At 48.8% G+C, this 57,671-nt stretch carries 52 protein-coding genes and 3 pseudogenes (2 of these 55 cut by a window edge); 38 read left to right on the top strand and 17 right to left on the bottom strand.

Going from position 1 to position 57,671, the window contains the following annotated elements:
• Together ACN084_RS00780 and ACN084_RS00775 are read right to left on the bottom strand one after the other, a co-directional pair.
• Positions 1-281 carry the beginning of a glutamate--cysteine ligase gene (locus ACN084_RS00780; RefSeq protein ID WP_419105602.1) on the bottom strand. Its footprint begins 883 nt before the window's first position, so 281 of the gene's 1,164 nt are visible here — the first part of the coding sequence; its start codon is at positions 279-281; the stop codon falls past the left edge of the window.
• Between the two features lie 67 nt (positions 282-348).
• Positions 349-1,641, bottom strand: a complete 1,293-nt coding sequence (locus tag ACN084_RS00775; RefSeq protein ID WP_419105601.1) for a THUMP-like domain-containing protein — start codon at positions 1,639-1,641, stop codon at positions 349-351.
• A gap of 234 nt (positions 1,642-1,875) precedes the next feature.
• Here ACN084_RS00775 and groES point away from each other — a divergent pair, with 234 nt between their 5' ends.
• From groES to ACN084_RS00725, 10 genes are all read left to right on the top strand, one after another.
• On the top strand, positions 1,876-2,169 hold the full coding sequence (groES, locus tag ACN084_RS00770) for a co-chaperone GroES (RefSeq protein WP_419100822.1): 294 nt from the start codon (positions 1,876-1,878) through the stop codon (positions 2,167-2,169).
• Between the two features lie 36 nt (positions 2,170-2,205).
• Positions 2,206-3,798 (top strand): chaperonin GroEL, encoded by a 1,593-nt coding sequence (groL, locus tag ACN084_RS00765; protein ID WP_419105600.1) that lies wholly within the window; start codon positions 2,206-2,208, stop codon positions 3,796-3,798.
• A 220-nt stretch (positions 3,799-4,018) separates the two neighbouring features.
• On the top strand, positions 4,019-6,130 hold the full coding sequence (locus tag ACN084_RS00760) for an acyltransferase family protein (protein ID WP_419105599.1): 2,112 nt from the start codon (positions 4,019-4,021) through the stop codon (positions 6,128-6,130).
• Between the two features lie 90 nt (positions 6,131-6,220).
• Positions 6,221-8,284 carry an acyltransferase family protein gene (locus ACN084_RS00755; protein WP_419105598.1) on the top strand — a complete coding sequence of 688 codons (2,064 nt, stop codon included), beginning with the start codon at positions 6,221-6,223 and terminating at the stop codon, positions 8,282-8,284.
• 173 nt (positions 8,285-8,457) lie between these two features.
• Positions 8,458-9,975 (top strand): IMP dehydrogenase, encoded by a 1,518-nt coding sequence (gene guaB / locus ACN084_RS00750; RefSeq protein WP_419100818.1) that lies wholly within the window; start codon positions 8,458-8,460, stop codon positions 9,973-9,975.
• Between the two features lie 73 nt (positions 9,976-10,048).
• The gene (locus ACN084_RS00745; RefSeq protein ID WP_419100817.1) at positions 10,049-11,167 is read left to right on the top strand and encodes a GuaB3 family IMP dehydrogenase-related protein; all 1,119 of its coding nucleotides are present in this window, start codon (positions 10,049-10,051) and stop codon (positions 11,165-11,167) included.
• Between the two features lie 128 nt (positions 11,168-11,295).
• Entirely contained in the window at positions 11,296-12,267 is a 972-nt protein-coding gene (locus ACN084_RS00740; RefSeq protein ID WP_419105597.1) for an SURF1 family protein, read from the top strand.
• Complete coding sequence (locus ACN084_RS00735) at positions 12,257-12,811, top strand: DUF3817 domain-containing protein (protein WP_419100815.1); 555 nt, start codon at positions 12,257-12,259, stop codon at positions 12,809-12,811. Before ACN084_RS00740 ends, ACN084_RS00735 begins: the two co-directional genes overlap by 11 nt.
• Before the next feature lie 155 nt (positions 12,812-12,966).
• Positions 12,967-14,556, top strand: a complete 1,590-nt coding sequence (guaA, locus tag ACN084_RS00730; protein ID WP_419100814.1) for a glutamine-hydrolyzing GMP synthase — start codon at positions 12,967-12,969, stop codon at positions 14,554-14,556.
• Between the two features lie 125 nt (positions 14,557-14,681).
• A complete protein-coding gene (locus ACN084_RS00725; protein ID WP_419105596.1) occupies positions 14,682-15,308 on the top strand; it encodes a nitroreductase family protein in 627 nt (208 codons plus the stop codon).
• Positions 15,309-15,515: 207 nt separating this feature from the next.
• Here the strand turns inward: ACN084_RS00725 and ACN084_RS00720 are convergent, their stop codons facing one another.
• Positions 15,516-17,234 carry a glycoside hydrolase family 13 protein gene (locus ACN084_RS00720; protein WP_419105595.1) on the bottom strand — a complete coding sequence of 573 codons (1,719 nt, stop codon included), beginning with the start codon at positions 17,232-17,234 and terminating at the stop codon, positions 15,516-15,518.
• Between the two features lie 58 nt (positions 17,235-17,292).
• Positions 17,293-18,129: an endonuclease/exonuclease/phosphatase family protein gene (locus ACN084_RS00715; RefSeq protein ID WP_419105594.1), complete on the bottom strand. Its 837-nt coding sequence runs from the start codon at positions 18,127-18,129 to the stop codon at positions 17,293-17,295.
• A 261-nt stretch (positions 18,130-18,390) separates the two neighbouring features.
• On the opposite strand from ACN084_RS00715, the gene ACN084_RS00710 reads away from it, so the two are divergent.
• The 5 genes from ACN084_RS00710 (at position 18,391) to ACN084_RS00690 (ending at position 25,538) form a co-directional block, all read left to right on the top strand.
• Positions 18,391-20,013, top strand: a complete 1,623-nt coding sequence (locus ACN084_RS00710; RefSeq protein ID WP_419100810.1) for an alpha-glucoside-specific PTS transporter subunit IIBC — start codon at positions 18,391-18,393, stop codon at positions 20,011-20,013.
• A 106-nt stretch (positions 20,014-20,119) separates the two neighbouring features.
• On the top strand, positions 20,120-20,884 hold the full coding sequence (locus tag ACN084_RS00705) for a MurR/RpiR family transcriptional regulator (protein ID WP_419100809.1): 765 nt from the start codon (positions 20,120-20,122) through the stop codon (positions 20,882-20,884).
• Positions 20,884-21,339, top strand: coding sequence for a hypothetical protein (locus ACN084_RS00700; RefSeq protein ID WP_419105593.1), 456 nt, complete (start codon positions 20,884-20,886; stop codon positions 21,337-21,339). The genes ACN084_RS00705 and ACN084_RS00700 overlap by 1 nt, the downstream gene beginning before the upstream one ends.
• 78 nt (positions 21,340-21,417) lie before the next feature.
• Positions 21,418-25,323, top strand: coding sequence for a DNA helicase (locus ACN084_RS00695; RefSeq protein ID WP_419105592.1), 3,906 nt, complete (start codon positions 21,418-21,420; stop codon positions 25,321-25,323).
• A gap of 5 nt (positions 25,324-25,328) precedes the next feature.
• Positions 25,329-25,538, top strand: a complete 210-nt coding sequence (locus ACN084_RS00690) for a hypothetical protein (protein ID WP_419105591.1) — start codon at positions 25,329-25,331, stop codon at positions 25,536-25,538.
• A 52-nt stretch (positions 25,539-25,590) separates the two neighbouring features.
• On the opposite strand, the gene ACN084_RS00685 is transcribed toward ACN084_RS00690, so the two are convergent.
• A complete protein-coding gene (locus tag ACN084_RS00685) occupies positions 25,591-25,776 on the bottom strand; it encodes an FmdB family zinc ribbon protein (RefSeq protein ID WP_419100805.1) in 186 nt (61 codons plus the stop codon).
• A 39-nt stretch (positions 25,777-25,815) separates the two neighbouring features.
• Entirely contained in the window at positions 25,816-26,418 is a 603-nt protein-coding gene (locus tag ACN084_RS00680) for a 5-formyltetrahydrofolate cyclo-ligase (protein ID WP_419105590.1), read from the bottom strand.
• 169 nt (positions 26,419-26,587) lie between these two features.
• Between ACN084_RS00680 and galU the strand changes: the two genes are divergently transcribed.
• The 5 genes from galU (at position 26,588) to ACN084_RS00655 (ending at position 32,106) form a co-directional block, all read left to right on the top strand.
• Positions 26,588-27,481, top strand: coding sequence for a UTP--glucose-1-phosphate uridylyltransferase GalU (gene galU, locus ACN084_RS00675; protein WP_419105589.1), 894 nt, complete (start codon positions 26,588-26,590; stop codon positions 27,479-27,481).
• Positions 27,482-27,625: 144 nt separating this feature from the next.
• Positions 27,626-28,519 carry a hypothetical protein gene (locus ACN084_RS00670; protein WP_419105588.1) on the top strand — a complete coding sequence of 298 codons (894 nt, stop codon included), beginning with the start codon at positions 27,626-27,628 and terminating at the stop codon, positions 28,517-28,519.
• A 113-nt stretch (positions 28,520-28,632) separates the two neighbouring features.
• Positions 28,633-30,291: a CYTH domain-containing protein gene (locus ACN084_RS00665; protein WP_419105587.1), complete on the top strand. Its 1,659-nt coding sequence runs from the start codon at positions 28,633-28,635 to the stop codon at positions 30,289-30,291.
• Positions 30,292-30,792: 501 nt separating this feature from the next.
• Positions 30,793-31,215 (top strand): DedA family protein, encoded by a 423-nt coding sequence (locus ACN084_RS00660; protein WP_419100800.1) that lies wholly within the window; start codon positions 30,793-30,795, stop codon positions 31,213-31,215.
• 3 nt (positions 31,216-31,218) lie between these two features.
• Entirely contained in the window at positions 31,219-32,106 is an 888-nt protein-coding gene (locus ACN084_RS00655) for a LysR family transcriptional regulator substrate-binding protein (RefSeq protein WP_419105586.1), read from the top strand.
• Positions 32,107-32,237: 131 nt separating this feature from the next.
• Here the strand turns inward: ACN084_RS00655 and ACN084_RS00650 are convergent, their stop codons facing one another.
• A complete protein-coding gene (locus tag ACN084_RS00650) occupies positions 32,238-33,233 on the bottom strand; it encodes a mechanosensitive ion channel family protein (protein ID WP_419100798.1) in 996 nt (331 codons plus the stop codon).
• A 113-nt stretch (positions 33,234-33,346) separates the two neighbouring features.
• Between ACN084_RS00650 and ACN084_RS00645 the strand changes: the two genes are divergently transcribed.
• From ACN084_RS00645 to ACN084_RS00635, 3 genes are read left to right on the top strand one after another with little or no spacing between them, the layout of a single operon-like run.
• The gene (locus ACN084_RS00645; protein ID WP_419105585.1) at positions 33,347-33,850 is read left to right on the top strand and encodes an NUDIX hydrolase; all 504 of its coding nucleotides are present in this window, start codon (positions 33,347-33,349) and stop codon (positions 33,848-33,850) included.
• Positions 33,840-35,030 carry a glycine betaine ABC transporter substrate-binding protein gene (locus ACN084_RS00640; RefSeq protein ID WP_419105584.1) on the top strand — a complete coding sequence of 397 codons (1,191 nt, stop codon included), beginning with the start codon at positions 33,840-33,842 and terminating at the stop codon, positions 35,028-35,030. The genes ACN084_RS00645 and ACN084_RS00640 overlap by 11 nt, the downstream gene beginning before the upstream one ends.
• 10 nt (positions 35,031-35,040) lie before the next feature.
• Positions 35,041-36,258: a pyridoxal phosphate-dependent aminotransferase gene (locus ACN084_RS00635; protein WP_419100795.1), complete on the top strand. Its 1,218-nt coding sequence runs from the start codon at positions 35,041-35,043 to the stop codon at positions 36,256-36,258.
• A gap of 94 nt (positions 36,259-36,352) precedes the next feature.
• Here ACN084_RS00635 and ACN084_RS00630 read toward each other — a convergent pair whose 3' ends face one another.
• Both ACN084_RS00630 and xseA read right to left on the bottom strand, forming a co-directional pair.
• Positions 36,353-36,622, bottom strand: a complete 270-nt coding sequence (locus ACN084_RS00630; protein WP_419100794.1) for an exodeoxyribonuclease VII small subunit — start codon at positions 36,620-36,622, stop codon at positions 36,353-36,355.
• Positions 36,623-36,669: 47 nt separating this feature from the next.
• Positions 36,670-37,962, bottom strand: a complete 1,293-nt coding sequence (gene xseA / locus ACN084_RS00625; RefSeq protein WP_419105583.1) for an exodeoxyribonuclease VII large subunit — start codon at positions 37,960-37,962, stop codon at positions 36,670-36,672.
• Positions 37,963-38,068: 106 nt separating this feature from the next.
• Between xseA and ACN084_RS00620 the strand changes: the two genes are divergently transcribed.
• Together ACN084_RS00620 and ACN084_RS00615 are read left to right on the top strand one after the other, a co-directional pair.
• On the top strand, positions 38,069-39,205 hold the full coding sequence (locus ACN084_RS00620) for a hypothetical protein (protein WP_419105582.1): 1,137 nt from the start codon (positions 38,069-38,071) through the stop codon (positions 39,203-39,205).
• A gap of 23 nt (positions 39,206-39,228) precedes the next feature.
• Entirely contained in the window at positions 39,229-40,326 is a 1,098-nt protein-coding gene (locus ACN084_RS00615) for a 4-hydroxy-3-methylbut-2-enyl diphosphate reductase (RefSeq protein WP_419105581.1), read from the top strand.
• Between the two features lie 46 nt (positions 40,327-40,372).
• Here the strand turns inward: ACN084_RS00615 and ACN084_RS00610 are convergent, their stop codons facing one another.
• The 3 genes from ACN084_RS00610 to ACN084_RS00600 form a co-directional block, all read right to left on the bottom strand.
• Positions 40,373-41,713, bottom strand: a complete 1,341-nt coding sequence (locus tag ACN084_RS00610; RefSeq protein ID WP_419105580.1) for a DNA recombination protein RmuC — start codon at positions 41,711-41,713, stop codon at positions 40,373-40,375.
• A 66-nt stretch (positions 41,714-41,779) separates the two neighbouring features.
• Complete coding sequence (locus tag ACN084_RS00605) at positions 41,780-42,400, bottom strand: response regulator transcription factor (protein WP_419105579.1); 621 nt, start codon at positions 42,398-42,400, stop codon at positions 41,780-41,782.
• Positions 42,401-42,435: 35 nt separating this feature from the next.
• Entirely contained in the window at positions 42,436-43,524 is a 1,089-nt protein-coding gene (locus tag ACN084_RS00600; protein WP_419105578.1) for a sensor histidine kinase, read from the bottom strand.
• A gap of 183 nt (positions 43,525-43,707) precedes the next feature.
• Here ACN084_RS00600 and ACN084_RS00595 point away from each other — a divergent pair, with 183 nt between their 5' ends.
• The 9 genes and pseudogenes from ACN084_RS00595 (at position 43,708) to ACN084_RS00555 (ending at position 50,655) form a co-directional block, all read left to right on the top strand.
• The gene (locus ACN084_RS00595; protein WP_419102864.1) at positions 43,708-44,034 is read left to right on the top strand and encodes a DMT family transporter; all 327 of its coding nucleotides are present in this window, start codon (positions 43,708-43,710) and stop codon (positions 44,032-44,034) included.
• Positions 44,035-44,105: 71 nt separating this feature from the next.
• Entirely contained in the window at positions 44,106-45,191 is a 1,086-nt protein-coding gene (gene ychF / locus ACN084_RS00590; RefSeq protein WP_419100786.1) for a redox-regulated ATPase YchF, read from the top strand.
• A 19-nt stretch (positions 45,192-45,210) separates the two neighbouring features.
• On the top strand, positions 45,211-45,372 hold the full coding sequence (locus tag ACN084_RS00585) for a hypothetical protein (protein WP_419105577.1): 162 nt from the start codon (positions 45,211-45,213) through the stop codon (positions 45,370-45,372).
• Positions 45,373-45,402: 30 nt separating this feature from the next.
• A pseudogene (locus tag ACN084_RS00580) lies at positions 45,403-45,678 on the top strand (recombinase family protein); the annotation flags it as partial.
• A 24-nt stretch (positions 45,679-45,702) separates the two neighbouring features.
• Positions 45,703-46,785: a recombinase family protein gene (locus ACN084_RS00575; RefSeq protein ID WP_419105867.1), complete on the top strand. Its 1,083-nt coding sequence runs from the start codon at positions 45,703-45,705 to the stop codon at positions 46,783-46,785.
• 119 nt (positions 46,786-46,904) lie between these two features.
• Positions 46,905-47,174, top strand: a complete 270-nt coding sequence (locus ACN084_RS00570) for an antirestriction protein ArdA (protein ID WP_419105576.1) — start codon at positions 46,905-46,907, stop codon at positions 47,172-47,174.
• Positions 47,175-47,282: 108 nt separating this feature from the next.
• Positions 47,283-47,453: pseudogene (locus ACN084_RS00565) on the top strand (antirestriction protein ArdA); the annotation flags it as partial.
• 149 nt (positions 47,454-47,602) lie between these two features.
• Complete coding sequence (locus ACN084_RS00560; RefSeq protein WP_419105575.1) at positions 47,603-49,591, top strand: HsdM family class I SAM-dependent methyltransferase; 1,989 nt, start codon at positions 47,603-47,605, stop codon at positions 49,589-49,591.
• 2 nt (positions 49,592-49,593) lie between these two features.
• Entirely contained in the window at positions 49,594-50,655 is a 1,062-nt protein-coding gene (locus ACN084_RS00555) for a restriction endonuclease subunit S (RefSeq protein WP_419105574.1), read from the top strand.
• Positions 50,656-50,673: 18 nt separating this feature from the next.
• Here the strand turns inward: ACN084_RS00555 and ACN084_RS00550 are convergent, their stop codons facing one another.
• Positions 50,674-50,805 carry a hypothetical protein gene (locus ACN084_RS00550; RefSeq protein ID WP_419105886.1) on the bottom strand — a complete coding sequence of 44 codons (132 nt, stop codon included), beginning with the start codon at positions 50,803-50,805 and terminating at the stop codon, positions 50,674-50,676.
• Here ACN084_RS00550 and ACN084_RS00545 point away from each other — a divergent pair.
• Positions 50,745-50,894, top strand: coding sequence for a hypothetical protein (locus tag ACN084_RS00545; protein ID WP_419105866.1), 150 nt, complete (start codon positions 50,745-50,747; stop codon positions 50,892-50,894). The two genes, ACN084_RS00550 and ACN084_RS00545, sit on opposite strands and share 61 nt — an antisense overlap.
• Positions 50,895-51,124: 230 nt before the next feature.
• Here the strand turns inward: ACN084_RS00545 and ACN084_RS00540 are convergent, their stop codons facing one another.
• The 3 genes and pseudogenes from ACN084_RS00540 to ACN084_RS00530 form a co-directional block, all read right to left on the bottom strand.
• Complete coding sequence (locus tag ACN084_RS00540; protein WP_419105573.1) at positions 51,125-51,874, bottom strand: hypothetical protein; 750 nt, start codon at positions 51,872-51,874, stop codon at positions 51,125-51,127.
• 601 nt (positions 51,875-52,475) lie between these two features.
• Positions 52,476-52,685 (bottom strand): annotated as a pseudogene (locus ACN084_RS00535) (relaxase/mobilization nuclease domain-containing protein); the annotation flags it as partial.
• Between the two features lie 71 nt (positions 52,686-52,756).
• Positions 52,757-53,185, bottom strand: coding sequence for an ImmA/IrrE family metallo-endopeptidase (locus ACN084_RS00530; protein WP_419105572.1), 429 nt, complete (start codon positions 53,183-53,185; stop codon positions 52,757-52,759).
• A 7-nt stretch (positions 53,186-53,192) separates the two neighbouring features.
• Between ACN084_RS00530 and ACN084_RS00525 the strand changes: the two genes are divergently transcribed.
• A complete protein-coding gene (locus ACN084_RS00525; RefSeq protein ID WP_419105571.1) occupies positions 53,193-53,336 on the top strand; it encodes a hypothetical protein in 144 nt (47 codons plus the stop codon).
• A gap of 135 nt (positions 53,337-53,471) precedes the next feature.
• Here ACN084_RS00525 and ACN084_RS00520 read toward each other — a convergent pair whose 3' ends face one another.
• Positions 53,472-53,855 (bottom strand): helix-turn-helix transcriptional regulator, encoded by a 384-nt coding sequence (locus ACN084_RS00520; protein ID WP_419105570.1) that lies wholly within the window; start codon positions 53,853-53,855, stop codon positions 53,472-53,474.
• A gap of 220 nt (positions 53,856-54,075) precedes the next feature.
• On the opposite strand from ACN084_RS00520, the gene ACN084_RS00515 reads away from it, so the two are divergent.
• Positions 54,076-57,030: an ATP-dependent helicase gene (locus ACN084_RS00515; RefSeq protein WP_419105569.1), complete on the top strand. Its 2,955-nt coding sequence runs from the start codon at positions 54,076-54,078 to the stop codon at positions 57,028-57,030.
• A gap of 22 nt (positions 57,031-57,052) precedes the next feature.
• Positions 57,053-57,671, top strand: partial view of a site-specific DNA-methyltransferase gene (locus tag ACN084_RS00510; protein ID WP_419105568.1) — the 5' end (the start) only. The gene runs 1,184 nt beyond the window's last position; only the first 619 of its 1,803 coding nucleotides appear in the window; it begins with the start codon at positions 57,053-57,055; the stop codon falls past the right edge of the window.

Below are 57,671 nucleotides of genomic sequence, written 5' to 3'. Positions count from 1 at the left end.
TCGTCAGTTATCTGTTGAAGAGCCAATGCTCCTTGACGTAACTGTTCTATGGCTTCTGCCACGGTTGTGCAAACTCCGGTGACAAGTTCTAGCGTATTATCGAGGAACTCTCCCGTGAGGTGAGGGCCCTGAGCACTGTCCAATAATTCGGGGTTTTTTTGCTGTACTAGTGCTAGCACTTCTTGCGCTCGAGAGCATAGCTCTTGTGTTTGAGCGTCGACAAGGGCAAGCTCCCACTCTACCCCTAATGTGGATGGTGCGGACGGCGCGAAGGGAATCATCGTTCTCCTACCTGTGATGGTGTTTTTCCATGGTAGGTCAGAAAAGACGGATTACGTACTTATGACGTCATAAAGGTGAGACAGCCAACGCTAATCGTCGAGAAGTTTTACCTTCTCCAATACGCGTTAAAATGAGTGTTCCATGGTGCCCTTTCCCCGATTTTTTGGTATTTTTTTGGGCTCCAAGGAGTTTGATACGTAGCTGTTCAGGAGAAATATCTACTCCCCGTTTTTTAACGGTGAGTGTCGTGATGCTATTTTCACGTACCCAGCGTTTGAGATGTTTGTCGTTAATCGGGAGTATCTGTTCTACACGGTATCCTTTAACGCCTCGTATCTGCAAAGGATGTGAACTTGTCAGATACGCAATATGTTCGTCAATAAGTTCTGCGTCGGTGGTACGAATAATTTCGCTGAGAAGATGCGCACGAATTAAAGCACCGTCTGGCTCATAAATATATTCTTTGACCTCATACAGCGGTTCAGATGCTTGTTGCTGGCTGTGAGATTCATGGTAAGGGCTAGAAACCTCAGTGACAACTGACGGCTCAAAAGGGTCACTATCAAGGACGAGCGCGCTTCTTTTAACGTGAGGTTGTGCTAACGCGTTAAACCACAGCACGACTTCAACAACAGACCCATGATGGCTAATCCACTGTGCTTCACATTCTTCAGGTATTTGATCGTGGGGGATAGCTGGCCCCATTTTGACGCCCATGGCGATTCCTGTTTGTGCTAATTCTCGGATGAATGATAGAGGTGGAGAAAAATCTTCTGCGTCAAAAGTCCGTGATTGTGTTTTACCCTGTTGCACTGTTCTTCGTGCCGGATCAAGCCATAACGCATCAATAGGGCGACCAAATATATGAGGAAGTGCCTTTAGCTCGAGTTGTTGCACATCTGCACACAAAACCTGTGCTGTTGGAAAATCAGCAAGATTATATTGAGCGTAACTAGCTGTTTGCTCGTCGATATCTACGGCAGTAACGGCTAACCCTGCTTGAGCGAAACAGAGTGCATCAGCACCAATACCACACCCAAAATCTGCAACAGAATGAACTTTCGCTTGTACAAAACGTTGTGCATGTACCATCGCGACAGCTTGGCGCGTAGCCTGCTCATATCCAGCTTCACTGAGAAGCATGTGATGAGCTCTATCCCCAAATTTTTCGGAAGCTTTCGTTCTATTTTTTGCTTGAGCTAAAATCCTGCGAACACTTTCTGCACTGAAACCTTGTGCCCGTAATTGTGTTGCATAATTGAGAGCTTGACTCGTATGGTAAGGGACGAATTGGGCAATTGCTTCTAACTCTTCTTGAGTTTCTTCAACTGCTGGTGCCGGATGTACAGAGGTGCTCATAGTCGTCAGTGTCCTTATATTGGGCTAGAACTCATATTATAGATGCGCTGTGTGCGAAACTGGCGGGTTTTCTTGACCTTCTCTAGGGTACGGCTCTAAAGTTTGTGTTAGCACTTAAGAGCTGACAGTGCTAATTATTCTTGAAAAAGTATCGGCACCGCGACGACGACACTTTCTCAAAAGCACCATTTAGCTCAAACATCAGAAATGTTAAAAGAACATCAAGGAGCAAAAATGTCCTCCATCAAACCACTCGAAGACCGCGTAGTCGTCCAGATTCTCGAAGCAGAACAGACCACCGCATCCGGACTTGTTATCCCTGATACCGCTAAAGAGAAGCCACAGGAAGCAAAAGTTATCGCAGTTGGTCCCGGACGCACCGACGAAAAAGGCAACCGCATCCCCGTAGACGTAGCAGAAGGCGATATCGTCATCTTCTCCAAATACGGCGGAACCGAAGTATCCTTCGGCGGAGCAGACTACCTCATTCTCTCCGCACGCGACGTATTGGCTATCGTCAACAAATAATCTTTTCCGCACACAATACAAAGGAGCTAAGAATTCATGGCAAAACAGCTTGAATTCAATGATGCAGCTCGTAAGAGCCTGCAAGCTGGTGTGGATAAACTCGCAAACGCTGTCAAAGTGACGTTGGGCCCTCGCGGGCGCAACGTCGTCCTTGACAAGCAGTGGGGCGCACCTATCATTACTAATGACGGTGTATCTATCGCTCGTGAAATTGAACTAGAAGACCCATACGAAAACCTTGGCGCTCAACTCGCCAAAGAAGTCGCCACCAAAACAAACGATGTAGCAGGTGACGGTACAACTACTGCAACCGTACTCGCTCAAGCGCTTGTTTCTGAAGGTCTGCGTAACGTCACCTCTGGTGCCGCACCAGGAGAAGTCAAACGAGGCATTGAAACCGCCGTCCGTGCTGTCTCCCAACGGCTACTCGAAAACGCCAGAGACGTCCAAGGCGAAGAAGTCGCACACGTAGCGGCTATCTCAGCACAGTCCCCAGAAATTGGTGAACTTCTCGCCCAAGCTTTCGACAAAGTCGGACAAGACGGCGTCATCACCATCGAAGACGGTTCAACCACAGAAATTGAACTGGAAATTACCGAAGGTATGCAATTCGACAAAGGCTACCTCTCACCATCATTCGTCACCGACTCTGATCGTGCAGAAGCAGTCCTCGAAGATAGCTTAATCCTGCTCTACCAAGGCAAAATCTCAACAGTCGCTGAGATTATGCCACTGCTAGAAAAAATTGTTCAGGCAAAAAAGCCACTGACCATCATCGCAGAAGACGTAGACGGAGAAGCTCTTAGCACCCTCGTCGTCAATAAGCTTCGAGGAAACCTCAACGTCGTTGCCGTCAAAGCTCCTGGCTTCGGAGACCGCCGCAAAGCAATTATGCAAGACCTTGCAATTCTTACCGGCGGCACTGTGATCACCGGAGAACTCGGTATCTCCCTTGACTCAGTTACCCTTGACCAGCTTGGCTCAGCACGACGTATCACCGTCACTAAAAACAACACCACCATCGTTGAAGGTGCCGGAACCTCTGCAGACGTCGCTGAACGAGTCAGCCAACTCCGCTCAGAAATTGAGCGAGTCGACTCCGAATGGGACCGTGAAAAGCTCAAAGAACGCCTAGCAAAACTTGCCGGTGGCGTTGGCGTCATCAAAGTTGGTGCAGCAACCGAGGTCGAAGCAAAAGAACGTAAACACCGTATTGAAGACGCAGTGTCCTCAACCCGTGCAGCCCTTGAAGAAGGCATCGTCGCAGGCGGAGGAACAGCTCTCGTGCATGCGTTAGCAGCACTTGAAGGTATGACACTTGAGTCAAAAGACGCTCAAACCGGTGTTGAAATCGTCAAGAAAGCACTCGTCCAACCTCTACGCTGGATTGCTCAAAACGCAGGCGAAGATGGATACGTTGTCACCAGCAAAGTAGCTCAACTACCTGTTGGCTCTGGCTTTAACGCACGTACCGGCGACTATGAAGACCTCATCGCTGCTGGTGTTATTGACCCCGTCAAAGTAACACGCTCAGCACTAGAGAACGCTTCATCCATTGCCGCATTGGTACTGACAACCGAAACCCTCGTCGTCGAGAAACCAGAAACAGAGGACGAAGAAGAGAAATAAAATATTTTCTTCTCAGAACCTCTAACGGTACAGAAGAGCCTGTTTTAGCCTCCCGTATAGGGACTAAAACAGGCTCTTCTGGCCTCAAAAAGAACTTGTGTTTGCTCACAGTAGGCTTCGAAAAAATACTATTTAGGCAGACAATCGACTCCAGTTCCGGTAACGTTCAAAGGTCAGCACTCTCGTCAATCAGATATACACACAGAAAGAGAACTCTTTCATGGTTGCGCAAACACACACCAAATACCCGTTGAATAGGCGGTGGCTTAAAACCCAAGGTTTTCGCCCCGAAATTCAAGGCCTACGCGCATTAGCTCTCTTCCTCGTTGTCACCTACCACATCTGGTTCGGCAAAGTTTCTGGAGGCGTCGACGTCTTCCTCTTCATCTCCGCCTTCCTCCTCTCCCTCTCAACCTTACGTAAAATCAATGAGGGAAGACCGCTGGCCCTCATCAAATACTGGTTACACGTTTTTCAACGCTTACTGCCGGCTGCTGCCACCGTCATCGCAGGAACAGTAATCGCCGCATGGTTCTTCCTGTCCCCATCACGAATCATGGGCATCATCCACGATGGTATAGCTGCACTTTTTTACTTTCTCAACTGGCGTTTAGCATATAATTCAGTAGACTATTACGCCCAAGACGCAGCCACCAAAACACCTCTACAACACTTCTGGTCGCTGTCCATGCAAGGACAGATTTTTATCCTCTGGCCAATCCTCTTCTTCTGCGTCGCATTACTCGTCCGCCGCTTCCGCCTCAACCTCATCGGAACAGCCCTCCTAGTATTCGGTACCGTCTGGGGAATCTCTCTCGCATTTTCTATCTATGAAACTGCAACAAACCAAGGCTTCGCATATTTTGATACCCGCACCCGAGCCTGGGAATTTGCTACCGGAACGCTCCTTGCCATAGTGACCTTCTACTGGAAACCTCCACAATGGCTTCGCATCCCCATGGGATGGGTTGGCGTTGCCGGACTCATCCTCTGCGGGCTCATCCTGCCAGTACAAGAAGCCTTCCCCGGATACCTTGCACTCTGGCCCGTTACTTGTGGCGCCCTCGTCATCCTTGCCGGACAAACAAACTCCCCATGGGGTGTAGACCGAATTCTCAGCTCCACACCACTACTAAAACTCGGTGAAATTTCCTACGCTCTGTACCTCGTACACTGGCCGGTCTACATTATCTACTCAACTCGCGCTCGCGTGGACCACCCCAATTTTTTGGTCGGTTCTTTGCTCATCATTAGCTCGATAGTCATTTCCACCATCATTCACTATGGAATTGAAGAACCTCTACGACGTACTCCCACCGTTAAAAAACATGCGGTACCGAAACCTCATCGTGGAATGAAAAAACTTCTCTCCGGTGCTACTACTCGCCCAATAGCTATTATTCTGAGCTGCTTCATGCTTGTTGGTGTTCCTCTCGTGGGCGCTAAAGCGTGGGTCCACCATCGTAACAATCAGCTCGAAGCTCTTGCCGAAGCTGCTGGAAGCCCCGACTTTCCTGGGGCGTATGCCTACAATGAGGCTTCTACTCATTACAAGTATCCGCCTATTCCTACTACCGACCCCGAAAAACAATACGATGGTATCGACCCGAACGGTTGTGGCGGTCTTATTGGAGGAGACAGGGGAGTCATCAGCTCACTCTGCGGACTTGAACAGAACTCCTCTAAGGCAGATAGTCCTTTAGTGATGGTTATTGGGTCTTCGCATGCTGGACAATCTATTGCGTTCTATAGACCGTGGGCTCAAGAGCACCAAATAAACCTTATGGATTTACATCTTGGCGCGTGTCGTTATCCTTTGGAAGCAGAACCGAACCCTAACGAAGAATGCGAAGAATACAACGCTAATATTCGTCAGCTCGTACTTGATATTCACCCTGAGGCCGTCGCTTTGCTCGTAACACAGACAGACGCGCATCACTCGGAGATTCTCGTGCCCGGTATCGAAGAAGAAATTGAAGCATACACTCGAGCAGGGATACAGGTTTTTGCGTTACGTGATAATCCTCGATGGGCTGATAATATTTATGATTGCGCTCAGACTCATCCAGAAGATCCTACGTTTTGTGGAGAAAAGCGGGAACAAAAGCTTGCAGATATTAATCCTGCCCAAGAACTCGTAGACCGCAATCCCTTGGTTTATGGTCTTGATTTTTCGGAACAATATTGCCCCTATGGTTTTTGTTCTGCTATTTTTGGCAACGTCTATGTTTACATGGACGATAACCATATTTCTCGTGCGTACGGTTCTACTTTGGATCAAGAACTCAACCAACAGCTACAAGAACAAGGGTTTAGCCTCGGACGTACCTAAACTACATATTTATCGCGTTAAACACTAATTACGGGGTGAATCTCACTCCTACCATGTTGTCTGTTATCACGAAGAGAAAATTACTTACCTGTGGCACCAAAAGAACGTCGATTTAGACCGGAGATTCAAGGGTTACGCGCTTTTGCTGTGACCTTGGTCGTTGCCTACCATTTTTGGCTCGGGCGAGTTTCGGGAGGGGTGGACGTTTTCCTCCTCATCTCCGCTTTTTTGATGACGCTTTCATTCACTCGGAAACTAGAAACAGGTCAGCCAATCGGTTTTAAAGCCCTCAAAGACTACTGGGCACGTACTTTTAAACGTATTATGCCTTTGGCTACGGCAACTGTTCTACTAGTGCTGATTGGGACACGGTTTTTTCTGCCTGCGCCACGGTGGCAAGGGATTATGGATGAAGCCGTTTCAGTCGTTTTTTATTATGAAAACTGGTGGTCCATCAACAACTTGGTGGATTATTATGCTGCTGATTCTTCACAGGCCTCACCGTTACGCCACTTCTGGTCGCTATCAGTTCAAGGGCAAATATTTCTTTTATGGCCTTTACTCTTTGCTCTGAGTTGGGTCATTTACCGTATGATAGGGCGACGGTTCGCTCGCGGTATTCTAGCAACTCTTTTTGGTGCTGTTTTTCTTGCTTCATTGACGTACTCGGTCTATTACACACATCTTGACCAACAGCTTGCATATTTTTCTACGTACACTCGCCTTTGGGAATTTGCCTTAGGTTCTTTGGTTGCTATCGGGCTGCCGTATCTTCGCTTCCCTTCAGCCATCAAAATAATGGTGGGTTGGATGGGCCTTATCGCAATAGTATTATGTGGCCTTATCCTAGATGTTGAGGGTAATTTCCCTGGGTATTATGCCTTGTGGCCCACTTTAGCAGCCGCTGGTGTACTGGTTAGCGGAGATAGTGCAAGCCGATGGGGTGTGGAGCGTTTACTCTCCCTCAAACCTTTACTATGGCTTGCGACATATTCTTATGGGCTTTATCTCATCCACTGGCCTCTTCTTGTGTTTTACCTCTACACCGTCGATCAAGAAAAGGCCAGTACCAGCGCTGGAATCATGCTCTTTGCAGTATCGTTGGGATGCGCTTGGATTCTTACTCAGGCGAATAAAAAATTCTTAACATGTGCTCAGCGTTTTGACGGCAATGCACGTTTTTCTGTCCTGATTGTTGGATGCTGTATGACCGTTGTCCTCGTAAGTACAACATTATGGAACGTTGTTTTAGAACGTGCAGAACAACGCCTGAACGCTCAACCTATAGTCGATAACCCTGGTGCCCTTGCCCTTGAAGCAGGTTTTATTTACGAAGGTGAAGAAAATGCTGGTATTCGCCCTAGCTCTGCTGACCGTTTCGACGACCGTCCCCTCTATAACACCTCTTGTGCGCCGAGCCTTCTAGAAACATACCATTTTGAAAAATGGAACTGTCATCAACTGACAACTTCTGAAGAGCCCACACACCGAGTCATCGCTGTTGGAAACTCTCATATGGATCAGTGGGGCGATCCGCTTATCTCACTAGCAACACAAGAAAATTGGGATCTTCAATTCTTACAATTTAACGACTGCTACCTACTCGACCCTGCCCGTAATACAACAAATCAAGGATGCCAACGCTGGATTGAGAACTCACAACACTATATCGATGAGCAAAAACCTGACCTCGTCATCACCATTGGAACAATCTCCGTGTACGAAGGCTCGGGGGAGTACGTCCCTGACGGGCTAGAAGAATTTATTGAACATCTTGAGCACGAAGGTATTGAGATTGTTGCTCTTCGGGATAACCCTCGTTTTGAATCAACTCATGCAGATTGTGAGACAAGAACCCATCAGCTCTGCACCTTCGACTCAGAACTTGCTCAACAATCTAACCCCTTAGAAGAATACGCAGCACGATACCCTAACTTCGGCACTGTCGATATGACAGACCTGATTTGCCCCAACGCAGAGTGCCCTTCTGCTGTCGGTAACGTGTACGTATATCGTGATGATTCACATCTAACACAAACATTCGTCGTCTCTGCAGAAAATTTCTTCATTCAACGGATGCTTGAAACGATTGAAGGTACTGAACACACCGATACGGTTGATGAATCTTCGGTACCGGAATATTCAGGCACATAAACTCGGTAAGCTCATCAGGTACAGAAAATATTGAATCGGTGAGACGTATACCCTTTTTATCGTGGAACTATTAGGGTTCACACCCTCTGGGGTTTACTATTAACAATTGGATAACCTCTTTTTCTCTTTCTTATCAGAGAATAACTCCCACAACCGAAAGGTCCGATTCGTTCATGGCTACGCCCACCGCATTGTCTGAAGATCCTTTTGGCTTCACCGGCCTCACCTACGACGACGTTCTTCTGCTACCAGGTAATACCGACGTCAATCCTGCAGATGCTGATACCTCCACAAAATTATCGAAGCGTATCACCCTGAACACTCCTATTATTTCTGCTGCGATGGACACCGTCACTGAATCGGATATGGCTATTGCAATGGCTCGTCTGGGTGGACTGGGCGTACTACACCGTAATCTTTCCATTGAGGACCAAGCTACTCACGTAGACCGCGTTAAACGTAGCGAGTCTGGAATGATTACTAATCCCGCAACCATCGGGCCGGAAGCAACTATCGAAGAATTTGATGCCGTATGCGGACACTTCCGAGTTTCTGGACTTCCCGTCGTCGACGAAAACGGTATTTTGGTCGGTATCATCACCAACCGTGATATCCGTTATTTACCCGAAGCTGAATACTCACAGCGCACTGTTCGCGAGATTATGTCCCCTATGCCACTAATCACCGGCTATGAGGGGATGTCCAAAGAAGAAGCCTACAACCTATTAGCTTCTAACAAGATTGAAAAGCTGCCTCTTGTTGATCAAAACGGAAAATTGACCGGTTTGATCACAGTCAAAGACTTTATCAAAACAGAACAGTACCCTCGCGCCACCAAAGACGACGAAGGCCGTCTTCGCGTTGGTGCGGCTGTTGGATTCTTTGGTGACGGCTACGAACGAGCTATGACCTTAGTAGAAGCTGGCGTTGATGCACTCTTTATCGATACCGCTAACGGACACTCACAAGGCGTACTCGATATGATTGCCCGTCTTAAAAAAGATTCTGCTGCCGACCACGTCGATATCATCGGCGGACAGGCAGCAACCCGCGCTGGTGCACAAGCCATTATTGACGCTGGAGCAGACGGCGTTAAAGTTGGTGTTGGCCCTGGTTCTATTTGCACTACTCGCATTATCGCTGGTGTAGGTGTCCCGCAGGTAACAGCCATTAACGAAGCTGCTAAGGCTGCTATTCCGGCAGGCGTTCCTTTGATTGCTGACGGCGGTATGCAACATTCCGGTGAAATCGGTAAAGCCCTTGTTGCTGGTGCTGATTCTGTGATGATGGGGTCGATGCTTGCCGGCACCGCAGAATCTCCTGGTGACCTAATTTTTGTTGATGGCAAACAATTCAAAGCATACCGAGGTATGGGGTCCTTAGGCGCAATGGTTTCTCGTGGACGCCACAAGTCTTACTCGAAAGACCGTTATTTCCAAGCGGATGTTTCTTCTGAAGAGAAACTTATCCCTGAAGGTATTGAAGGACGTGTTCCTTTCCGCGGTCGTGTCGGCTCTGTTTTGCATCAGCTTGAAGGCGGTCTACGTCAGACAATGTTCTATGTTGGTGCTCGCACCATTGAAGAATTGAAATATGAGGGTAAGTTTGTGCGTATCACCCCCGCAGGACTCAAAGAGTCTCACCCTCATGACATTATGATGACGGTCGAAGCACCAAACTACCGTCGCTAAATCATTCGGCGTGGTATACCCCATAAGCGTTATGCGCTTGCTGGGGTATTGCCTCTAACGAAAGGAACGAACCATGTCCGATATCGAAATTGGTTTATCAAAACGGGCTCGTCGCACCTATAAGCTCGACGATGTTGCTCTAGTACCTTCTCGTCGTACTCGCGACCCTGAAGACGTGAGTACTTCATGGCGTATTGACGCTTTTACCTTTGAGACGCCTCTCATTGGTGCACCGATGGATTCGGTGATGTCTCCACAAACCGCCATCGCACTTGGACGTTTGGGCGGATTAGGCGTTTTAAACCTTGAGGGATTGTGGACTCGCTATGAGAACCCTCAACCTTATTTGGATGAGATTACTTCTTTAGAGCTTAACGATCCTGTTGCTGCTACTCGCCGCATGCAAGAAATCTATGCTGAGCCTATTAAAGCTGAGCTGATTACTAAACGCCTTTCAGAAATTCGTGATTCTGGTGTTATCGTTGCAGGCTCTTTGACTCCTCAACATACTCAAGAGTTCTACGAAACTGTTGTTAACGCTGGGGTCGATATTTTTGTGATTCGCGGGACTACTGTTTCTGCTGAACACGTTTCAGAAAACCGTGAACCTCTCGACCTTAAAAAGTTTATTTACGAACTTGACGTTCCGGTGATTGTTGGTGGTGTAGCTGGGTATACTCCAGCGTTGCACCTGATGAGAACAGGTGCGGCAGGTGTTCTTGTTGGGTTTGGTGGAGGCTCATCGATGACCACTCGACGTGGTCTAGGCATTCAAGCATCTATGGCAACAGCTATTGCTGATGTGGCAGCTGCACGTTCTCGTTACCTTGATGAATCTGGCGGACGGTACGTACACGTCATTGCTGATGGAGAACTTGGACGTTCAGGGGACCTCGTTAAAGCTCTTGCTCTTGGCGCAGATGCTGCGATGATTGGTGCACCTCTCGCACGCGCAAGTGAAGCACCTGGCCGCGGACTCTACTGGGGCAATGAGGCTCATTCAGTGAACTTCCCTCGAGGTATTCGCACAAACCTCGGTACGGTTGGTACTCTCGAAGAAGTCTTGTATGGCCCTTCCCACCACGTTGATGGAACATCTAACATTGTTGGTGCTTTGCGACGGGCCATGGCAACATGCGGTTTTACCGATGTGAAATCTTTCCAACGAAGCGAATTAGTCTTAGCTGATTAACCAATGAGCCCCTGAATCAAAGGGTCGCCTCAGTAAAGGCATGGTCAGTCTTAAAGAAAGCTCTGATATCACCGATAGTGACGGTGGTGTCAGAGCTTTTTGATATCAAACGTTATAGGGTAGATATCGTGTTGAAATTAGCTTTTACTCCTCGATGGATTGCCAGTTTACTTCTGGTGATTGCCTTGAGTACGGGTTTTGTGATGCTCAGTCACTGGCAGCTTTCCTCTGCAACTTGGGGCCAACGCACTGCTGATCCTACTAAAGAAATCGTGCAGCCTTGGGAAAAATTTCTTTCAGCACATGAGCCTTTAACGATTGAGAATTCTGACCATATGGTGCAAGTGACTGGACACTATGTTCCTGACTCTTCTTACCTTGTCGCCGATAAACTGAATGAAGGACGTCAAGGGTTCTGGATAGTGAGCGCTTTTATCCCCGAGAAAACGCATTCAACAGATTCTGAGTCTCGAGCTATTGCTATTGCGAGAGCGTGGAGCGCCAATGACGTTCTTGACGTAGAACCTCAGGGTACGTTAACCGTTATTGGTCGTATCGTATCTAACGACGCTCCTTACTATTCTCGAGATGTTGCACAAAAATACTCTGCCGAGCAGATAGCTTCACACCGTATTATTGGTAGCGCAGCTAGCGCTCAACTGACAAACCTATGGGATAGACCTCTCTACGGTGCGATTATCACAGCCGACGCAGAGATACCGCAGGGGAACCCTCTTCCTCTTGACGCTGACGGAAGGCTACTACCTTCAGCTACAATTTTGGGTCAGAATCAAGACGTCCATGGTGTGAGAGCTTCTCAAGTTACCCATGAAGACGTGAACTGGTTAAACATTTTTTATGCGTTGGAGTGGCTTGTTTTTGCTGGTTTTGCGTTCTTCCTCTGGTGGCGGATGCTTAAAGACTCTTATGAAAAAGCTCAAGACCCTGCTGAATATTTTGAATATGAGGGGCAGTATTGGTTGGATGAAGACTCTGGACGATACTATTACTGGGACCCAGGCGCAGAACAATATTACTTTTTTGATGATATTTCGCAGCAACAGATAACAGAAGAAAGAACGAATAAACATGCATCATAATGATTCGCCACAGCAGAAACCTCAAGAACGTCAAGACGGTAAAAAAGTGGTGCTTACCGGTCAAGGTACTGCTGACGGTAAGGGCGGTTTTACTATTCGCAAAAAATTCGGAGGAACAGAAGCACAAATTCGCTCTTCCCTGAACTTTTATAAATGGTGCGCATGGATTTCTGGTACGTTCCTGCTTTTACTGGTTCTCGAGATGATTACTCGTTATGTTTTCCGTTTTGACCTTGTGATGGGCGCTCAAGACGCACATACCGGTCAGAGTGTCCCTCTGGGCTTATTGAACCTTGAAACAGATAACTTGGTGGGAGGAATTAACATCTCAACATGGATTCTGATTATCCACGGATGGTTCTATGTCGTATATCTTTTCTCCTGTTTCCGCCTATGGCTTTTGATGCGTTGGGCACTACCACAGCTTATTGTGATGGCATTAGGCGGTGTCGTTCCTTTCCTATCATTTATTGTGGAGAGCCGTATTCACCGTGAGACTTTAGCGTTACTGCGGGCAAATCCGCAAGCCACAAAACGCTACTAACACTTCAATACCGGTAGTGATAAATATTCCCTTTGCTCTTGTCCGGATAGATTATTGCCGGTATCTGAGCATTGTGTTTTAGAATGAAGATATATTCTTCGCTTTTTCTGCCTTCTCGGTGAAAAAGTTCCCCATATCAACTGTTAAGGTGACTCGTGACCAACACATCTCATACGGAGCTAGAACAGCGTCCAGTTTTGGTGGTTGACTACGGTGCTCAGTACGCGCAGCTTATTGCTCGTCGTGTTCGTGAAGCCGGTGTTTATTCCGAAATTGTTCCGCATACTATGCCAACCGAGCAGATTCTAGCTAAGAACCCAGCTGCTCTTGTTCTTTCTGGCGGTCCTTCTTCGGTGTATGCAGAAGGCGCTCCTAAGGGCGACATCGCACTCTTCGAATCGGGTGTTCCCATTTTCGGTATTTGCTATGGCTTCCAAGTGATGGCACAGACCCTTGGCGGCACTGTTGCTCAGACCGGTCTTCGCGAATACGGTGCAACTGATGCATCTGTCTGTGCTGAAAACTCCTCCTTCCTCACCGGAACTCCCACAACTCAAAACGTCTGGATGTCCCACGGAGACTCTGTATCACAAGCACCTGAGGGCTTTACCGTACTTGCGCAGACACCTGGCGCTTCTGTGGCGGCGATGGTGGATGAAGACCGTAAACTCGGCGGTGTCCAGTGGCACCCCGAAGTAAAACACTCTGATTATGGTCAGGTTGCGCTTGAGAACTTCCTCTTCAACATTGCAGGACTAAAAAAGACTTGGTCTACCGGCAACATCATCGAAGAGCAAGTAGCGAAGATTCGTGAGCAGGTCGGTAAAGATCGCGTTATTTGCGCTTTATCCGGTGGCGTTGATTCATCCGTGGCTGCGGCGCTTGTCCATAAAGCGGTAGGCGACCAACTGACTTGTTTCTTTATTGATCATGGACTCTTACGACAGGGTGAACGTGAACAAGTCGAAAATGACTACGCTAGCACCATGGGTATTAAGGTCATCACTATCGATGAATCTGAACGCTTCCTCAACGCTCTTGCTGGTGTCAGCGACCCTGAAACGAAGCGTAAAGCCATCGGACGTGAGTTCATTCGTTCTTTTGAAGCTGCACAGCGTCAACTGATTGAACAAGCACAAGACGACGGTAGCGATATTAAATTCTTGGTACAGGGAACCCTTTACCCCGATGTCGTTGAATCAGGTGGGGGAGAAGGCACCGCAAATATTAAGTCTCACCATAACGTAGGCGGTTTACCTGAAGACATGACCTTTGAACTGGTCGAACCTTTACGTACCCTCTTCAAAGATGAGGTTCGTGCTATCGGCCGTGAGCTGGGTGTTCCCGAAAAGATTGTGGCTCGTCAACCCTTCCCCGGCCCCGGTTTAGGTATCCGTGTTGTTGGTGAAGTAACATACGAGAATTTAGAGATTCTACGTGCGGCAGACGCTATTGCTCGTGAAGAGCTAACAAATGCTGGCCTTGACGATGAAATCTGGCAGTGCCCGGTTGTGCTGCTTGCCGACGTTCGTTCTGTCGGCGTGCAAGGTGACGGCCGTACCTATGGTCACCCCATCGTGCTACGCCCCGTATCCTCCGAAGATGCTATGACCGCCGACTGGTCCCGTCTACCGTATGACGTATTAGCGAAAATCTCGAACCGTATCACCAACGAAGTCTCTGAAGTGAACCGTGTCGTTCTGGACGTTACCTCAAAGCCTCCAGGAACTATTGAATGGGAATAAATACCTAAAAGATGTCCCTTAAACCCCTGACACTATGAGGTTTGAGGGACATCTTGTTTTAACCACAAGATGATGTAGCGCAATTAAAATAAACGCTACGACGGGCTCAAGAAGAGAAAGAACAGATGAAGAACAACGACTTTAAAGACATTATTTTTAATAGAAAATCTATTAAAGTATTTGACGAAAACGTGAAAATACCTCGTGAAGAAATGCTCGAAATGATCGATGAAGCAGTAAAAGCTCCATCCTCAGTTAACCTTCAACCTTGGCGATTCGTTATTGTCGAAAGCCAAGAAGGTAAAGACCTTTTACGTCCACTAATAAGATTTAACACCCGACAAAACGATACATCCTCAGCGATGATCGTCATTTTCGGTGATATGAAATGCTATGAAAAAGCTGAAGACATTTATTCTCGCGCTGTAGAACAACAACTTATGCCTGAGTCAGTGAAAAATCAGCTGATGGAATTGTTTATGCCCAGATACGAAAATGCACCACAACAGGTCATGAACGATATCGTCAAAATAGACTCTAGCTTGGCGGCAATGCAACTGATGCTTGTGGCGCGAGCTCACGGCTACGATACAAACCCTATCGGTGGTTTTGAAGATGACTTAATTGCAGAAGCCTTAGGCATGGATAAAGAACAGTACGTTCCCGTACTCATCGTAGCAATCGGAAAAGCCGCATATGAGGCTCATCCAAGTATGAGACTAAAAGCAGAAGAAATTACACGTTTTCACTAGAGACTTTCTTCGCCCAAGACATCACTATTAACAGCTTCTTTGACCTCAGAGAAAGATAACCACTGCTTCATAAAATATCGTGGTGTGAAGAAAATTCTTCACACCACGATATTTTTAACGGGTTTAGTATTGCACTACAGGAAGATAAAAATGCGTTCCATAGTGAGTGCGTTAATATAACCCAAATATTCGTTTTAAAATTTTCTGCTACGAAGCATTCACGCGATACATCTTCGACTCATAAGGACGTAATGTTTGACGCATATCGTCCTCATAGTTTGAAAGCACTAATTCGCCTTGATCTAGTAGCTCATATTCACGAGTGAGCTGTTGATCGGTAAAATTCGAGATAACAAGCAGCTTAGAACCATCTTGTGCATGACGCTCATAGGCATAAACCTGAGCGTCCTCAACATCAAGAGGAACAAAATCTGCATACACAAGAAGGTCTTTGAGCTCACCGCGGCGCAACTGAATGAGCTTTTGATAGTGGTAGAACAAAGAGCCTTGATCTTCGAGCGCGCTAGCAGCGTTAATCTCGCGGTAATTAGGGTTAAGTTTAATCCATGGTTCTACAGCGCTAAAGCCTGCGTTATCGCTTGCATCCCATTGCACGGGGGTTCTCGCGTTATCTCGTCCTTTAGTGTAGATGAGTTCCATACACTCGTCGTGGCTAAGGTTGCCACGTTCTACGACCATATCTTCGTAGAGATTCAACGAATCGAGATCTCGATAGTCGTTAATCTCTTCAAATTGGACGTTTGTCATACCGAACTCTTCCCCTTGGTAGATATAGGGGGTGCCCTGCATACCGTGAAGAGTTGTCGCTAACATTTTGCCTGAGAGCACACGCCATTGTGATGAATCATCACCGAAGCGAGAAATCAGTCGAGGCTGGTCATGGTTATTCCAGTACAATGATCCCCAAGCTCGCCCTCGTAATGTGGTCTGCCACGTATTAAGAACTTCTTTAAGGTCAACGAGGTCGTAGGGTTTGATAGACCATTTACCCATACCGGTGGCGGGGTCTGTATCTACACCCATATGCTCAAAATGGAAAATCATGTTGAGCTCTTCAGTATCAAAACCAGCGAATTGTACAGCGTCTTCTGCTGAGGTTTGAGACATCTCTCCGACGGTCATTACATCATAATTCGCTGCGGTTTTGAGATTAAGTTCGTGCATCCACTGGTGCACTTTGGTACCGTTTTTGACCACGAACGGGATAGATGAACCATGCTTATCGAAGTCAATATTGGGGTCATCTGGTAGCCCCTCTGGTTTAGAGATGATGTTGATAGCGTCGAGGCGGAAACCGTCGAGCCCTTTATCGAGCCACCAGTTAATCATGGTGTAGATTTCTTCACGAACCTTTTCATTCTCCCAGTTCAAGTCGGGCTGTTTCTTGGAGAAGATGTGTAGATACCATTGATCGGTGTGTTCATCGTATTCCCAAGCGCGCCCCCCAAATTCTGAGCCCCAGTTGTTTGGCGGTAGTGGGTTGCCGTCCTCGTCAGTACCTGAAGAGTCACGCCAATAGTAGTAATCACGGTAGGGGTTCTCTCGGCTAGAGCGAGATTGCTTAAACCACTCGTGTTCATCTGATGTGTGGTTGACGACAATATCTAAGAGAATCTTAATACCGAGGCTATGGGCGGTCTCAACGAGAGTATCAAAATCTTCCATGGTGCCAAATTCATCCATAATGCCCTGATAATCGGAGATGTCATACCCCATGTCGTCGTTGGGGGAAGAAAACATCGGGCAAAGCCAGATGACGTTAATTCCTAGTTGTGCAAGGTATGGAAGACGTTGTGTAATACCGGGAAGATCGCCGATACCGTCATGATTAGAGTCTTGGAAAGAACGTGGCCAAATCTGGTATACGACAGCTTCTTTCCACCAAGTACGTGCTGCTGAACTCATGGAGAACTCCTTAAGGATAAGTGGGTGATGGTTGGGGGACTGTGGAACAGGTTGAATGTTAGAGAGCTATCTCTACGAGAACTCCAGAATGATCAGAGATAGCTTCTGGAGTGTTATCGGCAAAGACTACTCGGTGGCGTAGTACTGGAGCGTTCAATCCCTTGGTCAGGATGAAATCAATACGTTTAGCCTCCGTCGAGTTTTCCCATCCTGCAATATTTTTATGAACGGTGTATTTTCCGTCGACATGAGCGGCTTGGGAATAGGTGTCGTGCCAACCGGCTTGAAGTATTTGAGCGTATCCTTCTGCCTGAACATTCGCATCATTATTAAAATCTCCAGCAAGAATGATAGGTGTATTCTGAGCGAAGATATGAAGCTGATGATTCAGTGACGAAAAATCATGCTGGAATAGTTGTTGGCCATCTCGCTCCCACCAATTCATATGTGCACTTGATACCCAGAGGTCTTGGTTTTTAACGTGGATACGTGCTGTTAGCGCGCAACGACGGTACACATTTTTATAGTCGTATTGGGGGTCGCTCATGTGTATGGTGTGTAATTCGATGAAAGGATGCTTGCTCAAGAGCGCTACACCTTCGTCGTAGATTCCCCATCCTTCGTGGGACTCTGCCCAGCTCCAGTAATAGGTTCTTCCGTCTTCTTGGAGGAATTGTGACAGTAAGAGCGCAAAGTTATCAAAGGTGATAGGGCGTTCTGTGAGTGGGCGATATAAATGGTCTGTCTCAACAAAAGGTGCTTTGATGAGCTGGTTGACCTCTTGTAATGCGATAACGTCGATATCTTCTGCCAAGATGAAGTCTGCGAGGACTCGTATCTTGTGGAGTTGATGAAGCTCTAGCCAGCTATGTGTATTAAGCGTCAAAATCTTCAAGAGCTAAAACCTTTGGTGTGTTTGGGTACGGTCTTATGAAAAATCCTAAAAGTACTTTTGACGAAAAGCGATAGTTTTTATAACTCAGCGAGAGGAACTTTTTCCATCTCATGGAATTTCTTTCCAGTTTCTGAAAAACGTACCAGAAGTGCTTCTTCTCTCAAAGAAGTATGTTTTTAGCGTACTAATACACATATAGTGTGGTGTAAAACAAACACATCCATTACATATACATTCAATTACGGTGAAAGGGATTCTCTAATGATGGAGAAAATCCAGAGGTTCGGCTCGGCAATGCTTGCCCCCGTCCTCCTCTTTGCTTTTGCTGGTCTTGTCGTTGGCATCGCAATTATCTGCAAGAACGAGCAACTTCTTGGCTCAATCGCTGCTGAAGGCACTGGCTGGTACAACTTCTGGTCTGTATGGGAGTCTGGCGCATGGACTGTCTTCAACCAGATGGAACTACTCTTCGTCTTGGGTCTGCCCATCGCATTAGCAAAGACCGCTAATGCTCGTGCAGTACTTGAAGCTGCGATGGTATACCTGACCTTCAATTACTTCATCGCAACAATTCTTTCTATTTGGGGCCCTGCCTTCAACGTTGATTATGATGTTGATCTTTCCCAAGGTGCAGCTGGCACTGGCTTGAAGATGATTGCCGGTATTAAGACTCTCGATACTGGTATCTTCGGCGCTATTATCATTTCTGCTATTGTCGTGTGGCTTCACAACCGTTATTTCGACACTAAGCTCCCCGACTTCCTCGGTATTTTCCAAGGAACACAATGGGTATATGCTCTTGGCTTCTTCTTGATGATGCCGGTAGCCTTAGTGTTCTGCCTTGTCTGGCCTTCCGTTCAGCATGCAATTGGTTCTATGCAAGGGTTCTTCCTGAGCACCGGCGTCTTTGGTGTTTGGCTGTACACCTTCCTTGAGCGTATTTTGATTCCTACGGGCTTGCACCATTTCATTTATACCCCCTTTATTTTTGGCCCAGCAGTGGTTCCTGACGGAATTATCAAGCACTGGGTAGCCCACCTTAACGAGTACTCCCAGTCTTCTGCACCGTTGAATGAACTTTTCCCCGGTGGCGGATTTGCGCTTCACGGTAACTCGAAAGTCTTTGCTCCTATCGGTATTGCTGCCGCATTCTACGTCACAGCACGTAAAGAGAAGAGAAAAGAACTCATGACGCTATTGGTTCCTGTCTGCCTCACCGCGATGCTTATCGGCATTACAGAGCCTCTAGAATTTACCTTCTTGTTCCTTGCTCCTCCTCTGTTCTTGGTACACGCAATTCTTGCGGCGACCATGTCTGCAACCATGTACTTCTTCGGACTATCCGGCAACATGGGCGGCGGCTTAATCGACTTCGTCTTCCAAAACTGGGTTCCCTTGTGGGCAAATCACTGGCCAACCTATGTTGCTCAAATCGTGATTGGTCTGTGCTTCACTGCGTTGTACTTCTTCATCTTCCGTTTCTTGATTATCAAATTCAATTTCAAGACTCCTGGCCGTGAAGAAGACGGAAAAGAAGCTAAGTTGTACTCTAAAGCTGAGTACCGCCAAGCGAAGAAAGAAGGAACTCTTAAAGCTTCTGCTGAAGAATCAACGGTAGCTGTTACTACTGATTCTTATACTCAGCGTGCAACAGACTTCTTAGCACTCTTGGGCGGGGCTTCAAACATCACTTCCGTCAACAACTGTGCTACGCGTCTGCGCGTTTCGGTAGAGAACCCAGAACTTGTAGGTTCTGAAGCAGATTTCAAATCTGCTGGTGCCCTTGGCCTTGTCAATAAGGGTAAAGCCTTACAGGTTATTGTTGGGATGGATGTCCCACAGGTTCGAGACCGTTTCGAGACCATGGTGAACGAACCATCATAAAGAGAACACGTCATATGACATTCTCTTGAGATGAGGAAGGCTCCTGAACCGAATACGCATGTATTATCTAGAGATAGGTACATCATCTTTCGGCTCAGGAGCCTTCGTGGATCTTCAGACAATAGTTAACGCGCATCAGCATCACCTCAGCAATACTGAACGTGAAATTCTTGCCTTCATGTTAACGCATGAAGAATTTGTTGCAGAGTCGACTATTAACTCTTTAGCGCATCGTACGTATACGTCTACTTCGAGTATTATTCGGCTGACTAAAAAGCTGAACTTCTCAGGTTTTACAGAGCTAAAGTATTTCATCAAAAACTCGCTGAATACGGCCTCTGAACGTCCCGTAGACTTTGTTAGCTCCGGCGTTGAAGACATCATGAAGACTCTTGAAACACTTCAAAACACCGATTTAGAAGAGATCTTGAACCATATTCATCGTGCCCGTACCGTGTATTGTTTTGGTACCGGATACGCTCAACGAAACGCTATTCAAGAGTTTTCTAAATCTTTATTAGTATGCGGAAAATTTGCGCATGTTATTCCTGCTAAAAATGAATTTGCTGGAAGTATTTCGAGTATGACCACCGACGACCTCGTCATCGTGGTATCGCTCTCTGGTAATACGGAATCTGTACAAGAAACAATCAAGGCTCTTTCCTCACGCAAGATTCCAATGCTTGCAATTACAGCTCAAAGTCTGAACTACATTTCATCTCATGCAACCTATTCTTTACGTTATGAAGCAACTCCCACTCATGTTGGTGACCATAGCAAACACCCCTATCATTCTTTTGTTGCGTTGAGCGTTCTACTAGACTATATCGTTCGGCAATACATGAATTTCTTAGACACCGAGGACCAATAGTGAATAGTATTCTGTACCGGCTTAACGACCCAGACTCCACCAAAAAATACCTATTTTGGTATTGGATTATTTCTCCACTGTGCTATTTTCTATACACCTTTTTACTTAGCTCCCAAATGCAGCTACCTCTTGAAGAAGTCCTCAACGCACCTCTAATTGCACTAACTTTTCTCATTGCTTGTATGACCATTCTTTTAGCGGGAATGTTAAACCTCATCAAAGATGAGGGCGACTACGTTGAACGTAATTTTGGTATTTTCGCTATGGTTCAGCAACTTCTTGTGGGAAACCTCTTAGGCGTTCTCCTCGCCTTTTTCTTTACCCGCTCTCGTTGGGGTGCTCCCTCTGCCGCATGCTCTACACCTCAACGATGGATTCTTTGGGGAGGAATGGCACTCATCTCCGTTTTAACAGTTTTAGTGATGATTTCTTATTGGAACTTGTCGATGGCTTAACTCCTGAGGGCCTTGACCCGTATGATGGATAACTAGAGTAAAACCGCACCCTAAACAGTATCGAAAGAGCTTTCATTCGTGAACGAACAATCAGCTACCCCTCAGCCGGCTCAATCTTGGGAATCTGCCGGTAGTAGCGCCGTAGGAACTTCTACACACTCCTCTAACGCATCGCTTGAGAACGCTGTAGAGATTCTTGACTATGAAAAAGGGTTAGAAACTTGGAACCGGCAAATGGATCTTTATACAGGTCCAGATGCGCTTCTTGACTTTAACCAGATTGATTATGTCCATATTGATATCACTGACGCAAACCCTTCAGGGTTGGCTCAGCTGATGATGGGACGTAAAACACGGCTTTCTACTATTATTCGCGATAAAAGTAAACGTGAATCTGCTATGCGTGCAGCTCAAGCTCTACGCAGTAAAATCTTTGAATTAGAAAACCAGCATGGTCTTTCTGCAGGGTATTTTGCTGCAGGTACTGCTTCATGGCTTTCCCGAGATGTTCACCATGGGCAAGGGGCCCCTGAAAAACGTTTTATTGCACCGGTTCTTTTGACACCCATTGTTATCACTCCTCACCCAACAAGCGAAGACTTTGAAATTCGTTTATCGGGAACTGCAAAATTGAACCCTGCTATGGTGCGTCAAATCTATAAAGAGTACAGCATTGATCTTGGCTCTATGGATGTTGCGCAATTAGCAAATTCTATGTCAAAACTTGACCCAGAACCTGTGATTGACCGGATGCGTACAAGCACCGGTCACGTACCAGGAATGTTAATTGAGTCAAAATACCTGATTTCTACGTTTGCTGATATTAAAGAAAATGCGGCTGAACTTCCAGAAAATTCCTTTACTCCTCTCGTCCGCAAACTTGCAAAACTTGCATTAGAACCTGAAGACACTACTCACCCAGAAGTTTTTGTTAATAACGCGGCAGCCCCTGTCGATCAAAGAGCCCCTCAAAGCGAAATGTTGGCCTTTGACGCTGATGCTTCAGCTCAAGAAATTATTGACCTAGCACGTTCTGGGCACTCTTTGGTCGTAACAGCACCATCTGGTACCGAGCCGCTACAAATGGCAACTAATATCGCTACGACCCTCATTCACGATGGAAAATCTGTATTAGTGGTAGGGGAGCGTAGCTCAACCGTTGAAAATTTTGCCTCACTTCTGAAAAATATTGGCCTTGACCAATTCACTTTTGACCTTTTGAAGGAACATTCCTCAGAAGAGTTGAGAGAACTTCTGGTGCAAGCCATCATTCGTAATGAAAATGCAGCCTGCCCAAACATGAGTGACGTGTATGAGCGGTTAGTTTCGTCTCGAGATCATCTTATCTCTCATACAAACTCTCTCAAATTTACGGAATCGCGTTGGGGATGTTCAGTATATGATGCTTTACAGACTCTTGCTGCTTTAACGGCTCAAGATCCCGCCCCTACGACGACAGTTCGTTTTAACCGTCACGTCATGGACGCGCTTTCACACCGCGCTAAAATCACTGAGAAAATAGAACGTTTTGCCCAGTTACGTGCATTCCGTCCTTCTACATTGCTGTCTTCATGGCATCGGGCGAAACTTTACGACCAAGAAGAATGTAAAGCGGTACACCGCCTCGTACAATCTTTGATAACTTCCTTGCAATCAATGCACGCAAAGATGAGCCAGCTCAGTGAGCAAACTGGTCTCCGCATGGGCCAAAGCTACTACGAATGGGAAGCACAACTTCAGCTCCTTGAACGTATTCGACAGACTCTCACAAAATTCCGTGTAGACGTTTACGACCGACCCGTAACTGATCTTATTGCTGCCACCGCAAGTAGCGCGTGGCGTCGTGAACACGGTATAGAAATGAGCAGTATTCAGCGCTCTCGGCTTCGTAAAGCAGCGAAAGAATATATTCTTCCGGGTGTTCACATCAATGACCTACATGAGAGCCTTCTCATTGTTCAGCAGGAAAGAGAAGAATGGATTGCACGCGCCGCTTCTCCACGCGAGCCACAAATTCCTGCAAACCTGGCCCGTTTACAAGAACAACTTGCCGATCTCGCTCATGAATTTTCAGGTCTTGCGATTGTTCTAGAAGATCACCCTGACGGAAATGACTTTTTGAACACCCCATATAGTGTTCTCTTAGAACGGCTTAACCTGCTCAACGCGGATGAAGAGCTACTGTACACCCTGCCTGAGCGAGAAGAAATTCGTCGTGAACTTTACGAACTCGGCCTAGAAGAATTTTTGGAGGACCTTCTCAAACGTCAAGTTTCTGCAGAACATGTCAGCGCTGAACTTGAGCTTGCATGGTGGCAAAGTGCCCTTGAAAAGATGCTAGCCAGTGACGAGATTGAAATCCTTGATGGTGATAGCTTAAGAGCTCTTGAACAAGAATTTCGTGCCGCTGACCAAGCTCATATCGCAGCAACTCCAGCACGATTAGGTGCTTCTATCCGAGACACTTGGAATAACCGTATTGCTGCAGATGCTGAGGCTGCTGCCTATTTGAAGAGTCAGCTTCGAGGACATCACTTCGACTTTGACGCAGTTCTTAAACATTCTGGTGCGCTGGTACATGCTCTGTACCCATTATGGACCTCGAGCCCATTTGCGCTAACTCGTAGATTAGCTAATACGGTGCGTTTTGATGCGGTAATTCTTCTTGACGCAGAATCTACTCCGTTAGCAGCAAACCTTCCTGCAATCATTCGAACAGAACAGGTTATTGCTATTGGTGATCCCCATAGTGGTTTCCCAGCACCGTTCATGGTGTCCGCCGTGGCAAAAAACGCTCCCTTAGAGAAAAACCCTAAAATTGAGAGCACCTATAGCGCGCTTTCAAAGGTTCTTCCGGCACGAACGTTAGCGCTTCTTTCTGAACGTACTGTAGACCCTGCAGTATTTAGATATCTGAACGAGAATTTTTATTCTGGTGTACTGAACTTCTACCCTTGGGGTGAAGAAATATCCGAGGATATTCCTGCTTTTATCGCCGAGTATATTGACGCTACCGGAAAAATTAGTGACAATTCCAACCTCGATTCGCCTGCCATTGAGGTTGATAGCGTCGCTAAACGGGTTCTTGAACACGCGTATAAAAACCCTAACCAGTCCTTGGCTGTAGTAACGGCCAGCACTCGTCATGCGCGTCGTATTGCAGAAGCGGTACGCTCTTTGTTAGCGCAGTATCCTCAGATGCTACCTTTCTTCAATAACGCCCAACATGGGGAACCTTTCCGTGTCGTAGATTTATCAAGAGCCTCAGGGCTTGAACGCGACGTTGTCATTTTCTCTCTCGGTACAGGTAAAGGTCATAACGGAGTTGTGAACCATAAACTTGGCCAACTCTCTGAAACTCATGGACGTGAATATTTCGTGTTGGGGATGACCCGTGCACGCCACTTGACACGCTTAATGTCGTGTGTATCTATCGAAGATCTCGACCCTTCATTACTTGAATACGGAGCATTAGACCTTTACAAGATGCTCAAAGAGCACGAAAACTGGCAGAAGATTCGTCATGAAGAGCAGACTGCGACGATTACCGATAGAATCCCTCAGAATGAGTTTCTCCGTAATGCCGATATTGAGGCGATTGATATGGGGGACTGGCTATTGAACGATATGGTGCGCCGTTTAGGAAACAGTGGTGTGCATCTACGCGAGCACGGAACGCAGGGAATCTCTTTGGTAGCGTATTCTGAGCATGAGTCGTTGATGGCAGGTTCTACGCCTAGCCCTCGTCGTCGTAAGAGTGGAAATTCTCAAGATCCTGTTGCTTTAAACTTCCCTCTTGCTGCTTGTTCTGATGGCTCTGATGAGTTTGCTCGCATGAGTGTTCGCGAAAGAACGCGTCTTTTGCCAGACCGTTTAGCTCGTACTGGCTGGAACTATATGACGTTATGGACTATTGAAGTCTTTTCAAAGCCCTATGCGGTTGCGGAACGAATGTTCCGGTATCTTGGTGTGGAAAGCGAATAAGTTTTATGTCAGAGCAGTATTCTTCTACTCCTAAAAAGCGGAGGGGGCATCGCCGCGTAGTCTCTGGTGATTCTTCTTGGGGTAAAGAACCCAAAATTATAGGTGTTCTTAGCTCGGATGAGGAATCTCGAAAAATCTCTTCTGAAGAAGATTCTCGAGCTCAGTGGCTGAAAGAGCAACGTCCTCCTCACCACGATTTTAGGTCGTCTATCTAAGATGTGGGGAGGGACAACACGATGTTAGTGTTGTCCCTCCCCACATCTTATTTTAGGAGCTGCTTTTATCGTTGCTGTAGAAGCCTGAACCTTTGAAGACAACTCCGACTGTTCCATATTTTTTGCGTAGCTGGTCAGCATTGCATTGAGGGCAGGTCGTGAGTGGCTTGTCTGTGAACGACTGGTGTTCTTCAAAAAGATACTCGCAGTTTTTGCACTGGTATTGATAAACCGGCATGTAGTTCTCCTCCGATGAGTCTATGTGTCGTGGAATATTCTACTGTACGGATAATTCGCGGACACCATTTTCGGTAAGTACGTGAAGAAGCTTCGCATCCCATGGCTCTGCGGGGACGGAGGGGAGTACCTCCCAGGAATAAGTAATTCCATAGTTCTTATCAGGGGCTGGGTCGTCTGCTAGAAGCCTGTCATAGTATCCTCCGCCTTGACCGAGACGACGCCCATCTGCCCCTATAGCTAGTGCAGGGATGAGTCGTAGCTGTGCATCGTAGAAAGCCTGTGATGTTTGGTAGGGGGCTGCTGGCTCTGAGATGCCTAAAGAATTAGTGTGTAGGGTGCTTTGGGGTGTCCACGGCGCCCATAGGAGAGCTTTCTGTGGTGTTGTTATCGGGACAATAATAGTGTATCCGCGGTTATTTAGGGTTTTTAAACCTTGAAGTATAGGTGGTTCTGTAGGTAAAGGTAAAAAAGCTGCAATGATTGATTTTTGTGGTAAGGCCAAACTCTCTACGAGTTTATTGAGCTGGATATCTAATGCGTTTTGCGCGTCTTTTCGTGAGGAAAAAATACGACGTTGCTCTCTGATATTTGACCGGAGTGCTGCTTTATGCGCAGTTAAGTGCTGGTGTTGAAAAGACATATCGATGTTGTAAAAAAGAACAAGTGACAGAACATATCATCTCATGATTCAAGATATTCTTGTCCTCATTGTTAGGTGCGTGTGATGAAATAGTTTTATATGTTTTGTCGCCATTTTTTCTCTCGTCATTTTCTGCAAGAAGGGAAGGTCTTAGAGTATTGTTGTATTTATGACTGACCCAAAAAAAACTATCACAAAGGCAGTAATACCTGCAGCCGGTCTAGGCACTCGCTTCCTTCCCGCAACTAAAGCAACTCCTAAGGAGATGCTTCCTGTAGTAGACCGTCCTGCAATTCAATATGTTGTTGAAGAAGCTGTTAAAGCTGGACTCAACGATGTTTTGATGATTACAGGACGTAACAAACGAGCTTTAGAAGACCATTTTGATCGTGTTCCTACTCTTGAAGCTCAGCTCGCTGAACAAGGTAAAGACAGCTTGCTGAAAACTGTTCTTGATTCTAATGATCTCGGTGAGCTACATTATGTTCGCCAAGGAGATCCGAAAGGTCTAGGCCACGCAGTGTTGCGTGCTAAAGTCCATGTGGGAGATGAACCGTTTGCGGTACTCCTTGGTGATGACCTCATCGACGAAAAAGAAGACTTGCTTTCTGAAATGGTTCGAGTGCAACAGAAGACTGGGGGATCTGTTGTTGCGCTGATGGAGGTTCCACGCGAACAGATTTCTGCTTATGGTGCTGCTGCTATTGAGCACGTAGAAGGTGAAGATTTCTTCAAAGTTTCTGAGCTTGTTGAGAAACCTTCCGCCGAAGATGCACCCTCAAACTATGCTGTCATTGGTCGGTATGTTCTAAGCCCTAAGGTCTTTGAAATTCTTGAGAACACTGCTCCCGGCCGTGGCAACGAAATTCAGCTTACTGATGCTCTGCAAACTCTTGCTGCAGATGAGTCTGAGGGCGTGTATGGTGTCGTTTTCAAAGGCCGTCGTTTCGATACTGGCGATAAGCTCAGCTACCTTAAAGCGAATGTTATTCTTGCCTCTGAACGTGAAGACCTCGGAGCAGATCTTCTTGAATGGCTGAAAGAGTTCGTTAAAAATCAATAAAAATACATTTTAGTGCTGTTGGGGGACGTGTAATACACGTCCCCCCACAGTTATATGACGTATCCTTAGTATCTACATGTAAAAGTTTTAGAGCCGTCATCTAGTGTGCAAAGCACACGATAACTGGCCTGTTGAGGTGAAGTAATGGAGCTTAGTGGTTTAGGCGCAACCAGCGCCTTAGTCATTCTTGCAGTACTACTTATTTTTGCGGTGCCTCGTATGCTAAACAGAAAAGCTCTGACAACGATAATCTCTGCAGAACGTTATGCACACGACGTATGTCTCGAAGAACAACTACCAGAATCCTCTAAAACTGCAGCTCCTAGACCGCGACATTCATCGCCTTACACACCAACGTATACTCTGCGCTATGGGCGTATCATCATTTTCATGATGGCTTTAGCTTTTTTCCTTTTCTCAGTAGGGGAAGCGATTTTCGCTCTCATGGGAGCAAAAACATGGCCTATTGCAGGAATATCATTCCTTGGAGCCCTCAGCTGTATCTCAACGTTGAGATTCTTGGCGCTACGAGATGCTAAAAAACGCAGAAAACAGCAGCTCTCATCTTCTTCCATGGACGCCTCTTCGATCATTTTGAAGAAGAAAAATCCTCCTGTTTCTTCTCCTGTAGAACGTCGTTCTGCTACATCAGAAGGAGCAACCTCCTCACCATCATCGCGAAGAACAAAGCCTGTACCTCGTCAAAATCAGAAACCCAGCGTATATGCCGCAAAATCTTTACGTTACCTACGTACTCACGACACCTCGAAACGCCCTCAGCTAGAGGGGACTGCACGCGGGGCTTTTACTGATAAAGAGAAACTCGACCCACCTTTCGAATCGGCAGTTTCTTCGTGGGAACCAACACCAACACCTATTCCTACGTACCTGAAAGTTCCAGTTGTTGAACGACAACAACCTGAACCACTCAAGAAACCTTCGTATCCTAGGAGCCAAACTCAAACTTTGATACAAGCTCAACGACTACGAGGTGCCACAGAGACTTTAGACGAGATTCTTAAACGACGTAGAGCCTAATATTTTGAGACAACACCCGCTATCATTTTGATAGTGGGTGTTGTCCGTTATCTCTAAGAAAATAACGGTGCTATTCCTCCTTTTTACCCCCTGACCCAGGAGCACAAAATCCGATGGCAACTCATCATCTAGAAGTAGAACGTAAATATGAGCTGACTGATCCCCAAGCAGATATTGCACCTATCGACTGGAACGTTCTTGAAAATCTTGAGGTCTCTGAAAACATCACCGAGCATCTAGAAGCAACCTATTTTGACACTCAAGACGCTGACTTGGGCCGTAATATGGTAGCTTTACGTCGACGTTTTGGCGGATACGATCAAGGCTGGCATATCAAATTTGATGACCGCGCCGGAGCTCGCCATGAAATTGGGTTTCCTCTATTGGCAGACCGCCAACGGATGCCTGCTGCCGTTCATAAGTTTGTTCGTGCTGTGACTTTAGGCGACGAACTCTATGAAACAGTCTCTTTGCTGACAGAACGTGAACGTACTGTACTGGTCGATGCTGAAGGAACTAAAGTTGCTGAAATCTGCAAAGACAAAGTCCGCGCACTAGATTTTTCGACGAACATTGAGCGTTCTTGGACAGAATGGGAAGTTGAACTATTAGATGCGGGACTAGTAAGCCCCGCAGATATTTTTACCGCCTGTGAAGTAATTTTCACCAATCTTGGTATTGCTCTTTCTCAATCTACTGCAAAGATTGCTCGTGCACTGGGTAAAGATGAATGTTTTGAAGCACGACGCCAAGGACTAGAAGGCTGTACCTCTGAGAAGAGCTCAACGCCGTCTCGCTCATCTAAAAAGAAATCTAAGAAAAAAACATCACGGCCGAAGAGCTCTCAGAAATTTTTGCGTCAGATTCTTCACTCTTTAACCTCAGACTTGATGATTTGGGAAATGAAGCTTCGTTCTGACGCCCCTGACGCGGTGCACGGTATGCGTAAGAGTGCTCGTCAAGTTGAAGCGATTTTGCGCTATGCAGTATTGCCCTATATCAGTGATGATACGTCTTGCCAAAAAGTTCAAGACGATATTCGTTATCTGAAGCATCTGATGGGAGGTCTTGCATCTGCGCGAGATATCGAGATTCTGACGACCTTCATGTGGTCTGTCGATACTCGCCCAGGGCTTATTACGGAAACAGCTCGCCGTGAACTTGATGAGTACCTTAGCTCTGATAGCGAGGTTGCGTCAAAGGTATTGATTCGTGTTCTTGATTCGCCAGAATATCTACAGCTAAGAAAAGATTTAGTGTACTTGATGAATAACCTCAAACAACTGGTACAGCTTCCTGAAGGTTCTGACGAATATACTCGTAAAGTTTCTCAGCACTTGCGTAAAGTACTCCGTACATATGTTGGTCAAGAATACCGTCATGTATGGAAGCCTTCAGCTGAGGATGTAGCTTCTGATGAGCAGCGTGATACTTTATTGTTCAAGATTCGGCGTGCAGGTCAAGGAGCAAAATATTGTTTGGACGCTTTTGAATCTGCTGGGATGCCACTCAATACTTCTGAGCAAAAATTATGGCGTATTTGTGATGGCTTCTATGATTCTTTGTCGATTCTTTCTGATGAAAAAGTGATTGCAACGTGGTTAGAGGCTACGTTGCGTCGTGCTACTCGTCGTCAGAATGATCGTCTTGCTATCGGGTATTTGTTAGGTGGCTGTGATGCTCGTATTGTTCAGCTTCGTGCAAAGGAAATTTCTCGTATTCCCGAGTTGATGTTGGAGCTGAAGAAACTGAAGTTTAAGAAAAAGTCCTGATTTTTCTTCCTCCTATCGGAGGGGGGGGGGAGGTTCTTCACCCTGTGAGCCGTTGAAAAACTACCTGATGTGTATATTTTCTGGTGTTGTTTTCAACGGCTCATTTTTTGCATGTTAAGACAGTTAAAAAGAAGTGCCTAGTCAAGTATTTCTACTTGACTAGGCACTTGCATCACACACAGGAAGAAAAGTCTTCGAAACCATATTGTTGATTGCTTCCCACAAGCTCTCAACTATTTGGTAATAAAAATATAACCTAATTGAACAGTCTTTGGCTAGTCTTTTGAAGAAAAAATTTATATTACCTAAAAAAGAACAAAGGATACCCTAAGTTTTACGGGTAAAAAGCTCTCTCCGAACACCAAACTAGTGAGCTACTGAGAAAATCCTCATAGTCACATGATGTTCGAACGCGGTACCCTCAAAACCGGATAAACTATAGCCGTGGTTGAATGGATACAAAGCCTACAATGGCACTGGGCTCTGCTCTTCTTCTGGATCGTGGGGATTATTCGAACGAGCCTAGTCTTTATGCTCGGCTGGATTGCCTCTGCCGGCAGCGCTAAATTGGCACGTATCCGGTACCTGATGCAAACCCCGATGTACCTCCGTGCTCAGTACTTCATCAACCGTTGGGGAGTACTTGCCGTTCCCTTATGCTTCTTAACCCTTGGCTTTCAAACTGCCGTCATTCTCACCACGGGCTTTACCCGCATGCATTTGAAACGCTGGATCCCCGCCATGCTCATAGGAACTTTAATGTGGGCTTGTATCTATTCCACCGTTGGGATGGCTGTTATCTGGGCTTGGATTCAACAACCAACTGTTCTCATAACAGCAATCATTCTTTTGATAGCTCTCTCACTGTTCATCTATCTTGGTAAACGTACTCTTCATAACCGCTCAAGACATGCTAATTTGTAAGCTATGACAGCCCACACTAGCGAGAACCACACAGAAACTGGTTCATACGCTCATGAACAGCAACTCGAACTGCTCGCTCACCTCAAAGACCAAGAACACCCTCTAGAACTTAAAGACGAAGGACAAGAACTTCGTATCGGGTACGTACCAGGAATTATGCCTGGCAAGTGGTTCTCTCGATGGCAAGAACGATACGGAAAACTCTGCCCTCTCAAAGAACTTGCGTTGAAGGAAGACGCTACACGGGCAAGCCTAGAAGGTGAGACTCCATTGGCTCATATGGTGTTGACACGCTTAGCGGCTCACCAAGAATCCTTTGAAAAAGACCAATTCCATGCCATCACTCTCTACCATGAAAAGAACGTGGTAGTTCTTCCTGCCGATCATGTTCTTACCCTGCTTGAAGAAATCCCCATTGCAGAACTTGCAGAAGAGACTCTCTTACAACAGGCACACACCGTCCCTGAATGGGAAAAAATCTCTGCCCCTTATCGTCAGCAAACAGAACAAAAACTACCATTGATGAGAAACACCGCAGACGCGATTGAGCTCGTCGCAGTAGGCCTTGGACTTCTCATCGTCCCCATGAGTATTGCGCGTCTGTATCATCGTAAAGACCTCACATACCGTGTGATTCCGGACATCAAAGAAGTACCCGTACAACTCATCTGGAAACGTTACCACCGTGAAGAACACATCGAACAAATTATCCAAGACTTTGTGGGAATCACTCGTGGAAGAAAAGAAAACTCTGCTCGCAGTAGCCAAAGCGTAGCCGCTCAAGCAGAACAAAAACGACGTGAAAAAGCACGAGAAAAACATAAAAAACGTGTAGCAAACGCTAAACGAGAACAACAAGACCGTAAAAAACGACGCCAACGACGCCGATAACAGCAAACCTGCGGATATGAGCGTATAAGGCTCCGTACCGTGTGAATACCATAAAATGGTGGGGTTGAGCAGAAACGATAATCTGTCCAACCCCACCAGCATTTTAGAACAATCTAAAAATAAGAGTCACGCTACTTCTGCGCGGAATTCTCAACAACAGGCGGAACCTGTACCGAGGAGGAACCACTATGAACTATCGAATGCTGAGGTAGAGGAATTTGCGCACCATACTCATCAAGAGCCTTCTTCAACTCAAGACGCAAAAGACGCCCCACCCGCCATTGTTCACCAGGTGCTGTTTTCATGGAAAAACGTAAAGTCAAAGCCTCACCGCTGAGAGACTCCACACCCAAAAATTGAAGATCGCCAAGAATACTTTCAGCAACATCAGATGAAGATAAGGCAGTGTGCACCTGAGAAAGGAGGAAAGTACTTAACCTCTCAACATCGGCGGCATACGGAACTGGAATATCAATATTTGTTTGAGCCCATCCCTGAGAGGAATTGCCAACCCGAAGAATCTCGCCATTGCGAACATGCCACAGCACACCGCTAGTATCACGGACAGAGGTGACACGTAAACCCACCGATTCTACGGTGCCAGAGGCTTCGCCTAAATCAACCCAATCACCAATTCCGAGCTGGTCTTCAGCAACTATAAAAATACCGGATAAATAATCCTTGACTAAAGACTGCGCGCCAAAAGATAAAGCCACACCGACCACACCGGCAGAAGCAATGACTGGCGCAATATTAAAACCTAACTCAGCAATAATCATCACTAATGCAACAGCAGATATCACGATAGAAGAGACCGAACGTAATACCGAACCAACTGTTTGGGCGCGCTGACGCTGACGAGAACGAACAATAGAATCGTCTTCCTCCCACCGTAACGTTGGAAGAGAAACCTTCATATTCTTATCCTGCTCCGTACGTATTACCCTCATGCGAGTGCCTCGAGCAAGAGACTGCGTCAGCTGACGAATTAACAGTTCAACAATGCTACGAAGGACAATAGCAAAAATAATAATGAACAAAATTCGTAAAGGATGCCCAAGCCAAAAGTCTACAGAGCGTATGGAATCCCACCACCCTAAAGAAAATAACCGTGTACTAAACATCATCACATCACTTCTCTCATGATTTAGGAACGTCAATCGTCTCTTCTCTACCCTAACGGAGGAAGAAACGACGAAAAAATGTCTTGTCACACAACGAACCAGATAGGATAGAAACTATGCCTATCGTCATGGAAACCCGACCTGCAGCGTACGCTGTCATCATTGAACAAGGAAAAATTCTGCTGACCAGATTCCTTCCCACGCATGCACCTGAACGTGCCGCTTGGACACTTCCCGGCGGGGGAATGGAACCATCCGAACAACCTGAGCACACCGTAAAACGAGAAGTCTTTGAAGAAACCGGGTATCTTATTAAAACTGACGGGATACTAGGCTTACATGCTTTACACCTTCCCCCAGAAAAACATCAAAAAATGCCTTTTTGTGCGCTAAGAATGGTCTATCGTGCGCATATTATCGCGGGGAAACTCACTCACGAAACCAACGGAAGTAGTGACCAAGCTCGCTGGATACCCATCGAAGAACTAGAAAATATTCCCAAGCTCTCCCTCCTCGAAGACGTCGCTCGTATGATGGGATACCGTAACATCACTGATTGGGTACAGCAACAGCTCAGCAACCAACTAACGGATGAAAGGAACACCGCACATGAAAGCTAAAGCCCCGTGGCTAGGAATGCTCGCCACCTGCGCTATTGCGCTCAGCGGCTGTTCGCCTTCGACAACAATTACCGTAGACCCCTCGGCGCCGACCTACGGAACAATTCGTATTTCGACTGGAATCTCAGAAGAAACTGCGCTCATCGCCACCATATATTCTCAGGCGTTACAAGAAGCTGGGTACACGACCGAACTCGTCGACACCGGAAAAGATAGAGCCGGATACCTCAAAGCAATGGAAGCGGCGCAGGACCCAGACCCGGCACAACCAGCCAACGAAGACAGCCCCTATAACGACCCTACCACCGTAGACATCACACCTGACTACTCAGGAAACTTGTTGCTCTACCTCACGAACGACGGAAAGTTTAGCCCCGCATATATCCAGCAAGAACGCCGAAAAATAGCGGAAGAAAATCCTAACGCAATGTACACCTACGGGTGGGGCGAAAATGATCAAGCCGCCGGCGAAGAATCTGTCCCTACAACACAAGGATACGACCCGAACCTCGACCAGCTCACACCACATAACAACGAGGCCTCTGCTCAAAAAACGCCCACTCCAACATCAACCCCTACTGGTTTCAACGTTCAAGGGCTAAGCGATAACGAAATTATCAACGCTATCAAACAAGTTCTACCAGATGGGCTGAGCACCCTCAAACCTGCCTCAGCTCAGAACCGAGACACCTTAGCTGTTACCAAAGCAACCGCCGCAAAATACCAGCTCAGCTCCCTCTCGGATATTGGTCAATACTGTAAAGACCTCACCCTTGGGGCGCCAGAAAGCTTTAAACATCGCTCCTATGGTCTTCAAGCGCTAGAACGCTACTACCACTGCGTTCCTAAAAACTTCCAACCCGTTAATAGCCAAGCAAAACTTTCAGAAGAACTCGCTGCAGATCATATACAGATTGCAGACATCTTCTCCGCCTCAGCAACGATTGAAGATAACGCCTACACGATTTTAGAAGACCCTGCTGGTATCTTTATCTCACAACAGATAGTTCCTATTGTTAGAGCAGAAGAACTACCTCAAAGCGCACGAGAAGCAATTGATTCAGTGTCATCTCGACTTAGCTCCACAGATCTCACAGAATTCAACCGGCTCACCTCTGGTCAAGGCGCAATCAGCAACGAAGATGTTGCAAAATTCTGGTTAAAAACATCAAGAGAGTAATCTAAGCAACATGAAAACTTATCAGCAATCTCAAAAACTCAATAACGTTCTATACGACATTCGAGGCCCCCTCCTCGAAGAAGCAACGGCGATGGAAGCTGAAGGGCATCGAATCCTCAAACTCAACATCGGCAACCCCGCACCGTTCGGATTCGAAGCGCCTGACGCTATTATGCGCGATATCATCCAGCACTTACCAGTTACCCAAGGATACTCTGACTCACGAGGTCTCTACTCAGCACGAACCGCTATCGTACAGTACTACCAGAATGAAGGAATCCTCAACCTAGACCCTGATGACGTCTACCTAGGCAATGGCGTCTCAGAACTCATTCCGATGACGTTACAAGCACTTTGTAACGATGGAGACGAAATTCTTATTCCTTCACCGGACTACCCACTTTGGACAGCGTCAACTGCGTTAGCGGGGGGAGTTCCTCGACATTACCTCTGCGATGAAAATAACGGGTGGGAACCAGATATTGAAGATATCCGCTCAAAAATTACTGAGAAAACTCGCGGTATCGTCATTATTAACCCGAATAACCCTACCGGCGCGGTCTACTCCGAAAATGTTTTATCTCAAATTGTTGGTCTTGCCAGAGAACACGGACTGGTCATATTTGCTGATGAAATCTACGAAAAAATTATCTACGATGACGCACGCATGGTACACCTTGCATCATTGACTAAAGACGATGTCCTTTGTTTGACGTTCTCCGGCTTATCAAAAGCCTATCGTGTGGCAGGGTATCGTTCTGGGTGGGTTGCGATTACCGGACCTAAATGGGCGGCTGAAAGCTATCTTGAAGGTATTAAACTTTTGGCTTCAATGCGTCTATGCGCTAATGTTCCTGCACAGCATGCTGTGCAAACAGCATTAGGTGGCTACCAATCTATTAATGATTTGATACTTCCGGGTGGCAGGCTCAAAGAACAACGTGACCTCTCATACCGTCTGCTCAACGATATAGATGGGGTGAGCTGTCAACCTGCTCAAGGCGCTCTCTATCTATTCCCCAAACTAGATATCGAGAAATTCAATATTTCTAATGACGAAAAATTTGCTCTTGACCTGCTTAAAGAGTCAAAGATTCTTATTAGTCAGGGAACAGCTTTTAACTGGTCTAAACCAGATCATTTCCGTTTAGTGTTCTTACCTGATACGCAAACACTAGCAACAGCGTTGGAGAAACTCGGAAACTTCTTAGCAGATTACCGACAGTAGAAAATACTAGGTGAGAGAACTGTCAGGCGGTGGGGTGCAGAACGATACGTTCTGTACCTCACCACCTGATTTTTATGTCCCAAAGTGCGCTGATTTATGATTCGGAAGAATTCTGTTCTAAGCGTTCTTGTCGTGCAGCGTTAAGGCGTTGATGTGCTCCGTCTAACCATGCTTCACAACGGTTAGCAAGTTCTTCTCCTCGCTCCCACAGCGCAATAATTTCTTCAAGGCTAGAAGTTCCAGATTCCATTGCCGTCACGACGTTCATTAACTCTGAACGAGCCTGCTCATACGAAAGGTCTTCTACCGGGACGTTGGAAATAGATGATGTAAATGTAATATTTTCTGAAGACTTAGAGGTCATGATGTTCTCCTTCGAGAGAGTCAAAATATGGGAGTTTTATCGGCTAATTATTTTTTTGAGTTAGCGTCGTTGAGAATACGTGACTGGACAGAACCTTGTGCAAAGCGAAGGGTGACGATATCCGCCTCGTGTAGGTCTTGTACACTGGTTACAAGTTTCCCCGAAGAGTCTTGAACCAAAGCGTATCCACGTTCAAGCGTCTGCTGTGGAGATAACGCTTGAACACGTGAACGCAATTGTGAAAGAACCTCACGCGAACGTAATAACAGCGAATGAGCTGTTGTAAAACTCCGATTACGTAGGTGCTGTAGTTCCTCCTCATAACGTAGAAGAGTGGTTTGGGGAGATACTAAAACGGGGCGTGAACGCACCTGCGCCAGATGATATTTTTCTGTCTCAATCTTTTGGTACGCCATCCGCATTAACGACGCTTGAAGCTGCGTGATATAGAGACGTTCTTGAGCCATATCAGGAACAATACGTTTTGCGGCATCCGTCGGTGTAGATGCACGAAGGTCAGCGACTTCATCAAGAATAGGGTTATCTGCTTCATGCCCGATAGCGGAGACAACTGGTGTTTGTGCCCGATAGACGGCTCGAATCAGAGCCTCTTCAGAAAACGGTAAGAGGTCTTCCATCGCGCCACCACCACGAGCAATGACGATCACATCCACCTCTTCTAAAGCGTCAAGTTCTTCAAGCGCTTGTGTAACTTGGCGTAGCGCTTGAGCCCCTTGTACCGCGACTTCTCGTATCTCGAATTGCACTGCCGGCCACCGCAAACGAGCATTACGTATCACGTCTTTGCAAGCGTCAGAGTCTCGTCCCGTAATGAGACCAACACGTTGAGGCAGAAAAGGTAGTGGCTTTTTATGTGCAGGGTCGAAAAGACCTTCTTCCGCTAATGACTTTCGCAGATTTTCTAATTGCTCAAGAAGCGTTCCTCTGCCCACTGTGCGAATATCACTAGCACGCATGGACAGGCGCCCTGTCTTCTCCCAGAAGCTAGGCTCTAAACGAACGACTACTCGCTGTCCGTGCTTGAGCGGTGAAGATAACCCTGTAAGTACTGAAGAATACAACAATACTGGAATAGATTTTTCCTGTTCCACATCGCGTAACGTCAAATAGGTGACTCGACCGCGGGGGTTTAATTCGATGATTTGCCCTTCAACCCAGGTTGCAGGGCACCGATGAATATAGCCGGCAAGTTTTTGGGAATAATGATGTACCGGCCAAGGGTTATACTCATCAGTTTGAGCGCCATATTCTGGAAGTGGGCGGTTCTTCGTACGTTCCTCAGCAGCCGGAATCAGCTGCGGAGTTAAAGAAATATCCATATAGGTAGTCTCCCACGAGTTGAGAGCCTTCTTCTACTCCACCAAATATTTTCTTGCTCAACGGCACCGCAGTATAGTGATGAGAAAGAACACAGAAGGGGCATCTATGAGAAATCATCAATACCAGCACACATCTAACGGTGAAGACGGCCCTACTATACAACTCCTAGGAGATGACGCTCCGACGCAAAAACTTGTGTTGGATGAGACAACCCAAGACTACGGAAAACCTGTCGACGGTAATTGGCATATTTCGGGTTCACCGTCTGCATCTGCTGATCATCAGATACCTTACCTTGAGGATAATAGCTACAGCTGGTGGTTGATGGTTCGTCGTACTATCGCAGTACTTTGTGCACTATGTTCTATCGTGCTAGGTGCTGCTGGCGGTGTTGGATATTGGGCAGAACAAAACATCATTTCAGAGCAAGGGTTTAGTTCTTTAGCGAGCCCATTAGGGCAAGACTCGTCCTTTCAAAAAGCGCTATCTGACGCTGTTGTTGCGGACATTATGAAAGACCAGACCGTTAAAAATTATCTTGGAGAAGGTCAAGAAGAAGGTTTTTTCGGGTCTATCAAAAATTGGTTGCGTGAACGCGTCAAAGAGAATATCCAAAAGGCTGCTCAGTCGGTGACTTCGCAAGAATCCTACCAACATATTTGGAACGATATTGTCACTCGTACCCACCGTTATAACGTGGGGGAAGAACATCAGAATATTGCCCTTGATATTGACCCCGTCTATGAGCAGGTCAACAGCCAACTAGTCCAATTCTTAGGCGATAAACTCAGTATTTTTCACCCCGGCGAGCATCTGATTGTTCTTGATAGCTCCCACTCACGAACCGCAGAATACCTCCACCAGATAAAACACTTTGCCCAGCAATGGAAACTATATTGCGGGCTTAGCGCCTTGTCGTTGCTTGTAGGAGTTATCCTCTGGGGTAGGAACCGAAGCATCTACGCGGGGTGCATCTTTTTAACACTGAGCGCAATATCTTGGTGCTCAAGCATATTTTTAGGCACAAAACCTTTAGCGCAGGCAGATGAAGCAGTTTCTTCCGAAGTAGGTAAAATTTTTGTGCAAAGGTTCAGCAGCATCATAACTGACTCTGCTACGAACTATGTGAGCTCGTTAACTATTCCTCTGATGGTTATCGGAATAGTACTAATTTTGCTGGGTGTGGCATTTTCCATAGTTTCGCTAGGTGCGAGAGAGCGCACAGCAGGTGTCAGAATATAGCGGAAACACGTAACATAGTATCTATGTCCACAACACAGGTTGATTCAACAGTTTCTCTCGGGTTGCCTCAAATGCCCCGTACCCGCCGAACTCGTGAAGAGATAGAGGCTGCAGCACCTATCAAAGGGGAGAAGAAAGTTCTTCTTGCTGCACCCCGCGGGTATTGCGCAGGCGTCGATCGCGCCGTCATCGCGGTCGAAAAAGCTCTCGACCATTACGGTGCCCCCGTCTATGTTCGTAAACAAATCGTACATAACCGTCACGTAGTGGAAACACTCGAAGAACAAGGCGCAATCTTCGTAGACGACGTGGACGAAGTACCCGAAGGTGCCGTTACCGTATTCTCTGCCCACGGTGTGTCCCCAGCAGTTGTTAACGCTGCCGCAGAACGTGAACTGAACACCATCGACGCCACCTGCCCCCTCGTCAACAAAGTACACCGTGAAGCAATACGCTTTGCAAAACAAGACTACGATATTCTGCTCATCGGACATACCGGACACGAAGAAGTCGAAGGCACCGCCGGCGAAGCACCTGAACACATCCAGATTGTGAACTCACCCGACGAAGTCGATAAAGTCACTGTCCGAGACCCCAATAAAGTTGTGTGGCTATCACAAACAACACTATCGGTTGACGAAACGTTAGAGACCGTAGCACGTTTACGTGAGCGCTTCCCCTCCTTACAAGACCCACCATCCGACGACATTTGCTACGCAACCTCAAACCGTCAAGGCGCCATTAAAGAAATTGCACCCCAAGCCGACCTCGTTATTGTGGTTGGTAGTGCAAACTCGTCAAACTCCGTTCGGCTCAAAGAAGTAGCACTAGAATACGGTGCAAAAAAAGCTGAACGCGTTGATTTCGCGCATCAAGTAGACGAAAGCTGGTTTGAAGGCGTGGCAACCGTTGGACTAACTTCCGGCGCATCCGTCCCCGAAGTCCTCGTGCGAGAAGTCCTCGCCCTCTTACAAGACTATGGTTATCACAAAGTCGAAGAAGTCGAGACAGCTAAAGAAGACATTCTTTTCTCCTTGCCCAAAGAACTTCGTGCCGCACTAAAAAATGACGAGAACGCTGGGCGACAACTTGGCGGACGTGGAGCTAAACCCACCCGTTAAAACCTACCAACCCCATTGGTGGGATTTTCAAACCCCTCAGACGCTTTTAGCTATTCCACGAATCATAGTCAAAAGGCTCATCTGAGGGGTTTGTGCGTTGCGGGAAAACACGAGAAGAAGTATTCGGCGTCATATTGCGTGGGGTAGGGCGTTCAATCATCACAGCCGGCGAATCATCCTCATCCTCAGCAGAAGAAGCTTCCCACGAGGAGTCATGCCCTACAAATTCTGGTGCGCCAAGAGGCTTGGCAAAAGAATCTAAAGGGTCACTGCGCAGAGAAGATGAAATAGACGACGAATCTAAATCAGCAATTTTACGTGCTGTCACAAAAACGCGAGTCTCTAAAGAACCAACCAAAGAATTATACGATTCAACAGCCTTATTCAACGACCTGCCCATACCCTGTAGATGTGCGCTCGCGGTGCCAAGACGTTCATAAAGTTCTTGAGAGAGCGATAGAAGTTCTTTGGCATTGTCGGTCAGAGTTTCTTGACGCCACGAGAAAGAAATAGCTTTTAGACAAGATAACAACGATACGGGGGAGACCAGAGCAATGTTTTTTGCGTAAGCGTCATCTAATAGTGAACTATCTGCTTGTAACGCGGCAGATAGTGCAGACTCTAACGGGATGAAACAGAGCACAAGCTCAGGAGAAGACGAAAAACCTGTCCAATACTTTTTACGAGCAAGAGTGTCGATATGGGCACGAACTTCTTTGACGTGTTGAGCAAGAGCCTGCTGTGCAAGGTTCTCATCGTCACCGGCTTCTTGAGCTTTAAGATAAGCATTAAGCGGGGTCTTCGCATCTAAGATAATGATCTTTTCCCCGGGCAGATGGATCAACATATCAGGTCGGATGATGCGTTCTCGTTCATGAGAAGGTGTAATCGTTGCGCTCACTTGCTCTTGAAAAGAAACATGTCTAGTCATACCAGCGGCTTCAACAACTCGACGGAGCTGCGTCTCACCCCAAACGCCGCGTGCGCTAGATGAACGTAACGCACTAGATAGCCCCTGTGTGACGGTGCGTAGATTCTCTTGTACTTGGGCTGAGGCTTTGAGCGCTTCAGACACTGCACCGTATTGTTCTGAACGTTGTGACTCCATCGCTCGAACAGAACGTTCCATCGTGGCAAGTTGCACTTTGACCGGTGCTAGGGCTTGGAGGACATCAGCGTCTTCTCGTGAACGTTCTTGTAGCGCCTGAACTTGTTGAGTGAGGTATTGTTGCGTTTTTTCTGAGGCGGTGAGCTGGGCGTTAAGACGGGCATTATGCTCTCGCAACGATGAGATAGACCCTGATTTGAGGTATCCAAGATACCAGCCTAAGAAAAGTCCAAGGATAAAAACAAGGGTAAGAGCAAGAGGGAACGTCGCATCAGTCATAACTACTAGTCTAGTGTTTTTCTACCGACGTTAGCTATTGGTGATGGACGTTCCCGTGCTCTGTGTTTATGTGTAGTGTGTGGTAATCCACCCGCGTTCTTGTGCCATCTGCGAGGCTTGGTGCCGGTTAGCTGCCCCAAGTTTTGCAATAGCAGAAGACAGATGATTGCGGGTGGTACCTTCGCTGAGGTGAACTATTGCGGCAATAGCCTGAATCGAATCACCGCGATGAGCGACGCTGAGCACCTCTTGTTCGCGTGATGTCAACGGGTTATTGCCGACGATACAAGACTGCGCGGCAAGATGAGGGTCGATAACCTTTTCTCCAGCGTGCACGGCACGAATGTGCTGTGCCAATTTTTCAGCTGGAGTGTCTTTGACGATGAACCCGCGCGCATCATTCTCTAACGCCCTTTGCAAATATCCGGGGCGAGAGAACGTCGTAATGATGAGGGACTTTGTAGAACTATGGCCCTGTGCAAGTTTTTCGAGTACATCAAACCCGCTACTACGCGGCATCTCAAGGTCAAGTAGAAGAACATCAGGTTGCTCCTCTTCTACTAGAGTCAGTGCTTCAAAACCATCAGATGCTAACCCGACGACCGTCAAATCATCATGTAATTCTAGAAGTGTGCGTAGAGCTTCACGGATGAGCTGTTGATCGTCAGCAATAACAATTCGTATCATCACACTCTCCTTAGAACAGATACTGGGCGGTGCATCTAGTTTGATGCACCAGACATATCAACAAATACACGTGTCCCAGGGCGCCGCGGATGATCGGTGGCGTTGGTGATAGATACTACGCCACCGGATTCTGCTACACGCTCTTTGATACCCAGTATTCCATGACCATCGGTAGCCTTCGCAATACCGACTCCGTCATCAATAATTTCTAGGGTCTTTTCCGTGACACGAACTGTCACTGTAGAAGCCTTGGCATGACGCAAAATGTTGGTTGAGGCTTCTCTGAGCACCCACCCGAAGAGTATGTCATAACGCTGGTCTGCCGTAGATTTTTCCGGTAGCTGAAGTTGAATATCACAGTGAGAGAACAGCACTTTGAGATCTTCTAATTCTCCAGATAGCCCAGGGGTTTTAAGACGCGTGACCGTTGACCGTAATTGTGCTAGAGCGGTGCTGGTGAGCTCTTTAATATTCTCGAGTTCTTCACGGGCCTTTTGGGCGTCGCTATCGAGGAAGGCTGATACGAGTTGTGTTTTGAGATTAATAGTGGTGAGAGTCTGGCCTAACGAATCGTGTAAGTCTCGGGCAATACGAGATTGCTCTTTCTCAACGGTCAGTTGAGTTTTTCGTTCTTGATGCTTTGTCCCTACGATATCGGCAATCCCAGCACAATAGATAGCAAAAACACCAATCATCGGGCTAATTGCTACAGGCCAAGAATCAGGGGAAATCATGATGATGAGTCCAACAAAAAATACGCTAAGGACTAACGAAACCCCCATGGCAACCGTTAACGGGGCCAAAAACATCCACAATGCAACGAAATAAGGGAAGGTCGTGAACATCTCAACACCAAATATCCACGCCAAGGCGCTAATAGGCAGAAAAAGTAAAAGCGAACCATAGATGAGGGGAACGATGGTGGCTGATGAACGCTTTGGATGTTTACCGATAACCACAAAATTGCCAAGATAGATTCCAGCAAAAATCAGGAGCAAACCCCACCCAATAATATGTTCAAAAGGAGTGGACGCTATATGAAAAAGGACGGCTATAGGAAAACCTAGAAAAAAGAGGCTAAGAAGAGGAGCTAAAATTTTTTGAGTAATTTTTTGTGTTTTCATGCAATTATCATCTCGTTTTAGTGTGTTGCTCAGCTAGTGTCATACCGCCGAAGTATTCCATGACAAATGTCAGGGTAGAGGCCTTACCCCCCCGAACTTTCGGCTCTCATGGCAGGCTATTGTTAGACTGGAAAAGATTTTACGCTCAACGTCTTACTCATAACTTTTTCTAAGGACAACTCCGTGCCCTACCTCTTTCTCTTTCTTGCCATTGGTGCCGAACTCATCGCAACTTCACTGCTCAAAACTACCGAAGGATTTACTCGCCTACTGCCCACATTAGGGTGCTTGAGCTTATACGGACTATCATTCTTTGGGCTATCACACGCGGTCAAAGATATCCCTGTAGGTGTTGCCTACGCAATGTGGAGCGGGCTAGGCACAGCTGCCATCGTTGGTATTGGTGCAGTGTTCCTCGGTGAGCCTCTGAGCGTCGTTAAAGTTATTGGTGTTGGGCTCATTATTGCTGGTGTACTGATTCTTAACCTCTCAGGTGCTGCCAGCCACTAACAAGGAACGCTAAAGAGCGAGTAGACTTATGAGCAAGACTCCAACAATTTTTACAAGATAAAGGTATTAGTGTGGCTTTAACTATTGGCATCGTAGGTTTGCCCAACGTCGGCAAATCAACTCTTTTCAACGCGCTCACCAAGAACACTGTTCTTGCAGCGAACTACCCCTTTGCAACCATCGAACCAAATATCGGTGTTGTTAACCTTCCCGATCCCCGCCTGAACCGTCTAGCCGAAATTTTTGGTTCAGAACGTATCCTGCCGGCAACCGTATCCTTTGTGGACATTGCCGGTATTGTGCGTGGTGCATCTGAAGGCGAAGGCCTCGGTAACCAGTTCCTTGCAAATATTCGTGACGCACAGGCTATTGCACAAGTTGTGCGCGCCTTCGACGACCCCGACGTCATTCACGTAGACGGTAAAGTTGACCCAGCCTCCGATATGGAAACGATTAACACTGAGCTGATTCTTGCTGATTTGCAGACCCTCGAAAACGCGATTCCACGTCTGGAAAAAGCCGTCAAAATTAAAAAAGGCGACCCCGCCCAGCTCGAAGAATACCGTAAAGCTCAAAAAGTTCTTGAAGCGGGGGAGACCGTCATCTCTCAAGCAAAAACCGCAGGTATTGAACTGTCCTACCTCAAAGAACTCAACCTTCTGACCACTAAGCCCTTCATCTACGTCTTCAACTCTGACGACGGTATCTTGCAATCAGCTGAGAAACAGCAAGAACTGCGTGACCTTGTTGCACCAGCTGAAGCAGTATTCTTGGACGCAAAACTTGAAGCTGACATGGTAGAGCTTGACGAAGAAGAAGCCCGCGAAATGCTCGAGATGAGCGGACAAGACGAATCTGGTCTCGACAAACTCGCTCGTGTCGGTTTCTCCACCCTTGGGTTACAAACATACCTCACTGCTGGCCCGAAAGAAGCCCGCGCGTGGACTATCAACCAGGGCGACACCGCACCACAGGCTGCTGGCGTCATTCACACTGACTTTGAACGCGGATTTATTAAAGCTGAAGTTGTATCTTTTGCTGACCTCGATGCAGCCGGCTCAATGCAAGAAGCCAAATCTCGTGGGCAGGTACGTATGGAAGGCAAAGAATACGTGATGCACGACGGCGACGTCGTGGAGTTCAGGTTTAACGTCTAAGAAGTAAACTAGGGGGGGCATGAACAAGTTCTCTAACGTGCCCCGCAGGGCTGCTATCTACCTTCGGATTAGCCAAGATCGTGAAATGGACGGGCTGGCCATCGACCGTCAGCGCGAGCAGTGCGAAGCGCTTGCCGCCTATCGTGGCGGGGAGGTCGTCGAGCCTTACTATATCGACTAGTCGAAGTCGGCTACGGATCGTACCCAAAAGCGCCCGGCTTACGACCGGATGGTCGCCGACTACAAGGCAGGTGTCTTTGACGCAATCATCTGCTACGACCTTGATCGGCTCACTCGCCAGCCCCGCCAACTCGAAGACTGGATCGACGCTGCCGAATTGCGCGGACTGGCTCTGGTTACAGCTAATGGTGATGCCGATCTGGGTACCGACGGCGGGCGTATGTACGCGCGTATCAAGGCGGCCGTTGCTCGTGCTGAGATGGAGCGTAAAGGTGCCCGACAATCGGCAGCACAACTCCAGCGGGCCAAGCAAGGGCGAATCCCCAAGGGTATGCGACCCCTCGGTTATGCCGTCAACGGTGATGTGATCCCTGAGGAGGCTAAGGCTGTCCGTGCGATCTACCGTTTGTTCACTCGCTCGGATCACCCCGAGTCGCTCCGCTCGCTTGCTCGTGGCCTCAGTGGCACCGAGCTCATCCCAGGTCTCTCGCCGCGCCCTAAGCATTCACATGTGGTGTCTGTTGAGCGTGCCCAGCAACGCATTGCTGAGGGTAAGGAACCTCGCACTGTGCAACCCGACGGTGAATGGAGCCCCTCAACCGTGCTTGGTATCCTTCGCAATCCCCGATACACCCAGATGTCGACCTACACCCCGAAGCTGGCTCAAGCCGATGGGGGACGACGCCGCTCGTGGCGTGCCCAGATTCTCCGTGACGACGCTGGAGAGCCCATCCGTGGGCAGTGGGACGCGATTGTTGACGACGAAACGTGGTGGCGGGCGCAAACTATTCTCGATGACGCTGAGCGCGTTACCAACACTTCAGGGTCGACCAAGCGCAAACATCTCGGCTCGGGGTTGTACCGCTGCGGCATCTGCGGCGCTAAGGTCACCGGCGCGTCACGCGGTTACCGTTGCGCTCAACACGTCGAGCGCAATGACGATGGAACTGTCATTGTTCCGAGCCTTATGCGAAGCGGTGTGCAGGTTGATGAGTTTGTCACTGCTCTCGTTGCTGAGCGACTCAAGCAACCTGACGCCTTGCGCAAAGAAGCATCGACAGACCAAGACGCTGTGGCATCCGGCATCGCCGCTGCCATCTCTGAACAGCGTGCGCGTATCTTGCGAGCACAGCGTGACTACGACGAGGAGATCATTGAAGGGCGCGACCTCAAACGCATCCGTGACGCTGCCGAGGCTCGCATTGCTCAGTTGGAGACTGAGCGTCTCCTCAGTGGTCAAGCTGCTGGACTCGCCCCAGTTCTCGGTGTAGATGATCCATCCGAGGTGTTTCTTAATGCCTCGCTCGCAGTCCAGCGGCAAGTCATTGATGTCTTGGTGACGGTGACGCTCCTGCCTCAGCCACGGGGTAAGAAGGGTTTCAACCCTGACAGTGTGGGCATCGAGTGGCGATAGGTACGCGGCATGGCCGCGCCGGGTGTCTATATGAGAGTGTGACCTGGTGTAAGCGCTGATTCTCCGAGCATAGCCGGTCAGGTCTCGCTCTCATCCAAAACAGCTTGGAGGAGATCAGCATGACTATCACCATCACCGACATAGCGCCTCGCGTTTGGCCTGCCTGTCTCAACTGCTACAACAACGGTCGTCTCGTCGGGCAGTGGATCGACTGTACTGAAGCGGCCGACGTCACCATCGAATCACTTCACGATGGCTTTGGAGGACCCTATGAGGGCTGCCAGGAAATTTGGTGCCCTAACCATGAGAACCTCCCGATCAAAGGCGAGATGAGCCTTGCCGAGGCCGTACGCTGGGGTGAGGCTTACGAGGAATCTGATCCTGAGTAATGGCCTGCCGTATGTGCTTGGGTTGTTTCCGGGTGCTACATCGCTGAAGGTACTGGAGGCATCCCATCTGTATCCGACTTTGAGGATGCCTAGCAGGGCGAGTGGGACGCCTTCGCCGACTATGCGGCCCAGCTCGCTGAAGACATCGGCCTCATCAACGACTCGCCCGAGGAAGCGCAGCGCTACTTTGACTGGGACGCATGGACCCGCGATCTTGCCTTTGATTACACCGTTGCCGATGCGCCCGACGGTGGCGTGTTCGTCTTTCGTTCGTACTGAACTCATTTGAATCCCTCAGAGGTCTCATTGGCCTCTGAGGGATTTGTTTTCCTTGAAACCAAGCTGAGTACGGGTTAGTGTTGCGTGCCTAAATGCAATATATCTGATACAATTTGAGACGAAGTAGGCCGCGAAACACGAGGGTGAGCATGGGGAACGAGAAATCGACGGATCAGATTGTGCGTGACATGCTGCGTGAGATCGGTTACCCGCGCCCTTGGGAACAAGATGGCGGACCCCAGTGGAAACGCGACGCCCTCAAGGGTGGGTCGAAGTCAGTATCGGGCAACGCAGAAGGCAAGCCCGAGTTTGTCTTCATCTCAGGCGGCTTTGTCGTTGTGATTGAGGACAAGAAGGACGTGCAGCGCACGCGCTACCTCGTTGATGGTGACCCGACCACCGAGTTTCCCTATCGCGCCGACTATGCGCTCAATGGAGCTATTCACTACGCGAAGACGATGCTCGCCAATGGCATCCCCTTCAACAAGGGCATCTTTGCCGTCGGCGTTGGTGGCGGGGAAGTTCACCACGAGATCGCCGTCTCTTACCTTGCCCCCGGTTTCGTCAAGCATCTCGATGACCTTGACAACCTCGATGTCTTTTCAGATGGTGAGATAGGCGAATATTACGCCGTCCAGGTTCTTGGACAACGCCCTCGTGCTGAGGTTCAGCTCGACGATGTTCGTGCGGCCGCCGAGCGTCTTCACGAGGGGATGCGCAATTATGGATCGGTCGAGAATGACCGTAAGGCGCCGCTGGTCTCCGCGATTCTCCTCGCTCTTCAGAATCCCTACTTCGACCCTGATCGCCTCCAGAGCATCTCACCCGGCAATAACTATCAGGTGTGGGACGGGCGCATCATCTACGACGCCGCCGAACAGTACATGAAGTCGGAGGCACTCATGCCTCAGGCGAAGATCGGCACGCTCCTTGACCAGTTCGCCTTTATCAAGCAAGCGCCCCAGCTTAACCGCTCTCACCGAGACCTAGGAGAGTCGCCTCTCAAGTGGATGACTCGTATCCTCGCGAACGACGTGTATCACGTCGTCACCGACCCCTCGATGACCTCTTTTGATGTGCTCGGGAACTTCTACCACGAGTTCATCTCCTATGGAGGTGGCGATGGTTCTGGTCTCGGTATCGTCCTCACACCTGAGCATGTCACCACGCTCATGGCTGAGCTGATTGACATCAACGCGACCGATTACGTGCTCGATCCCACCGCTGGAACGGCTTCCTTCCTCATCGCTGCTATGCAACGAATGTTCAACGACGCAGGCAACAACACCGCACTCCGTGAGGACATTCGCAAAAACCGGCTCTACGGCATTGAGCTTCAAGACAAGCTGTTCGCCATCGGAACGACCAATATGATCCTACGAGGTGATGGCAAAGCAAACTTCCGCCGCGACTCGATCTTCGAGGCTCCGATGGCCGAGATGCGAGGTGATGTGAAGTTGCCCGATGGAAACATCTCCCTCGGTCATGGCTTCACCAAGGTTCTCCTCAATCCGCCCTACTCGCAGGCCAAGGGTAAGAACACCCGCAACCTCTCCGAGCTTGCCTTTATCGAGCGCGCGCTGGAGTTCCTTAATCCAGGTGGCAAGCTCGCCGTGATTGTGCCTCAGTCCGCGATGGTCGGGAAGAGTAAGGAAGACAAGGCCCGCAAGCGCTACATTCTTGAGCACCACACGCTGGAAACTGTCATCACGATGAACCCAATGACCTTTGCGAACTCAGGGCACACACCACACACGGTCATTGCGATCTTTACAGCAGGACGTAAGCACCCGGAGGATCACGTGGTTCGCTTCGTGAACTTCGAGAAGGACGGATGGGTCGTCGCACCGCACCGAGGTCTTGTGGATGACGGCACCGTCGCCTCACGCCGCAAACACCTTTTGGAAGTTCTGCGTGGTGACGCCCAAGATGACACCAGCTTCATCGTCCGCTCCGAGGTCACCTCCGAGGACGAATGGCAGCACAGCTACTTCTACTTCAACGATGTGCCACCGACCTATGAGGACTTCATGACCACCGTTGCTGACTATGTCTCGTGGCAGGTTGACATGCACGCCCACGGGCTCGGTGACCTCATTACGCCATCAACGGTCAGTGTGACCAACGAAGAGGCGTGAGCATGAGCGTTCTTGAAACACTCGACTTTCAGCCGATGCTCATCACGGATGTATTCGACTCAGTGACAGCCTCCAAGGCTTGGTATGACAAGAACAAGATTCAACCAGGACCTCGTTCTTACCCGTATGTAAGCCGTTCCCGGCTCTACAACGGCCATGAGAGCGTAGTCGGGTATCAAGACCTCCCACCCAATGCAGGAAACGCCATCACAATAGGCGTGGATACTCAGAGTGTCTTCTACCAACCCGCCCCGTTCTACACGTCTGTCAAAATCCAAGTACTCCGCCATTCGCTCATGACAACAGCCAGTGCGCTCGTGCTTGTCGCAGTCCTTCGTGGGCAGATGATGAAATTTCAGTGGGGAAACGGTGTATCACTTGACCGACTTCGTGTCAGTCACATCATGGTTCCCGCTATCATGAACGCGGACGGCACTGTGGAAGCCGATTGGGAAGGCATGGATCGCCTCGGCACAGAGCTACTCGACCAAGTCGTCACACAGACACACAGTGCTCGCGCGACTAGCAGTACTGACGACGACACACTCCCGGCGCTGAGATTCGAGCCCATGTTCATCACGGATGTATTCGACTCGATGACCGCCTCGAAGGCTTGGTATGACAAAGCCAAGCTCGTGCATGTGGGTGCAGCCATATTCCCATTCGTTTCTCGCACAAAGGCAAGTAACGGTGTCGATAGATTCTGTTCTCGTCAGGACAAAGACCCTGAGTTGGGAAATGCCCTTACTATTGGACTCGATACCCAGACAATCGGCTATCAGCCTGTCCCGTTTTACACCGGACAGAACATACAGGTGCTTCGTCACGAGTACCTCGATGGGTTCAACGCGCCTGTGCTAGCGTCACTAATCCGGGGGCAGATGGGAAAGTTCTCGTGGGGCGGCAATGGCGCGACTCTTGGACGTCTCAAGGTGACTCAGATCATGGTTCCAGTTGTCACTGATGCCTCAGGTGAAAGTGTCGTTGACTGGGAAGGTATGAGTGCCTATGGCCATGCCCTGCGCGTACGCGCCGAACGGTCGCTAGAACCTGTCCTTGGGTAAGCCTCATGAGTCGTGTACCTAACCCCGCTCGCGGCGTCGGTCAAGACGTACGCGACGCCAGACGTGCCCTCGGATGGAGTCAGACTGAGCTGGCCAAGCATGCCGAGGTCTCACGACCAACCATCGCCCGCGTAGAGACAGGTGCGACATCTCCACAGGCACTCTGGAGAAGGTTGCTAAGGCGCTCGGCAAATACCTTCGTATCACCGACCAATCCTGAAGAGCAAAGAACCCTGTAGCTATGACAGCTGCGGGGTTCTCCCTCTTGAGTTCTGATCAGAACTCAATCTCTTCATCTTCTTTCTTGCGCTCGTTGGACTCCATCACTCGTTGCCGATACACGAATTCCTTCTGGAACTGGTCGCATCGAGGGCAATTGCCAGCTTTGTCCAGAGGTCCGTTGCACTTGCTGCAGTTCCTTGTTTGTTTCGCCATAATCATCACCTCCCTCAGGCTCTTGGATACAGATTCACCAATGCCGGAATTCCTCGCCGAGTCGCTTGGCTAACCACCAGACGACGGTGCCGAACCCTGCAAGCCCGCCCAGCGTGCCCAGCGCAATGAGTGCCTTAGCCCACCACGCCTCGGCGGCTGAGAACGACGACCACGCCCACCCGAGGATAGGGCCGAACCCGACAGCATAGGCAACTCCGCTCACGATCCCACCGATGACGAGCAGGACCGCAGCCAGCGGTAGCAGTGCGAGGCATAGACGGCCCACGGCTGTCCAGGTAACCTTGCCCTCCAGAGTCTTCAGACGATCCTCTGTCGCGCGCACAGCGGATATGACCTTATCCGCCTTGACGATAACCTCAGTAACTCCCTGGGTTGCCTCAGTGATGCGCTGAGCACCCACGGCAGCAACTTCGGCCTCGAACCCGACCAGTGTCTTCTCAAGCCTCGCCACCGACGGCTCAACGGCCTTAGTAAGTCGTTTATCGAGGACTTTGACGGCATATTGTTCGAGCTTCTCTGAGTCAATGACAATACGCCCGCGCTTGGTGACCGCCTCAGCCAGCTCATTAGAACTCCGGGCCATCGTCTCCAGCTTCTCGTTGATTTGCCGTGTCAGCTTCAGCGAGTCGAGCTGCGAGGCGATCATGCTCTCGCCGCTTGGCAGCTTCACGACGCGCTCGTCGCTCACGGTCTTCGCGATCGCGCTGAGTGTTTCCTCGATCTCGCAGAGCCTCTTCTTTGTTTCGTCGTCGAGCTGCAGCATCGAGGGCTGTTCGGGCTGCCGCGAGGGCAGCTCCCTCACCTTTGCCGTATGGACCTCGTCCATTACCTTTACGTAAGACGTCAGGTCGTTCACGGCCTTTGTCAGCTTGCTCAGCTGCGAGGCTTGCGCGTCGAGCTATGATGTCAAGGCGGTCAACATCTCCGAAGCTAACTGTTGGTCGTCGGCCTCCTTCATTTGGTCCAATAATCCCATGCGTTACTCCCTTCTGTGTTCTGTAGTCAAAGATCTTTTGTGCACCCTCAGCGGTGAACTCTGGTGTGAGCGCTGATGCCTTCTTGCGACCCCACTTGCCGTTGTCCTCACGCCGCATGGAGTACGTCCAGCCATCGCGGTCCGTGACCTTGAGCCTCACACCGTGCTCAGCAAGTACGTGTTCGAACTCTTCACGGTTGAAGCTGCGAGGGTCAGCCAGTGACTCGTAAACGTGATCGCCGAGGGTCTGCTCGAATCCGCCCGGCGTGAACTGCTCACGGTGCAACTCCCAGTCAGGCTTCGGCGCAACCGGGTTAGGATTTGGTTCCAAACCGTTCTCAGCGAGAATCTGGTCGTTAAGCTGCCGCAGTCCGTGGGACCACCACGACGTGTTGCGCTTCAGTGCCTTACTCGTGAGCTCGTCATGGTTGATGACGATGATGTGCGTGTGCACATGTTCACCGTTGGCATCGTCGTGGACGACAACCATGTATTCGGCACTGAACGCCGCGCTCGCGAGCTGACTCGCAATGTCCACAGCACGTTCGATGTCCTCGGGCTTGGCGACATCGAACTTCTTCGGATCGAACGCGAGGATCAGGTTGTAGACCTCGTTCTTGCGCCCATGACCGCGTGCCTGAGCGTTAGCCCCCTTGCTTTGACTACGTTTTACGTAGAGTAAGCGGTCTCGATCTGGGCGTCGGGCCCAAGGCAGGCCCGGGTGAACTTTTCTTTACGTAGCTGTTCGATACGGATTTTCGTCGCCAATACCGAGACCTCGAAAACCTGCGACAGGGCCTGCACGCCTTCAATGTCAACCACGTAATGGCCTTGAGTGTCAGGTTCGGCCACTTGTGGAATCGCCAGCTTCATTGACGACTTGGGCATAAGAAGGCAAGCGCCTAGCCGGTTGTTGGCTTGCCACTCGACCCAGTTTTTGACTTTCCGTCCGTCGGCCAAGTCCCTGGCCGGGTCGACGCTCAGTGTGTGGGCAGCAGCGCCCTTGGCGGATTCTTCGAGATCGCGGGCGTTGTGTAACAAGACGTGGGAGCATTCGTGAGCGATAGTGAAACGCCCCCCGAGCTTCACCACCCACATCCCAAGCGTGCGGACACAAAATGATCATGTGCTCATGGCCGTCGATGATTTGCTCGCACGTGCCATCCTCGCTCAAGACCTTGAGAGGACGATCTTCGAAGCATGTCAAGCCCAAGACGGTTGCCGTCATTGGAGAGGCGAAACCAATTGATGTCCGCTTTGACGTGCTGCTCATCGAAAGTCTCGATGTCAATCCGAGCTACCTTCGTCAGGCAGTCAGGGTTCCATTGGCGCAGAATTTCCTCGGCCTTAATCTCCAGGCCGCGTCCCGAGTAGCGATAAACCATTACCAACCACCGTCCGCACCTTCAGACTCAATCACCTCGATAACCTTCTCCCAGCCTTGCGGTGAGAGTTTGGCATCGCGCGCTTTACGAAGAGCTACCCGCGCAAGATCGGTGTCCATGATGTAGCCACCGATATCTGTGGGGACTGCCTCTTTATCCTTTGCGATCGCGTCAAGCATCAAATCCTTATCGTCAGAACTCAACGCAAGCTCAGCTGCAAGCTGCTCAGCAAGCTCGCTTGAGGGGAGGCGTTTGCCGGCCTCTAGGACAGACATGTGCTGACGGGCCACGTCCAGTTTCCTCGCGAGAGCTCGCTGGGTAACCCCAACCTCGAGACGTTTCTCCTTGAGGAACGAACCGAACGACTTGGCATTGGGTTGCATGCGCCTGACCTCCTTTCTAAAATCCTTACGTCCGAATGTCAGCCGACATGCTGACAGAAGTCAAGATGGCACACCTGTACGACAGTACGCACGACAAACGTGAACACATGTTTTAGCAACGGTTGGTGTGGGATGTGGGGAATCCTCGGCGGTTCATAGCTCAACTGTGACTAGTTTCTGGTATTTTTGAAGCAGTAACGATCAGCCCAGTAGGTAGTTTGTGGGAGATTGCGCGGTGGCATTCGACTTTGGCAGAGCAAACGAGGCGCAACGTAGCGCCATCGAGACTGTGGACGGACCTGTTCTCATCACTGCTGGCCCTGGAACCGGGAAGACATTCACGTTGGTCCAACGTGTCATCTACCTGATTGAGAAGTGCGGGGTTGCTCCCGAGGAGATCATGGTGGCCACCTTCACCGAGAAGGCAGCCAAAGAACTCGTCACTCGTATCACCAATGAACTTGATGCCCGTGGAATCAGTGTGAATCTCACCGAGATGCATGTGGGCACCTTCCACTCGCTGTGCTTGCGGATCTTGAAAGAAAACCTCGAGTACACTCGTCTCAAGCAAGGATTCAGAGTCCTTGACGAGTTTGACCAGTCCTACACAATCTTCCAGAACTTTCACCACTTCAAAACCATCAACGGCTGGGAACAAGTTCTCGGTGTACCACAGACCGGGACTTGGCGACGATCAACAATGTTGTGCTCATTGGTCAACAACCTGTGCGAAGAGTTGGTCGAGCCCGCTGCGCTACTTAGCGACAGCGACCCGGATGCCGTGGCAATTGGCCAGCTGGCGATGAAGTACAGGGAGTTGCTGGCAGAAGAGAACTTGTTGGACTTTGCCTCGATCCAGGTTGAAACCCACCGCCTCCTCACCGAGCATCCTGAGGTTGCTGACAAGCTTTCTTCGCAGTTGCGTTATCTGATGATTGACGAGTACCAGGACACCAACTACGTCCAGGAACAACTCGTTTTCCTCCTAGCCGCTCGGCATGGCAACATCTGTGTGGTTGGTGACGATGATCAAGGTTTGTATCGCTTCCGTGGCGCGACGATTCGGAACATCCTGGAGTTCCCCTCCAAGTTCTCAGACGGTGAGTGCAAGATTATCCCGCTGGTGACCAACTACCGTTCCGATGCGCAGATCGTCGAGTTCTACAACGAGTGGATGTCCACCACATCCAGTTCAGAATTCCGCTTTGACTGGGCCGGTTTCCGCTACGACAAGACCATCAAGCCAGCCAGTCCCACACCCTTACCATCCCCGTCAGTAATTCGCCTAGAAGGACAAGACGAAGAAGACTGGCAGGCCCAAGTTCTGCGCTTCATTGAGCAGCTCAAGGCTTCAGGAAAACTCACCGACTACAACCAGTTGGCCTTCCTGTTCCGCTCGGTGAAGCACTCCAAAGTCAAAGCACTCGCCAAGCACCTGGAACAGCACGGCATCAACGTCTACTCGCCGCGATCAGAGATGTTCTTTGAACGCGACGAAATCAAACTATCGATCGGCCTGCTACTGCTGGTCTTCCCTGCATACGTGCAGTCATTGAGCCACAAAGACAGCCCAGCCGCAAAGTTCCTCAAACCCGAACAGCGAACGTATTACTTCGAGTGCATCAACCAGGTAAAAACCCACCTGGCCACGGCTGAAGGGCAAGAGCTACGTGAATGGTTAGTGGAGCACGGTCGTGAGCACATGGCACTAACCGGGCAAACCGACTATGCGATTGCGGGACTGTTCTACCAGATGCTCGCCTTCGAACCCTTTGTTTCTTTCCTGGCTACGCCGATGGACACCGGGATGGTCGACCTGCGGCCAACAAGAAACCTGGCGCTCCTCACCCAGATCATCGGGAAGTTTGAGTACCTCCACAACGTCTCGATTCTCTCCGGACGCAAAGGAAAGGGCCAGAGCCAGCGTCACATCGACCGCACTATCGACCAGTTCTTCACCCTCTACCTACGCCTGCTCATGGAAGGCGGCATCGGCGAATACGAGGATGACTCGGAATACGCCCCCTCAGGATACGTCTCCTTCCTGACCATTCACCAATCCAAAGGTATGGAGTTCCCGATCGTCTTCACCGACTCCTTGCACACCGTGCCGCGCAAGGACAAAGAGACCATCATCGACCAAGTCATCGCGAAGTACTCCCACCGCGAGGCGTTCGAACCTGAGGACCAGATCAAGTTCTACGACTTTTGGCGCGTGTACTACACCGCGTTCTCACGCGCCCAAAACCTTCTCGTCCTCACCTGCGCAAGGGACGGCAAACGCACCCCGTCTAAGTACTTCCGACACATCTACAACGACCTGCCCGAGGCCAGCAGCGAAGCAGTCGATTTGTCTGAGTTTACCTTCGAGACGGTCAAGGACGTCAATATCAAGGCGAAGTACTCCTTCACCTCGCACATCTCGGTCTACGAGACTTGCCCACGCCAGTACAAGTTCTACCGCGACCTCGAATTTTCACCAGTGAGAGTCTCCGCCAGACTATTCGGTACCTTGGTTCACCAGACCATCGAAGACGTCCACCGTGCTGCTCTTCGCGGAGAAGAACACCTCATCACAGCTGAGAACGTGACCAAGTGGTTCGATGTGAATTACACCTACCTCTCACGAGTCGAACGTACCTACCTCGCGCCCGCCCAGCAAAAATCCGCACTCGGACAAGTCCAACGTTACGTCGCACGTCAGGACGGCAAGTGGGAGAGGATTAAACAAGCCGAGGTCGACGTCAGCCTGGTCAAGCCTGAATACATCGTCGGTGGCACTATCGACCTCATCCGGGGTGAAGGTGGAACTGTAGAGATCGTGGACTTCAAATCCGAAAAGAAACCCGACCTCTACTCAACTTCCAAATGGCATCGAGACCGCATCGAACGTTACCGACGCCAGCTCCACCTCTATGCCCATCTCGTCCACGAGCGTACCGGTGAAACCGTCTCCAAGATGCACGTGTACTACACCGGCGAAGAAGACTCCAACCCGCAACTCAGTTGGGACTACTCACCAACCGCTGTGGAAGCCACCATGGAGGTCTTTGATGAGACCGTCCACAAAATCAGGGCAAGGGAGTACTCCGGATGTGCTCGGAGCGAGAAAGCATGTGGCACTTGCGACTTTAACGCGTATTGTTCAACGCAGCCAGGAAAGCCAAGGAACTAAGGGAAAAAGGAATTAAACGACAATGGCAGATGAGACACTCTTCGAGTTCGATACCCGCGAGCCCATCAAAGGCTTTCCTGAACTGCGGTGGACCGGCAAGCACCCCTACACCTCAACCCAGTACTACCCAGCACAACTGCGCGAGTCCTACGGCGAACCCACACCAGACGCCGAGGGCAAAGACTGGATGAACAAAATCTTCTGGGGTGACAACCTCCAAGTCATGAGCCACCTGCTGCGCGAGTACCGTGGCCAGGTCGACCTCATCTACATTGACCCGCCATTCGACTCCAAAGCTGACTACAAGAAGAAAATCAGCCTGCGAGGCAAGACCGCCACCTCGGACGCCACCAGCTTCGAGGAAAAACAATACGGCGACATTTGGACCAACGACGAGTACCTCCAGTTCATGTACGAGCGTCTCATCCTCTGCCGCGAACTCCTCTCGGACACCGGCAGCATCTACCTCCACTGCGACTGGCACAAAAGTCATCTTTTGAGGATGCTGCTAGACGAGGTGTTTGGTGCGAATAACTTTATAAATGAGATTATTTGGTGTTACTCGATTGGAGGCAAGGGTAGAGAAACGTTTGGGCGAAAACATGACACGATTTTTCTCTATAAAAAAGGGGGTACTTACT

Source organism: Rothia sp. P7208 (assembly GCF_048512915.1).
Classification (GTDB): domain Bacteria; phylum Actinomycetota; class Actinomycetes; order Actinomycetales; family Micrococcaceae; genus Rothia.
This window is presented reverse-complemented; position numbering and strand designations above follow the sequence as displayed.

What these genes read in the sequence shown, in the direction of transcription:
- ACN084_RS00585 (WP_419105577.1), top strand. Translation starts at nt 45,211, where the DNA reads ATGAACAAGTTCTCTAACGTGCCCCGCAGGGCTGCTATCTACCTTCGG.
- ACN084_RS00775 (WP_419105601.1), bottom strand. Translation starts at nt 1,641, where the DNA reads ATGAGCACCTCTGTACATCCGGCACCAGCAGTTGAAGAAACTCAAGAA.
- ACN084_RS00575 (WP_419105867.1), top strand. Translation starts at nt 45,703, where the DNA reads ATGCGACCCCTCGGTTATGCCGTCAACGGTGATGTGATCCCTGAGGAG.
- ACN084_RS00615 (WP_419105581.1), top strand. Translation starts at nt 39,229, where the DNA reads ATGTCCACAACACAGGTTGATTCAACAGTTTCTCTCGGGTTGCCTCAA.
- ACN084_RS00725 (WP_419105596.1), top strand. Translation starts at nt 14,682, where the DNA reads ATGAAGAACAACGACTTTAAAGACATTATTTTTAATAGAAAATCTATT.
- ACN084_RS00680 (WP_419105590.1), bottom strand. Translation starts at nt 26,418, where the DNA reads ATGTCTTTTCAACACCAGCACTTAACTGCGCATAAAGCAGCACTCCGG.
- ACN084_RS00685 (WP_419100805.1), bottom strand. Translation starts at nt 25,776, where the DNA reads ATGCCGGTTTATCAATACCAGTGCAAAAACTGCGAGTATCTTTTTGAA.
- groL (WP_419105600.1), top strand. Translation starts at nt 2,206, where the DNA reads ATGGCAAAACAGCTTGAATTCAATGATGCAGCTCGTAAGAGCCTGCAA.
- ACN084_RS00690 (WP_419105591.1), top strand. Translation starts at nt 25,329, where the DNA reads ATGTCAGAGCAGTATTCTTCTACTCCTAAAAAGCGGAGGGGGCATCGC.
- ACN084_RS00530 (WP_419105572.1), bottom strand. Translation starts at nt 53,185, where the DNA reads ATGTGGGTGGTGAAGCTCGGGGGGCGTTTCACTATCGCTCACGAATGC.
- ACN084_RS00710 (WP_419100810.1), top strand. Translation starts at nt 18,391, where the DNA reads ATGATGGAGAAAATCCAGAGGTTCGGCTCGGCAATGCTTGCCCCCGTC.
- ACN084_RS00720 (WP_419105595.1), bottom strand. Translation starts at nt 17,234, where the DNA reads ATGAGTTCAGCAGCACGTACTTGGTGGAAAGAAGCTGTCGTATACCAG.
- ACN084_RS00600 (WP_419105578.1), bottom strand. Translation starts at nt 43,524, where the DNA reads ATGAAAACACAAAAAATTACTCAAAAAATTTTAGCTCCTCTTCTTAGC.
- ACN084_RS00760 (WP_419105599.1), top strand. Translation starts at nt 4,019, where the DNA reads ATGGTTGCGCAAACACACACCAAATACCCGTTGAATAGGCGGTGGCTT.
- ACN084_RS00560 (WP_419105575.1), top strand. Translation starts at nt 47,603, where the DNA reads ATGGGGAACGAGAAATCGACGGATCAGATTGTGCGTGACATGCTGCGT.
- ACN084_RS00635 (WP_419100795.1), top strand. Translation starts at nt 35,041, where the DNA reads ATGAAAACTTATCAGCAATCTCAAAAACTCAATAACGTTCTATACGAC.
- ACN084_RS00640 (WP_419105584.1), top strand. Translation starts at nt 33,840, where the DNA reads ATGAAAGCTAAAGCCCCGTGGCTAGGAATGCTCGCCACCTGCGCTATT.
- ACN084_RS00655 (WP_419105586.1), top strand. Translation starts at nt 31,219, where the DNA reads ATGACAGCCCACACTAGCGAGAACCACACAGAAACTGGTTCATACGCT.
- groES (WP_419100822.1), top strand. Translation starts at nt 1,876, where the DNA reads ATGTCCTCCATCAAACCACTCGAAGACCGCGTAGTCGTCCAGATTCTC.
- ACN084_RS00735 (WP_419100815.1), top strand. Translation starts at nt 12,257, where the DNA reads ATGCATCATAATGATTCGCCACAGCAGAAACCTCAAGAACGTCAAGAC.
- ACN084_RS00630 (WP_419100794.1), bottom strand. Translation starts at nt 36,622, where the DNA reads ATGACCTCTAAGTCTTCAGAAAATATTACATTTACATCATCTATTTCC.
- ACN084_RS00620 (WP_419105582.1), top strand. Translation starts at nt 38,069, where the DNA reads ATGAGAAATCATCAATACCAGCACACATCTAACGGTGAAGACGGCCCT.
- ACN084_RS00555 (WP_419105574.1), top strand. Translation starts at nt 49,594, where the DNA reads ATGAGCGTTCTTGAAACACTCGACTTTCAGCCGATGCTCATCACGGAT.
- ACN084_RS00540 (WP_419105573.1), bottom strand. Translation starts at nt 51,874, where the DNA reads ATGCTGCAGCTCGACGACGAAACAAAGAAGAGGCTCTGCGAGATCGAG.
- ACN084_RS00670 (WP_419105588.1), top strand. Translation starts at nt 27,626, where the DNA reads ATGGAGCTTAGTGGTTTAGGCGCAACCAGCGCCTTAGTCATTCTTGCA.
- ACN084_RS00645 (WP_419105585.1), top strand. Translation starts at nt 33,347, where the DNA reads ATGCCTATCGTCATGGAAACCCGACCTGCAGCGTACGCTGTCATCATT.
- galU (WP_419105589.1), top strand. Translation starts at nt 26,588, where the DNA reads ATGACTGACCCAAAAAAAACTATCACAAAGGCAGTAATACCTGCAGCC.
- ACN084_RS00520 (WP_419105570.1), bottom strand. Translation starts at nt 53,855, where the DNA reads ATGCAACCCAATGCCAAGTCGTTCGGTTCGTTCCTCAAGGAGAAACGT.
- guaB (WP_419100818.1), top strand. Translation starts at nt 8,458, where the DNA reads ATGGCTACGCCCACCGCATTGTCTGAAGATCCTTTTGGCTTCACCGGC.
- xseA (WP_419105583.1), bottom strand. Translation starts at nt 37,962, where the DNA reads ATGGATATTTCTTTAACTCCGCAGCTGATTCCGGCTGCTGAGGAACGT.
- ACN084_RS00665 (WP_419105587.1), top strand. Translation starts at nt 28,633, where the DNA reads ATGGCAACTCATCATCTAGAAGTAGAACGTAAATATGAGCTGACTGAT.
- ACN084_RS00570 (WP_419105576.1), top strand. Translation starts at nt 46,905, where the DNA reads ATGACTATCACCATCACCGACATAGCGCCTCGCGTTTGGCCTGCCTGT.
- ACN084_RS00550 (WP_419105886.1), bottom strand. Translation starts at nt 50,805, where the DNA reads ATGTCGCACCTGTCTCTACGCGGGCGATGGTTGGTCGTGAGACCTCGG.
- ACN084_RS00745 (WP_419100817.1), top strand. Translation starts at nt 10,049, where the DNA reads ATGTCCGATATCGAAATTGGTTTATCAAAACGGGCTCGTCGCACCTAT.
- ACN084_RS00650 (WP_419100798.1), bottom strand. Translation starts at nt 33,233, where the DNA reads ATGATGTTTAGTACACGGTTATTTTCTTTAGGGTGGTGGGATTCCATA.
- ACN084_RS00605 (WP_419105579.1), bottom strand. Translation starts at nt 42,400, where the DNA reads ATGATACGAATTGTTATTGCTGACGATCAACAGCTCATCCGTGAAGCT.
- ACN084_RS00610 (WP_419105580.1), bottom strand. Translation starts at nt 41,713, where the DNA reads ATGACTGATGCGACGTTCCCTCTTGCTCTTACCCTTGTTTTTATCCTT.